This window comes from Sphingomonas sp. NPDC092440, assembly GCF_044754985.1.
GTDB lineage: Bacteria > Pseudomonadota > Alphaproteobacteria > Sphingomonadales > Sphingomonadaceae > Sphingomonas.
The window spans coordinates 112861-170531 of record NZ_JBIVQA010000006.1; the positions used below are offsets into that span (position 1 = coordinate 112861).

A 57671-nucleotide genomic window follows, 5' to 3' on the forward strand; every position below is an offset into this window, starting at 1 on the left:
CCGAGCCCGGATAGCTGTCGACCGGGATGGACTGCTTGCTGGCGGTGACGACGATTTCCGGCGACCAGTCGGGCAGGGCCGGCGGAGCGGGCGGCGGCTGGCGCCTCCGGGCCTGCTTCGCCGGCGGGCGTTTCCGCACGATGCGAACGGTATTGCGGTCGTAGAAGATCGCTTCCGCGCCGGTCCCCCGCAGGGCGCGGTCGAGCGCGGCGCGCAGGGGAAAATTGCCCCTGACGCCGGGGGAGCGTCTGGCGGCAAGGTCCGGGTCGGTCACCGCGATGGTGGCGCCGCCCTGCTCGCCCAGGGCAGCCGCGACCGCACCCAGACGGCCGGGCGGAACGTCGAACCGCTGCGCATGCGCGATGTCGACACCGAAAAAGGAAGCCGCGGCGAGTGCCGCCCTGCTAGCGTTCCGCACCGGCAGCGGTCATGGTCCAGCCTCCGGTGTTCGGTGCGAACGTCACGTCCAGGGCCGGAGTCAGGCGCTTGAGCTCGTCGGGGCCGGTACCGCGCAGGGCGATCGCGCCGGAAAACGGGCGGTCCGCGATATCGGGAGCGGCGACGATGCGCATGCCGAGCGCCCTGCCGAGATCCGCCGCCACTTGCGACAAGGGCTCTCCGGAATAGACGAGCCGCCCCGTCCGCCAGCCCCCGACCGAACCGATCGCGGCACGAGACACCCGGGGCGCCCCGGCCGAAGACGGATCGAACACCGCCTGCCCGGCATCCAGGGAGATCTTCCGTCCCCCGGTCTCGTAGAGGACCTTGCCCTCGGCGACCGCCACGCGAACCGCCGCCGCGTCACGCACCACGTTGAACACGGTGCCGACATCCACGACCTTGCGGCCGGCGACCTCGAGCGTGAACGGCCTGGCGCCGTCATGCTGGACCTGGAACAGCGCCTCTCCGGCTTCCAGCGATGCGAAGCGCGGATCCTTGCGGTCGAAGCGCATGCGCGTCGCGCCATTCAGGGTGACCTGCGTGCCCGCTTCCAGGCTGATCGTCCGGCGCTGCCCGGGATCGGTCGTCACTTCGTACCGGCTGCTGGCGCCCGGCGGCAGCAAGACCAGCGCGGCGACAGCCGCCGCGACCGCCGCGCCGCCGCCAAGCCCCCACCAGCGCCAGCCCGGCCGCTGTCGCCGGAGCTCGGCATCAGCGTCCACATCGGCATCGGCATCGGCATCGGCATCCACATCGTTCGCCGCTTCCCGGAAGGTCACCCCCGGCAATAGCGGCTCCAGCGCGAGATCGGCCTGCTCGATCTCATCGTAGAGTGCCGCGTGGATCGGGTCCTCGGCCAGCCACTCGGCGAATCCCTCCCATGCCGCATCGTCGCCATGGCGCAGGCGGATGTGCCATTCGATCGCGCGGGCGCGCACGCTGTCCTGTGCCTCAGATGTCATGACGACCTCTCTCGATCCTGAGATGCCGCGAACCGCCGCCATCCCCATCAAGCCGAAACTTCGCGGCGGCAATGGCCTCATAGGCGCGCGCGAGATGCTTTTCGACCGCGCTGACGCTGATGCCGAGATCCGCGGCGATCTGGCGCTGGGGTTCGCCTTCGATCCGGAAGCGCCGGAAGATGGTGCGGGTCCGCTCCGGCAGCCCGTCGAGCACGCGCTGCAGGAGCGCGAGCTGCTCACGGGCGATCAGATGCGCCTCGACCGAAGGCCGCTCGTCAATCTCCCGCTCCTCCCCGCTATGCGCATCGACCCAATCCTCCTCGCGCCGCACGCGCCGTCCCACGGTGCGGCGCCATCCGAGGAAATGGTTGTTCGTCATGCGATAGAGATAGGCGCGCGGCTCGGCGACCGGGCCGATCCTCTCCTCCAGCAGCTTGAGATGAACTTCCTGGAGAATGTCCTCGGCCTCGTCCGCGGTCGCGCCGCGCAGCGAGAGATAGCGCGACAATGCGGAGCGGCTCTCGGTGAAGGTCCGCACCAGACCGCCACCGGCGAGACTCTGCCCATCGCGCTCATCCTCCGACATGCCGCGGTACTAGCCTTGGAGCCGGCCACTAACAATCCGGTGCCGAGAGCGTAACGAACGGCCCGGATCCCGGCGCGCGGTGGTGCCGATTTTTTTGATGAGGGTGGCCGAAGGCGCCGGTGTCTCAGGCAGGAAAGGAGACAGACGGTGCGCAACGAAACGCTGACGAGCCTGGAAATCACGGTGCTCGCGCTCGCCTGCCGCGATCCACTGTCGAGCATTTTGCCGAGGAAACGGTTTGCGCTCTATCCGCTCGGTCCCCGTCCCCATTCGCCCCTGGCGAACCCGCGCCTGGAGGCGCTTCGCCGCTTCGTGATCCTGTATCGCCTTCACGGCCGGGAGCTGCCGGCGGCCGAACGCGCGCGCATCCGGGCCGCCGGCTATGATCCGCGCCAGATCGCCGCGATCGAGAAGTTCCTTGCGCCGGCGGGCTTCCCGCAAGGCAGCGGCTGTCACCTCCCCGCGCACACCGCCCGAGGCTGGCGCACGATCTTCACTGGCTGGCAACGGCCTCGATGCCGGCGCGCGCCTCATCCCATCCCCAACCGCTCCCGCGAACCCCGCGGAGCCATTTTTGTGAGAATATCCGTGAACGGTCCAATCAGCACGCCCTTCTGCCTCGCGATCGCCACCGCGCTTCTGACGCTCTCGAGCGTCCCGTCGGCGGCACAATCCCAGAACCAGGTCCAGCCGCAGCAACAGCGCAATGGCGACCATGTCGTGATCGGCGTCGGCGCGGGCTATGGTCCGGCCTATCCGGGCGCCGAGGATTATCGCGTCATGCCCCTTCCCGTGATCGACATTGCATGGGGACCCTTCTTCGCCAATCTGCGCAACGGCATCGGCATCAACGCCGTCGACACGGATCACGTCACGATCGGCGCGAGCGTGGCCATGATGCCCGGCTACCGCAGCAAGGACGCGCCCCGGGGAATTGGCGAGCTCTCCTTCGGTGCCGGCGCGCGCGGCTTCATGAGCCTCAAGGCCGCCGGCTTCGTCGCGACGATCGGAGCAACCAAGGGCTTCGCCGGGGGCACCAAGGGCCTCATCGCGGATGCCAGCCTCTCCCGGCCGGTCTTCGTGTCGTCCCGCTTCATGCTCGTTCCCACCGTCGCGGCAAGCTGGGCCGATGGGAAGCACAACGACCGGTTCTTCGGGGTGAATGCTGCGCAGTCCCGCGCTTCGGGCCTGCGGCAATATCGCCCGGGGAGCGGCTTCAGCGACGCTTCGGCCATGCTGACCGCCCAATATCGCCTGACCGACCGCATCAGCCTCGCCGCCACCGGCGGCGTCACCACGCTGCTCGGAAGAGTGAAGGACAGCCCGATCGTCGCCCACAAGACTCAGCCGCTCGGCTTCGTGTCCGTCTCCTATCGCCTCGGCCAGTGAGAAGAAGCATCGATCGTAGTTTCCGAACCGGAAAGGGGTAGGCATGGGTTGCCTTCGGCATAATCGAGATCGGCCCGCGAATAGCTTCCGGGCCCGCCATAGACCGGCGGGCCGCCATTCTTCCAGTTCTTCGTCTCGCTGTAATAGAGCAGGCTCCCGCTCGCGCTCCCCGCCTGCCCGGCCCAGCCGATCGCCGGGCCCGGTGCCCCCGTACCCGTCGCGCTGTAATAGTTCACCGTATGGCTCTGCAGCCAGTCCCCGCCCTGCCGCGTCGACCCCTTCTCCGCCAGCACCAGCCCCCGCGCGTCATAGACGATGTCGTAACGGCTGTGCACCGCCATCCCCCAGCCGTCATATTCCACATGGCTGGTGACCCGGCCCAGCAGGTCATAGTCCGTCCGCGCCCGCGTCGTCCCGCCGATCACCACCGTCACCAGCTGGCCCGCCGCGTCATAGGAATAGACTTCCTGCGCCCCCGCGCCCGTCTGCGCGCGCACCCGCGCGCCCGTCGCGTCATAGCCCAGGTCCGTGCCCGCATCCCCGCGCACGATCACCCCGGAACCCGGCGCACCGACCAGTATCCCCCTGGTCGTCACCAGCCGGCTCATGCTGTCATAGCGATACCACCAGCCCTGGCGCGTCGCCGTCCCGGACAGGCTGCCATCCGCCTGCACCGGCAGATAGTCCGTCACGATCGACCGGACATTCCCCGCCGCGTCATAGCTCCAGCGCTTGTCCACCGCGTCCACACCCGACGACAGCGTGTCGCGATAGCGCGTGATCCGGCCCGCCGCGTCATACTCCGCGCTCCCGTCCTGCAACGTCTGCGCCTGGACCGTATCGCGTTGCCCGACCACCTAGGCCGCTATTCACACGCAGGAATAGATCCAACCAGAAATGAGGATCAAGCGCACGCTTGCCGTTGGCACCCCGAAGGTAGACTTCATTCTGGACCGTCGCACCCGGATACTTTGCCCCAAGCTCGGCCCGAACCAAAGTTTCACGGCTCGCTCCCGCGAGCTGATTGGCCCTGACACCCGCAAGTGGTGCACTCTCTGCGGCAGCAAATCTCGCTAAGCTGGCTTAAGTCGTTCGTCAGCTTCGAGCTTTTCGATGAGCTCGTTCCACTCAGGGAAGGGTTCCGAGTTGTTCTGCTTCCAGTCCGAGAACGCCTTTTTGGTAGCTGCAGTGAAGCGCTCAAGATTCGCACCATCAAGAGTGGCAAGGCTGATGAACGGCATATATTCAACGTCCATGGATTCGTAGACGGGCGGGATCAAATCAGGGTCGCTGATTTTGAGCACGTTTCGCGTCAGCTCGGCCACTAGATCAAACCCGCGCGAGCTAAAGGCGACACCCGCATTATTACCAATAATTACTGATCCAGCCATCTTATCACCTGAATATTATGACGCGAGATTGGTTAGCCGCAGATTGTCGACCGACAATATCCATGAGAACCTTTTTATTCTGAGGCGTAAGAAAACGGGAATCAATCGGCACAATATCAGCTTTGCCCAAATGCAAACCAAGCTGATCCGAAAACCGGTCGGCATTCTTCGCAAAGAATCGATTAATTCCGGCGGCCTCCTTGACTGTTCCAGGCGTTAGCAAAAAGTCCACACTCTTGCCAGCCTGAGGGCCGCTCACAAACTTAAAGTCGGCTCCGCTCGCTCCTGCCAGCCTTTCAAGCCTGCCGCCCAAGACTTGCTGGAGTTCGACGGCTGCCGAGGCTTCTCCAGGCCTCAGCTTTCCGATGGCCGGGTCGAGAACGTTCAGCCTGCTAAACTCATCGAGTTCCACAAAGCCACGTGGCGATACGATGCGTGGTCCCATCGTCTCTGCAGCGACGGAAGCAACTCCACCGCTTTGCTGTACCCGGTGGTTCTGCACCATTGCCGTGATGGAGGTGTCGCTCAGGCCAGCTTTAGCGCCATTGCTGATGATGCGCAGCTCATCCGGGTCGGTCGAAGAGTAACCGGACCCCGTGACATTTCCATCGCTGTATTTGCGGACGATATTCTGCGTCCATGGCAGCCTTTCGAGTCCCAGTGCCTGCGCCACGGTGGCGGGTTCACGGATCGTCACCACGCCGTTGGCCCATTCCGCTTCGCCGACCTTTCTGCGGGGGGCATCCGCCTGCGCATCCCGCATGATATTGAAATTGGGCCCATCATCGCTCTGACGCTCGAAGCTTACGTCCGAGAAATCCCCAAACCGATAGCTGATCTTGCGGCCCGACGGCGGTATGAACAGGACCGAATTGATGATGATAGGGGGAAGAATCACGGCTGCTTCCAACGCGGAGATCAGAAATTCTCCGACCCCGGCGGCGACCCCCGCCAGCCTTGATGCCATAGCGGGACTGAGCGGGGGCGCCGGCTCGGCTGGCGGCGCCGGCGGAACCAGGCTCAACCTCGGCTTCACGCTGGGAGCAGGTTCCGCAGGCGCGGCCTGTGGCGCATTCTGCGCCTGACCGGCATAGCCCAACGTGAACTGGTCAGCAAAATTCGACCCTGCCAATCGCAGCTTGCCCCCGCGAAGAGTCCAGCCGCCGGAACCGCCACTGTCCACCGCACCCCTCGCGGCTTCTGCTGCTTCGGCCACGAGTGCACGTTCCCCCGGAGACATCCGGCTTGCGGCTCCCGCCACCGTCTCCCCAACGGTCTGCCCGATGATATCGGGCAGTGCCGCCAGGATATTGTCACCGAAGTCGGTGCCGCCGAGCAGGCTGCGTGTCGCCGCATTGGCCAGGCCGCCCACGGTGTTGCCGACCAGCCGGCCCTCAAAGCCGCCCAGCCCGATCGCGCCCGAGGCCCCCGACCCCAGCCCCGCCGCCGCCACGCCGGCAAAGTCGAACTTGTCCTGCAGCCGCGTCGCAACGCCGATCCCCTGGCTGACCACGCTCCCCAGCGCCCCGCGCACCACATCGCCCAGGAACGCGCTGCCGGCGATCCTCTCGAAGCTGCCCGCCAGCCCGCCGCTCACTCCCGCGCTGATCCCCGCCAGCGCCACGCCCTTCCAGCTGATCCCGTCCTGGAGGCGGGCCGCCACGCCGAACGCCTGGCTCGCCACGCTCCCCGCCACGCCCGCCGCCACGCTGCCCGCGATCGCAGCCGTGCTGGTCAGCCCGATCGAGGTCGTGCCGGCCAGCACCGCACCGCCCACCCCCACCGTGCTCCCCACACCCAATCCCGCGAACAGCTTCGCGAACGGCACCCGGGTGAGCATCGTCACCGCCACCGCGATCGCCACCATGACGATCGCCCCCAGCGTCCCGCATCGGTTGCCCCTTTGCGGCGGGTTCGGCGTGTTCGGAGAGGTGTTGCCGATCGCCTCGGCCGGGTCATAGGGCCTGAAGGTCGTCGCGTCGTGGCGGCTGCCCACCACTCCGCCGGGCACCGTCAGCGCCGTGCCCCCGCCCAGCGCTCCGCCCGCCGACAGGCCCGGATTGGCCTCCGCCAGCTTGTACCACAGATTGGCATCGCCCCACAGCTGCGCCGCGATCGACTGCAGCGTCTCCCCCGCGCTCGCCACATAGCTCGACGCCCCGCCCGCCTCGCCGCCGTTCAGCGCCGTGAAGTTCGCGTCGAAATCCGCGAACACCGTGCCGCTCCCCGCACCGCCCCGGAACGCACCCCCGCCCGGCGCCGCCGTCCGCGCGTCGATCGCCCCGGCATAGTCCAGGTTCGACGTCCCGTCGTTGCTCACCAACCCCATCTGCCGCCCGCCGAACCGGTAGGTCCGCGTCAGCGGCTCCGCCGTCGACAGATTCCCGTCCGACTCCGCCCGGTAGAGCAGCTGGCCCTGCAGGTCGCTCCGATAGCTGATCGTCCGCGGCCGCGATCCGCCCTCGATCCGGACCTGGCGCAGCCCTCCGTCCCGGTCATAGCCATAGCTCGAGCTGCTCGTCCCGTCGCGGTTGACCAACTGCACCTGCGCCTGCACCGCGCCGTCGCGCCAGGCATAGCTCTGGCTCGTATAGCTGTCGGCATAATCGAGATCGGCCCGCGAATAGCTTCCGGGCCCGCCATAGACCGGCGGGCCGCCATTCTTCCAGTTCTTCGTCTCGCTGTAATAGAGCAGGCTCCCGCTCGCGCTCCCCGCCTGCCCGGCCCAGCCGATCGCCGGGCCCGGTGCCCCCGTACCCGTCGCGCTGTAATAGTTCACCGTATGGCTCTGCAGCCAGTCCCCGCCCTGCCGCGTCGACCCCTTCTCCGCCAGCACCAGCCCCCGCGCGTCATAGACGATGTCGTAACGGCTGTGCACCGCCATCCCCCAGCCGTCATATTCCACATGGCTGGTGACCCGGCCCAGCAGGTCATAGTCCGTCCGCGCCCGCGTCGTCCCGCCGATCACCACCGTCACCAGCTGGCCCGCCGCGTCATAGGAATAGACTTCCTGCGCCCCCGCGCCCGTCTGCGCGCGCACCCGCGCGCCCGTCGCGTCATAGCCCAGGTCCGTGCCCGCATCCCCGCGCACGATCACCCCGGAACCCGGCGCACCGACCAGTATCCCCCTGGTCGTCACCAGCCGGCTCATGCTGTCATAGCGATACCACCAGCCCTGGCGCGTCGCCGTCCCGGACAGGCTGCCATCCGCCTGCACCGGCAGATAGTCCGTCACGATCGACCGGACATTCCCCGCCGCGTCATAGCTCCAGCGCTTGTCCACCGCGTCCACACCCGACGACAGCGTGTCGCGATAGCGCGTGATCCGGCCCGCCGCGTCATACTCCGCGCTCCCGTCCTGCAACGTCTGCGCCTGGACCGTGTAGCTCGGCGGGACCCACTCCCAATCGTCCTGCCCCTCTCCCTCCGATACGGTCAATACCGGACCGCGCCCCGGCACCGGATAATAGCCGCCTGCCCGATACTCCCCGGTTTCGCGCACCAGCGTCTCGCGCGTCAGCTGGCCCAGCGCGTCATAGTCATAGCTCGCGACCTTGCGATCCCAGTTGCTGTCGGCGGCGGGCACGTCCCCCGAGACGACCTGACGGATCTGTCCGGTGTTGTAATAGCTATAGGCCAGATTGCGCACGGCGAGCCCGGAAAGCGTGCTCGTCTCCCCGACGATGCGGCCGACGCGATCATAGCGATAGGCATAGGCCTGGCCGCCCTTGTCGGTGCGGCTGGCGACCCGGCCGAAAATGTCCACATATTGGATCGCGGCATGGATGCCGTCACTGGACGACGCCCGATCCGCATCGGTGCTCGTCGTCTGGATCCAGCCGCCAGGCGCCTCCATCCCCCAGGCCGCGATGCCCGCATCCCAGGCATAGCTGGTCGTCGTCGCATCGCCGCCGAACGCGACTTGCAGCGTCACGCGGCCCAGCGCATCATATTCGGTGCGCTCGCGCCCCGCATAGCCGACGACATTGTTCCAATGGCCGATGCGCTGGCCCAGCACGTCATAGGCATAGGACTGGACCAGCGCACCCGCCGCCGTCGCCGGCCGGGTCGCCTGGGTGAGCCGGCCGAGCTGGTCATAGACCATCGCCGTGTAGCGGCCGAGCTCATCCCACGCCCCGATGCGATCGCCGAACACGTCATAGCTGCTGGAGGCCGCCTCGCCGTCCGCATGCCATTCGCGCACCACCAGCGCCGCAGCGTCGCCATAGCCGGTGCCCGCCAGCAGCTGGCGCGTCGTCTTCACCCCCGAGCCCGTCCACACGCTGTTCGCGTCCTGCGTGCCGATCAGGCGGCCCGAAATGTCGTAGAAGAAATTCTCGGTCGGGCGGATGCTCGAGACCACGTCGTTCTCGGCGGTGGCGGAAACCATGGGCCGCCGGATCTGGAGGACCCGGCCCATAGTGTTGTAGCCATAGTCGGTGCGCCGGCCATGGGCGTCGTCCTCCCAGGCCAGCTCGCCGAACGCGGTATAGCCGCGCGCCGTCGCGATGTTCTGCGCCGCGCCGCCCACCGCCGTGCGGCGCAGCATCTGCACCGTCTCCACCGCCTGGCCGCGCCCGTCGAAGCGCGTCGCCGTCGCCGTCACCGTTCCGCCGGCGATCCGGCCGATCGCCTCCGCCTGGGACATTCCCGACAGATCGGTATTGCCGTCGCTCTCGATCGTCAGCGTCTGCCGGCCGGCCGCGTCATAGGCATGGATGCGCCACACCCCGTCGCCCGCGTTCGAGCGGATCAGGCGGCCGCCATTGTCGTAGACGAACTGCTCCTGCCAGCCGCCATTGGTGCCCCGCGCAGTGACCTCGCCAAAGGCGTTGTACGCGCTCTGGGTCCAGCTGACTTCGTTCCAGGCCCCGCCCGAGATCGCGTTGACCGCGCGGCGGACGAGATTGCCCGCCAGGTCATATTGATAGGAGATTCCCTCCACCACCATCGTCCCGGCGGCGTCCCCGAGGGCGCGGTTGTAATATTCGCCGATCTTGCGGCCCGCCACGTCATAGACATAGCTGCGGGTCTGGCCGAGCGCGTCGGTCACACCGACGAGCCGGCCGGCCCCGTCATAGCGGTTGCTGGTGATCCGATCGCTGCCGGCGACCTGGTCGTCGCCCTGCCGCGTCATCACCAGCTGGCCGAGCCGGTCGTAGGAATAGCGCAGCGTCGGCGTGACGCCGCCAAAGGCCGACCGCGCCTCGCGCACCAGCCGGCCGGCATCGTCATAGGTGTAGGTAGTCCGGTCGCCCGTCGCCTCGGTCTTGGTCAGTACCTGGCCCAGCAGGTTGTAGGTGTAGCGGATCAGCGAAGTACCGCTCGCACCCAGGAGCTGGCCGTTCGCCAGGTTCAGCCCCCAGGCCTCGACGTTCAAGCGCCGCTCCTCGGTTCGCCGGCCCATCCTGTCATAGGCGAACTCGGTGACCCGGTCGTCGCCCCCGGGCATCGGCTCGGCATAGCCGCCGCTCGTGGCGCCGACGGGCGGGCTGGTGAACCGACGCTCGCTCAGGACATTGCCTTCCGCGTCGAGCGTCCAGCGCGTCAGATAGCCTTGCTGATCGACCTGCGCGATCTTGCGGCCGGCGTCGTCATAATAGGAATAGAGGCTCTTGCCGGTGCCGTCCGTGGTGCGGACCAGATCGCCGACGACATTATATTCGTAGGCCGTCTCCAGCGTGGCGCGAGGCACATGGACATAGGCGCTGCCGTTCCAATGGCCGACGCTCTGTTCGGCGACCCGGGTCCAGACCAGGCGATCCAGCGCATCATATCCGTAGCGCGTCTCGCGAAAGCTGCCGTCGGCCGGCGCCGGCGGCGTGCCGCCCGCCGTACCAGGCAAGGCGATCGGCGTCGCATGGATGCGGCGCGCTACGAGATTGCCGCCGGCGTCATACTCGAAGGTCGACAGCACGCCCTGCGGGTTGCCGGCGCTGCCCGTCTGCACCACCGTGGCGATCTTGCGGTCCAGATCGTCATAATAGGTGAGCGTGCGCGCGCCGGCCGCATCGATCGTCTCGATCAGATTGCCGCGCGTGTCGTAGCGATAATATTCGGTCGGCGTGGCCAGCGTCTGCGACAGCCCCACCGCCACCGCCGCGCCCCATTTCGAGGTCAGCCGGTCCGCCTTGTCATAGGCGAACCAGGTGTCGCGTCGCTCGGCCAGGTCGTACGCCTCGATCCGGTGGACGAGATTCCCGCGCGCGTCATATTCGTAGCGGTTGCGCGAGAAACCGGCGGTGACGACATTGCCGCTCCCATCCAGGATCGCCTGGACCCTCTCCTCCGCCAGCAGCCCGCGGCGATCATAGGAATATTCGGTGACGCCGCCGAGCTTGTTCCGGAACCGGGTCCGGTTGCCGAACGCGTCATAGCCGCTGGTCTCGACGCCGCCCTCGGCATCGGTGCTCGTCACCAGCCGGCCGAGCTTGTCATAGCCGAAGCGCGTCACCGCGCCGCCGCGCGTCACCGACGCCACTTCGCCGAACACCGTGTAGCTCGTCGATGTCGTGTACCCCAGCGCATCGATCACCGAGGTCACCCGGCCCGCCTGATCGTACTGGCTGTAGGTGCTGAAGCCGCGCGCGTTGATCGTCCGCGTCACTTCGCCGAACGCATTGTGCTCGAACACCGTCGGCGAGCCATAGGCGTTCGTCTGGCGGATCACGCGCCCGGCGCGGTCATATGCGAACGACGTGGTCCCGGCGTTCGATCCGGTCGTCTCCACCAGATCGCCCAGCCCGTTGTAGCGATAGGTGGTGATCGCCTGCTCGGCCGTGCCGAATGCCGCATATTCCACGGCCTTCCGGCCGGCGGTGTCGTAGAGATAATAGGTCCGGCTATCGTCCTGGCCGCCTTCCGAGGCGATGTCCCAGGCCAGCAGGCCGTTGGCATGGTAGTAATAGCGCCGCGACTGCCCAGCCTGGTTGATGGTGCGCGTGACCCGGCCCGCGGCGTCATAATAGGTGCTGGTGCCGGCCCAGCTCCCGCCGGCCACATTGTCGACCGCCGCGATCGTCCAGCTATCATTGGCCGAGACCGCGACGTCCCAGCGGCGCGTCGCGGAAACCCGTCCCGCAGCGTCATAATCGGTGCGGGTCACATAGCCTTCGGCATCGATGACGAAGCGCAGTTCGCCACGATCATTGTGATAGTAGCGCGTGACGCGGTCGCTCGACGTGGCGTAATGGGCAGCCCAATCATCCCACTCGGCCTTGCTGTACAGCGTCGTGGTGGGGTTGGCCGTCGCATATTCGATCCTGCGGACGAGCCGGCCCATATTGTCGTAGACATGGCCGACGACCGCGCCGGTTGCGCCGATCGTATAGGCGAGCCGGCCCGCATAGTCGTAGATGGCGCTGGTCGCCCGGTTCGCCGGATCGCCGGCCAGCGCGGCGACGGCGTTCTTCACCGACGCATGGGTATAGCGCGACAGCGCGGGCAGCGTGCCGGCATATTCGATCGTCTGGCGCACCGGCCCGAACGCGCTCCACGGCCAGCCCTGGAATACATAGACATATCCGGTAACGTGGTTCAGCGCATCGATGGAGAAGCGCAACAGGCCCTGCTGGTCGTAGACATGCCGCACAGAACGATCGCTCGCGCTCGTGCCGGCGCTGTCGCTCAGCGCCTGGAGCGAACCGCTCGCCCGCTGGGCGACGGCGGTCGCGTTGGCATAGGCGATCTCCTGCACTTTCTGCCCGGCGCCGTCATAGATCGTGCGCGTGAGATAGCCTTCGCCGTCGAGCGCGCCGATCGTCCGCCCCGCCCTGTCGTAGAAAAGGCGCGCGATGCTGTCCGCGGGATGGGCATCGGGCCGCGAGGCGCTCGGTCCATTCGCCTTGAACGCCTCGATCTGCCCCGCGCTCAGCTTGTTGATATGGCCGATGGTCTTCACCAGCCGGCCCGAGCCGTCATATTCATATGCGGTGACCGAGCCATCGCCCGCGATCGCCGCGATCAGCCGTCCTTCCCGGTCATGGACCGACCAGGTCCACAGATCGTCCGGATGGGCGGGCGGCCGGATCGCCGCGAGTGCCAGGCTGTTGTCGGGATCGTCGAGCGCCGCGAGCGTACCGCTACCGCTGACGGCGCCGGCATAGTGCACCGTCCCGACCAGCCGGCCGTTGCCGTCGTACCGATATTCGGTGACGCTGCCATTGCCGTCGATATCGGCCACCTTCCGGCCGAGCCCGTCATAGAGATAATGGACTTTCCGGCCGGTCGCATCGGTCGTCGTCCGCAGCCGGCCGTTCCTGTCATATGCGTATCGCGCGATGCCGCTCTCCACGAACGCACCGCTTTCGGTGAAGCTGACCAGGGCGCCGGTCTTGTCATAGGTCGAGGTCTGGACGAAGCCATTGGCCAGGGTGACGATGGTCTGGGTCGCCGCATCGTTGAAGACGAAGCTGGTCGTGCCCTCATTGACGTCGGTCTTCGCGGTCAGGCGGCCCAGCCCGTCATAGACATAGGTCTCCCGGTTCCGTCCCGCGACGAACGAGGACAGCAGCCGCCCGGCAAGGTCATAGCTGTAATATTCCTGGGTGAGGCCATCCGCTTCATGGGGCGAGCCCGGGGCATAGGCGCCGCCGTAGCGCAGCTTCTGCGTGAGGTTTCCGCGCACGTCATAGCGCAATTCCGTGATCATGATCTCGGTGGGTTCGACGGTGCCGGTCCACGCGACCATCTGCGCCTCGCTCGGGGCGCTGGCCGTTCCCAACCCGGACAGGTCGAACTTGCCGCGATATTGCTGGGTCAGCCGAAGCAGGCCATCCGCGCCATAGTCATATTCGGTGACACCGCCCTCGGCATCGATCGTGAAGCGCAGCCGGTTGGCGCCGTCATGGACGTGACGGATGGTGTGCGCGGCGGCGGCGCCGTCCTTGTCCGAGCCGATGCGCGTCTCGGTCAACAGCTGGTTCGCCGCATCATAGGTGCGGGTGACGACATTCCCGAGCCGATCGGTCGTGGTCAGCAGGTTGCCATTGGCGTCATAGGTATAGGCCGTCGCCTGCCCCATGGAATCGGTGACGCCGGTCAGGTCGCCATTGGCGTTGTAGCCGAACTGCACCGTCCTGGCCTGGTCGGTGCCATAGCCGCTGGTGATCCCCGTCAACTGGTTGGCGCGCTGGGCCGCGATTCCCGGAGTCAGCGTGACCGCGCCGATGAGGAGCGAGCGCCCCGCCCGCATGCCGAGCGGGCGATCGACATAGATGTCGATGCCGCCGGTTTCGGCCCGGTCATAGCTCCGGGTGATCTCGATGCGGGTCGGGGCGGTCGTGGACAGGCCGGTTATGTTGAAGAGGCCGCCCGCCTCCCGCGACAGGGTGCCCGGCCCCGAGACGATGCGTGCCAGGGCCCAGCCATTGTCGCCCCAGCCGGAAATCGTGCCGTAGAGCCCGATCGATGCCGCCGTGCCGTCCCCCGAGCCCTGCAGCGTGACCGCATAGGTAAGGGTGTCGCCGGGCGCGGCGGTGAGCGCCCATTTGATCGCGGCCCAGCCCGCGCCCGTGACCTCGAACCTGGTCGCCGCCGCGCCATCGATCGTGGCGGGCGCGGTCGCCAGATTGCTCCTGGGCCAGGTCGCGATGTCCGGGACCAGATTCCCCGGCGCATAATCGAGCCGGGTCGCCTGGCCGGCGGGATCGGTGACGATGGCATATCCCACGCCATAGGCGATGCCGGTGGTGCGGGTAGCGCCCGACGCGACCGTCTGGGCCAGGCTGGTGACGCGGTCGACCGCATCATAGCCGATGTCGAGGATCGAGCCGTCGCTCTGCTCGATCCGCGACACCAGGGTCGTCGCGCCGACATAGCCGTACCAGGTCGAATAGGAACTGCCGCCCGGGCTCAGCGCCACCGTAACCCGCGAGAGCCGGCCATGGCCGTCATAGGCATAGACCGTCGAGGCGCCGTCGCCCGAGATCACTTCGCTGATATGGTCGCCGCTCCACACATAGGTGAGCGTCTCGCCGTTCGCGGTGGTGAGCGTGGTCAGCTTGTCGCCGGTATAGCCATAGGTCAGCGCATTGCCGCTCGTGTCGCTCAGCGACGCGATGCGCCAATGGCCGGCAAAGGCGGAATAGGTCTCGGTGACGCGGCTGTCGCCATCGGTCCAGGTCCAGCTCGAGCCATCGTAGCGCAGCCGGTCGAAGCTCCCCGCCCCGTCAGTCGTGACATAGCTCGTGCCGTCCCAGCCATAGCTGATCTCGCTGCCGTCCGCCGAGCGCCGCTTCACCGTGCTGCCCCAGCTGTTCGCCGCCCCCGTCAGGCCGAAGACGCGCCGGTCCGTGCTCTGCAGCCAGTTGTCGCCATTGTCGTCGCTGTGGTTGCCCAGGCTGTTATAGGTGCGACCGACACCCGCATCCGGGCCGCGACCGACCAGGAACTCGTCCTGGCGGCTGATCAGCAGATTGCCGTTGGCCGCGTTGAGGAAAACCTGCTCGCCGCCGCGCCCCAAGCCGGCCGAGCCCAGCAGGCCCGACGATCCCAGGACGCTTCCCGAACCGCGCTCGAACCCCGTTCCAGCGCCGGTGAAGATCGCGACCATCATTCCCCCCATACTCAAACACGGGCGGCACAAGCGCCGTCCCGAAATGACCTGTCGGCGGAATTCGGCGATAGTTTAGGCCCGGGAGGAGATTTTCGCCGCGCCCCGGCAGGTTTTCCGGCGATCACGATCCGGGCCGCGGAACCATCGCCCGGTCGGATCGATTGCCGCACCATGAAGACATCGCGGTTCCGCCAGCTTTCGCGCCCCGCTCCGGAGCCGGCCGGATGAAGCGCCTGGTCGCTTTCGACCTCGACGGCACGCTCGCCGAGAGCAAGCAGGCGCTCACGCGCGAGATGGCCGAGATGCTGGCACGGCTGCTCGCGGTGGCCGACGCCGCCGTGATCTCGGGCGGCGACTGGCCGCAGTTCCGGCAGCAGGTGGCGGAGCAGTTGCGCGCCGGCACGCGGCGGGAGGGCCTTTGGCTGATGCCGACGACCGGCACCAAGCTCTATCGCTATGCCGGCGAATGGCGCGAGATCTATGCCGAGCGCTTCGGCGACGCCGAACGCGCGGCAATCCGCGCCGCGTTCGACCGGGCGCTGGCCAGGGTCGCCCTTCCCGCGGAGAGGATCTGGGGCGAGCGGATCGAGGATCGCGGCAGCCAGTTCACCTTTTCCGGGCTCGGCCAGCAGGCACCGCTGGCGGCCAAGACGGCATGGGATCCCGACCGGCGCAAGCGCGCCGCCCTGCAGGCCGAGCTGCAGCACCTGCTGCCCGATCTGTCGATCCGGCTCGGCGGCACGACCTCCATCGACGTGACGCGCCGCGGCATCGACAAGGCGCATGGCCTGGAAAGGCTCGCCAAGGAGAGCGGCATCCCCATCGCCGACATGCTGTTCGTCGGCGATGCCCTGTATCCCGGCGGCAATGACGAGCCCGCGCGCCGGACGGGCGTCGACGCCGTCCAGGTCCGCGACCCCGCCGAGACCTGCACCGTCATCGCCACCGTCATCGCCTGCCTGCACGCGCGCGTGGTTCCACCCGCCGGTGCCACGCGCCACCCGGCGGGCGGAACTGGCGGCCCCGCGGGAATTTGAACCAAAGCCGTTGAATTCAAAGCTATTTGCTTTGGTCTCCCGGCGTGCGGAATTATGGTTAACGAATCCGTGCCAACGCATCGATTCGGCACGGCAATCGGAAAATCCGGGGGGATTTCGTGGAAGCCGATCGCGCGCTCAACTTGCTCGACGACATGTTGTGGAACTGCCTGATCGTCGCGGGGCCGGTATTGCTCGCCACGCTCGTCGTCGGCGTGCTGGTCAGCATATTGCAGGTCGCGACGCAGATGCAGGAAATGACGCTGAGCTATGTGCCCAAGCTGCTGGTGGCGGCGATGCTGCTCATCCTGCTCGGCCCCTGGATGATCGCGCGCATCACCGATTTCGCGCGCGGCCTGTACCTGGTGATCCCCACCCTCGCGAGCTGATCATGGGTGACCTGACCGATCAGGCGGTGGCGGTGCTGCTGCTTAGCCTGCGCATCGCGCCGACGCTGGGCTTCGCCCAGCCCTTCACGCTGCTGCGCATTCCGGCGATGGTGCGGCTGATCCTGGCGATCGCGCTTTCCGCCTGGCTCGTCTCCGGCAATCCGGACGCGACCTGGCGTGCGCCCTTCTGGGACGCCGGCCTGCCCGTGGTCGTGCTGGGCGAGCTATTCCTTGGCATAGCGCTCGCGCTCGCGCTCCAGCTCGCCTTCGCGGCCCTGCTCACCGCGGGGCGCGCGATCGATATCCAGGCGGGGTTCGGCCTGGCCGTGCTGGTCGATCCCACCACGCGCGCGCAGATGCCGCTGGTGGGCACGTTCTTCGCCTATGCCGGTGCCGCGATCTTCTTCGCGATCGGCGCACCCGAGGACCTGCTCGCGATCTGGTCGGCCTCGGTCGAGAAAGTGCCGCTCGGCGCCGCGAGCCTGGGCGGCGATCCGGCGCCGCTGATCGAATATATGGGCACGGTGTTCCTGATGGCGATCGGGCTGGCGGGGATCGTGCTGCTGGTGCTGTTCCTGCTCGACCTGATCGTCGCCTTCCTGTCGCGCACCCTGCCGCAGATGAACGTGCTGCTCCTGGGATTCCAGGTGAAGGCGCTCGCCACCATCGCGGCGCTGCCGCTTGCGCTGTCCTTCTCGGGCGCGCTCTTCGCCCGGCTGATGCGGACCGCGCTCGAAACCATGCCGCGGCTGATCTGACATGGCCGAGCAGGAACAGAATCGCAGCGAAGCGCCGACCCCCTTCAAGCTGAAGAAGGCGCGCGAGAAGGGCATGGTCGCGCGCAGCGCCGAACTGGGCTTTCTGGGCGGCCTGATCGCGCTGGCGGGCTTCGGCGCGGTGGCCGGGCCGGCGATGGTCGGCGAGATCGCCGAGCTGATGCGCAAGGCCTTTTCCGCCGGCATCGACCGGGCGGGCGATCCCGAACAGGCCCAGGCGATGATCGGCACCATCGCCTGGGCGGCGATCCAGCCGCTCGCGCTGCTCGGCGGCACGATCATGGCGGTGGTGATCTTCCTCGAGATCCTCCAGCTGCGCGGGCTGATCTTCACCACCCAGCCGCTCAAGCCGGACTTCAATCGGCTCAATCCGGCCACCGGCCTCAAGCGGCTCTTCTCGATGCGGATGCTGAAGGAGACGCTGAAGACGGTGCTCAAGTCCGCGGTCTATGCGATCGCCGCCTGGTTCGTCGTCAAGGACGCGATCGCCCGCTTCGCGATCGCCGCGAGCGACGGCGAGCGGCTGGCCGAGGCGCTTGCCGGCGCGGGGCTGCGGCTGGTCTTCGTGTTCATCGCGATCGCGATCGGCTTCGTGATCCTCGACCAGGTGCTGGTCCGCGGCGAGTTCCTCAAGCAGATGCGCATGAGCCGCCGCGAAGTGACGCGCGAGGCCAAGGATCGCGAGGGCGATCCGCGCATCAAGCAGAAGCGCAAGCAGCTCCATGCCGAGTTCGCCAAGCAGAGCGAAGGCATGGGGGCGTTGCCGGGGTCGGACCTGGTAGTGGTCAATCCCGAGCATTTCGCCGTGGCGCTGCGCTACGATGCCGGGCGGATGATCGCGCCCGAGGTCTCGGCCAAGGGCCGCAACCGCTTCGCGCTGGCGATCAAGGACGAGGCATTCCGCCTGGGCATCCCCATCGTCGAACGGCCGCCGCTGGCGCGCGCGCTCTTCCGCGCCTGCCAGGCGGGCGGCGCGATCCCCCCTTCCACCTATGAGGCCGTGGCCGAGCTCTACATCGCGCTCCGCCGCACCTCGCACGCTCCGGAAACCGCATGATGTTCGACAAGCTGTTCCGCAACCAGAAGGACCTGGCGCTCGTCGGGGCCACGATCGCCATCCTCGTGATCCTGTTCGTGCCGATCCCGCCGGCCGTTCTCGACCTGGCGATCATCCTCAATTTCGGCCTGGGCCTGTCGATCATGCTGCTGACCTTCTATGTCGGCAAGCCGGTGGAATTCTCCACCTTCCCCTCGCTGCTGCTCGTCGCGACGCTCTACCGCCTGTCGCTCAACGTCGCCGCGACCCGCCTCATCCTGACGGGCGGCAGCGCCGGCGACGTGATCGGATCGATCGGCGCATTCGCAGTGCAGGGCAATTTCGTGATCGGCCTGGTCGTGTTCGCGATCCTGGTGGTCGTCCAATATGTCGTGGTCACCAGCGGCGCCCAGCGCGTCTCCGAAGTCGCCGCGCGCTTCACGCTGGATTCGATGCCCGGCCAGCAGATGAGCATCGATGCCGATCTCAACATGGGCCTGATCGACCAGAAGGAAGCGGTGCGCCGGCGCGAGGAACTGGAGAAGGAAGCGAGCTTCTACGGCGCGATGGACGGCGCCTCGAAGTTCGTGAAGGGCGATGCGATCGCCGGCATCATCATCCTGCTGATCAACATCATCGCCGGCTGGGTCGTCGGCGTCAGCCAGATGGGCATGGAATGGCCCGAGGCGCTGCAGCATTTCACGCTGCTGACCATCGGCGACGGCATCGCCACCCAGCTGCCCGCGCTGATCATCTCGATCGCCACCGGCATCATCGTCACTCGCTCCGCGGCGGACCGGCAGCTCTCCACCGAAGTCTTCCGCCAGCTCGCGTCCGAACCGCGCATCCCGCTGATCGTCGCGGCGGTGCTGCTCGCGCTGATGCTGATGCCGGGCATGCCCAAATGGCCGATCCTGCTGATCGGCGCGGCCGCCGGGCTCGCCTGGTGGCGCCTGCGCCGCCGCGCCGCCGCGCAGGACAGCGTGGGCGACGACGCCGCCAGCGAGACGATGGCCTCGGGCACGGCGCCGGTGCCTGCGGTCGAGATCCGCTTCGGCGCCGAGCTTGGCCAGGCCTGGGAAAAGGAAGGCGCCATCATCCTCGAGCGGCTGGCCGGTCTGCGGCGCGCGCAGGAGCAGGAGCTCGGCATCGGCTTTCCGGCGGTCAAGCTCGTCGACGGCCAGGGGCTGGGCAGCTTCGAATATGAGGTGCGGCTGTTCGGCTCCCGCTACGGCGCGGCCGAAGTCCGCCCCGAGCGCGTGCTGGCAATCGCCAACCAGGGCGCCAAGGCCAGGCTGGCCGGCGAGGAAACGGTGGACCCGGCCTTCGGCATGCCCGCCTTCTGGATCGCCGAGGGCGAGGGCCAGGCCGCGCGCGAAGCGGGCTATACGATCATCGATCCGATCACGCTGATGGTCACGCATTTCGGCGAGATCGTGCGCGGCGAGACCTCGACCCTGCTCACCCGCGCCACCGTCGCCGGGCTGCTGAACGAGGTGCGCGAGCGCCAGCCCGGACTGGTCGAGGACCTGATCCCCAACACGCTGACGCTTTCCGACGTGCAGCGCGTGCTGCAGAACCTGCTCGGCGAAGGCGTGTCGATCGCCAATCTCGACCTGATCGTCGAGCATCTCGTCGACCTGGCCCGCATCCAGAAGGATCCGATCGAGCTGACCGAGCAGATCCGCCAGCGGATGAGCTATGCCATCTGCCACCAGCTGCGCGGCAGCCATGGCGATCTCGCGGTGCTCAGCCTCGATCCGCGGGTGGAGAACCAGATCGTCGCCAGCATCGGCGCCAATGCGGGCCATAGCTCGCTGGCGGTCGAGCCGCGCCTGGCCGAGCAGATCATCCGCCGCCTCGCGCCGATGAGCGAGGAGATGTTCCGCCAGGGCCGCGCCCCGGTGCTGCTGTGCGGCGGCGAGATCCGTCGCCACCTGAAGAACCTTACCCGCCGCAGCATCCCCAAGCTCTCGATCCTGTCGGTGAGCGAAATCCCGATGCGCGTGAACCTGAAGTCGTTCGACGTGGTCCGGCTGGAAGGGTGAGCCGGGGCGACCCGCCGTCCCCGCCTGCGCGGGGATGCCGGGTGTGCCGATCATGTCCTGGCCCTAACGCGCGCCCAGCTTGGCCAGCGAATGGGCCAGCGTCTTGCCATCGGCGCCGATCGGCGTGTGGAGCGCAGTCTCGAAGATCGTGGCGGCGCGCGCGCTATTCCCCTCGCCCGCCGCGATCAGCATCGACGCGAGCGCCGCCGCGAAGCTCTCCCGGTCCAGCCGCAGCGCGATCGCGGTGCGCCGGCGCGCCTCCTCGACATGGCCGTCGAGCAGCTCGACCACCGCGATCGAGCCCTGCGCCTCGCCGAAATTGTCGTCGAGCGCCAGCGCCTTCTCGAAGCGCGCACGGCCGGCGGCGCGATCGCCGGCCAGGACATGCGCCCAGCCCGCCGCGATCCACGAGCCGAGATGCGTGCCGAACATCTCGGCGCCCTTGTCGAGGTCGCGCGCCGCCTCCGCCTGGTCGCCGCCCAGCATGCGCGTGAGCCCCAGCCCGATCCAGGCCCGGGGGGCGCCGGGCGCGCGGGCGAGCGCCGCCTCGAACAGCTCCGCCGCGGCCGTGGGATCGTCCTCGCTGAGCGCCAGCGTGCCGAGCGTGGTGAGGGCATCGGGATGATCGCCCGCCATCCGCGCCGTGCGCGCCGCGAGATCGGTGTCCTCGATATCGATCGCGAGCGTCGAGACGATGGCGTTGAGCCCGCGATGCTCGGGATGGAGCGAGATCAGCGTGCGGGCGCGCTCCCCGGCAAGATCGAACTGGCCGAGCTGGTGCAGCAGCTGCACTTCGAGCTGCGCAGCCTGGGGCAACGCAGCGCTGGTGGCCGTGTCGAGCACTGCCAGCGCCTCGTCGAAACGCTTGGCCATGGCGAGCGACCAGGCAAGGTTGAAGCGCACCGGCGGCGCGTCTGCGCCCCCGGCAAGCAGGGCCGCATAAAGGTCGGCGGCACGCGTCCAGTCCAGCCGGCGCATCGCCACGAGCCCGGCCAGATGCTGGGCCTGGGGCGTCAGCGGCCGCAACCGGGCGTGGCGATCGAGCAGTTCCTCGGCGGCATCGAAATGCGCTTCGGCAAAGGCCGCTTCCGCGGCATCGGCGATCAGCGCGACATTGTCCGGGTCCTCGGCCAGCAATGCCGCGAGGCGATCGTGGCGGCTCTGTGCGGCGGCGGTCTGGTTCATGCTCGAGATTCCCTCAACTGGGCCAGGGCCCGGTCCATCAATTGGCGCCCTTCGGGCGTCTCGCCGATCATCCGGCTGACCTGATCGACGATCGCGATCAGCGCCGGATCGTTCCCCACCGCTTCGCCGAATTGCTCGGCAAGCAGCCCCCGAACCATCGCCCGGCGCAGTTCCTCCTCATCCAGCGTGTCGAGCGCCGCCAGCGCGCGGACCCGGTCGAGCGGGCGCGCGGACGCCGCCTCGGCACGGGAGGTCCGGCCCTGCCGCGCCGTGCCGCGGTTGCGGCTGGTCCGTTGCAGCTGCTCGTGCAGGAGCAGCAGCACCTGATCGACATTGCCGATGCGAGTCATGTCGCGCGCGCGTTCAGTGCGAGGTTCCCCGCCCGATCTGGTCGAGCAGGAACGACGTGGCCGAAGCCTCCGCATCGGCGGGCGCGGCCGGTGCCCCGTCACCGGCCAGGCGGCTGCATTCGTCGATGATCAGGCGCATGTCGCGGTTCAGCGGCGGATTCTCCTCGTTCACCGCGATCCCTTCGGTCAGCTCGCGGATCGCCTCGCCGAAATGATCCTGGATCAGGTGCCGCAGCCCCCGGACGAAATGCGCGAGATAATGATCGGACGCCAGCGTATCGAGCGGCTCCCAGGTGGCGAGCGCACGCGCCGCCTCGCCCGAGGTCAGCTCGAAGAAGCCGAGCTGGAAGCGCGCCAGGGCAAAGTCCGGCGCCAGGGCGACGGCGCGGCTCAGCGCCGCGTGCGCCTCGATCGGCCGGCCCGATCCGGCGAGCATCGAGCCGCGCAGGAAGTGGAGCCGGGCATCGTCGGGATAGGCTTCGATCAGCCGCTCGGCGAGACCGAGCTCGTCCGGCGTGCCCGCATGCATCGCGGCGAGCAGCTGCGCCATCTCCTCGTCACTGCAAAGCGTCATGTCCGTCTCCATCAACGATATCCTATCCGTGTCCGCAGCTTCGCCAGTGCATGGGCGTGGAGCTGCGAGACGCGCCCCTTCGACAGCTCGAGCAACTGCGCGATCTGCGAGAAGCTTACGCCGTTCTCATAGTGCTGGCGAATGATCGCTGCCTCGCGCTCGGGCAAGCGATCGATCTCGCGGTCGAGCTGGGCGTTGAGCTGGCGCCATGCCAGGCTCTCATAGGCATTGGGGCGCCGGTCGATACCGTCCTCGGGCTCCACCAGGCCGGTTCCCTCCAGCATCAGGCCGATCGCGAGCCCGGCGGCGAGATCGGCGAGCGCGTCGAGCGGATCGGCCGGGCCGGCTTCCGCCGCGATCGAGCGGAGTCGCTCCGTCTCGATCCGGCGGCGATAGCTATATTGTGCGTCGCTCTCGTTCATCCGGGCCGCGCCATCCGCGATGCTGCCGATGATCCGGCGCCGCGCGAAGGCCCCGAAGGGAATGCCGCGCAACGGATCGTACCGGTCGATCGCGACCAGCAGCCCCTCATAGGCGAACTGCTCCATGTCGTTCAGCTCGACGCCATTGCGCGGCCGCGCGCGCAATTGGCGCCGGGCAATGGCGCGCGCCAGCGAGCGATACTGCGTGAATATCTGCTCGCGACACCTGAACTCGCGCTCGAAGCGGAATCGCCGCCACAGCGACGCTTCCACCCGCGGGGGCACCAGCAACAGGCCGAGCCCCGAGGAAGTGCCGCGGCGGCGCTGCTTCATCTGAAGCTTCCCAGCACGCCCTGCAGGATCAGCCCCCAGCCGTCGATCAGGACGAACATGAGGATCTTGATCGGCAGCGAGATCGTCGATGGCGGGACCATCATCATGCCGAGCGCGAGCAGGATCGAGGCGACGACAAGGTCGATCAGCAGGAACGGCAGCAGGATGACGAAGCCGATGGTGAAGGAGACGCGCAATTCATTGAGAATGAAGGCCGGCGTCAGCTTGAGCAGGTCCACCTGCTCGGGCCGGTCGGGCACGGGCGCCTTGGCGATCGCATAGATCGCCTCGATGTCGCCGTCGCGGGTCTGGGCGAGCATGAAGGTGCGCAGCGGCCCGCTGCCTTTCTCGATCGCCTGCTCGACGGAGACGCTGCCGGCCATCAGCGGCTTCAGCGCCTGGCTGTTCACAGCGGTCAATGTCGGCCCCATGGTGAACGCGGTCAGGAACAGCGCGAGGCTGATCAGCACCGGGTTGGGCGGCGTCTCGGGCATGCCGAAAGCGTGGCGGACCATTGCCAGCACCACGACGATGCGCACGAAGCTGGTCATGCTGATGAAGATCGCCGGGGCGACGGCCAGCAGCGTGAGCAGCAGCATGGTGCGCACCAGATCGGTGCTCATGCCCGGGCCATTGGCGGCGAAGGCAGCGGCGGGGGTAAGCAGCGCGGCGGCCAGCAGGCACGCCCGGGCGGCGCGGACAAGGCGCATCAGCCGGTCTCCCCCTCCGCGCCTGCCGGCTCCACCGAAGCGGAGGCTGGCGCCGAAACCGCGCATTCGCTCTCGCGCAGCAGGAGCTGTTGCTGCTGCGCGCACAGGACGAGATATTCGCGGCCGTCGCAGCGCAACAGGCAGACATCGGCATATTGGCTGACGCGGCGCGTTTCGAGCACCTCCACTCGCCGCTGTGCCGGCAGCGCCGCGACCAGCCCGCGCAAGCGCGGGAGCGGGAGGGCGATCCGCCCACCGCCACGCTTGAGCGCCAGGGCAGCCAGTGCCGCGAGCATCAGGCAGAGGAGCAGCGCCATCACGATCCGGGTGAGCGAAAGATTCAGGCTCCCGCCGCCGCCCAGCCGCCCCGGCTGCGCAAGGGCGGCGGGGGCATGAACGAGAAGCACCGCCAGGCCTGCCCATGCCGCGGTCAATCGGGCCATTGCGCGATCTCGGTGAGGCGCACGCCGAACTTCTCGCCCACCGCGACCAGTTCTCCCCGCGCCACCGCGACGCCGTTGAGGCGCAGCTCGACTGGCGTGTTGAGCTGCGCGTCGAGCGTCACCACCGCGCCGGCGGCGAGACCGGTCAGCTCGGCCACGGTCATCGGGGCGCCCCCCAGAAACGCCTCGAGCTGGACGCCGACATTCTCGATCAGCTTGCTGCTGACGCGTGCGGGCGCCGGCCGCTCGGGCCGGGCTGTGGCGGGCTGGGTCTCGGCGGACAGGATGTCACTCGGTTCGGTCACGGGATCACTCATCGGGTTGGAGCTTCTACGATCTCGAGCGCGGGGCCGCGCTCGCCTTCGACCACCGCGCAGCGACCGCGTGCCAGCGGCACGCCGTCCACCGCGAGCGGCAGAATGTCGTCGGTCGCGCAGTCGAGCACGAGCACATCGCCGCAGCCGAGCCCGGCAAGCTCGGCGACGGTGATGCGGCTGCGGCCGAGCAGCGCGGAAAGCGACACAGGGATATCGGCCAGCGCCGCCCTGCCGGAACCGAGGGACGCGCCGACCGCCGGTTCGGGCAGCGCCTCGCGGACGAAGCGGGCGAAAATGAGTGCCGACAGCTCGATCTGGAGCGTCAGCCCGCGCGTGGCGGTGACGATCTCGAGCCGGTGCACCGGCCCCTCGCCGCGCCCGGCTTCCGACTGATGCCAGACCGGCCGGTCCAGCGCGAAGCACTGGACAAGGCGGGACTTGAGACCGTCAAGGCATTCCTTGCCCAATGCCTCGAGCAGCGCCTGATCATGCGCATTGCGCTGGCCCGCTGCGGCCGGAACGCCAAGGACCATCGCGCCCAGCGCCATCGCTCCCGCCGGCGGCAGGCCGATCGCCAGGCCTTCTTCGCAGCTGTGCCACACCGCCTTGCGCAACTCGGCGCGCGGTGCCGCGATGCGCGCGAGCGCCCCGGCGACGCGCATCGGCTCGCCCGCGAACCATTCACCCGACCAGCTCTCGATCATGTCGGCGAGCGCACGCTGGGCCGCGGGCGGCGCCGCCGCACCGTCGGGCAGCCAGAGTCGACAGGGAAGCGTCATCCCTGCCCCCGGATGCCGAAGAGCTGCTGGATCATGTCGTTCGAGACGCTGACGATCTGCGACGAGGCCTGGAAGCCGCGCTGGATCAGGATCAGGTCGCCGAACTGCTTGGACAGATCGACATTCGATGCCTCGAGCTGCTTGGCCTTGACCAGGCCCACCCTGGGATCCTCGCTCGCGAGATAGATGCGCTCGCCGCTGCCGTTATAGGTGAACAGCCCGCCATCCTTCTCGAGCAGCGACTGGGTGTCGCGGAAGTCCGCGAGCGCGACCGCGCCGAGATCGAGCTTCTGCTCGTTCGAATAGGCGAGCTCGAGATGGCCGGTGGCATTGACCGTCACGGTGGTGAGCGCGCCCACGCCGTGCCCATCGATCGAGGAAGCGCGCAGGTTGGAAACGTCGCCCGAGGAATAGGACTGCACCGCCGAGAAATCCAAGGTCACTTTGAAGTTGTTGGTGGTATCCTCGACCTCGATCTTGGCGGTGCTGGGATCGACGACGCTGCCGATGAACTTCAGGTTCTTGGTCGCGACACTGCCCTTCTCGTCACTGATCTTGACGGTCCATTCGCCGGCGACCGTGCCCTTCTCGAACTTCGCGCTCCATTTGTGCGAGCCGCCCTTGGCGTCGTAGACGACCATGTCGTTGATCGTGACCGCGTTGACGGCGGTGTTCGACAGATTGTCCGTGAAGGTGATCGTGGTGCTGCCGAGCGGCGCGCTGGTGCGCTTCTGGTCGATCGAAAGGCTCACCGGCCGGCCGGAGGAGTCGAGCGTCGCCAGCCGGTAGCTGGTGCCCGAAAGGACGATGAACCCCTTGTTGTCCACTTCGAAGCTGCCGGTGCGCGCATAGAGCATCTTGTCGCCGTCCATCAGGACGAGGAAGCCGCCGCCATCGATCGCCAGGTCCAGATCGCGACCGGTCTGCCGCAACTGGCCGGCGCTCAGATCGAGCCGGCTCTGGCCGATGCCCACGCCGTTGCCGCCGCCATTGCTGTCGGTGTCGTGCGAGAGCCCGCCCTGGCTGCCGCTGCCATAATAGTTCTGGAACGTCACCGTCGAGCCCCGGAAGCCCGAGGTGTTGAGGTTGGTCACGTTGTTGCTGACCTGCTCCAGCCCGCGGGAATAGGCGTTGAGACCACTGAGGCCGATATAGATGGCACCGAACATGGCTTAATTCCCCTTCCTGACTTGCGAGATGCTGGCGATCGCGAGGTTGCTGATCGTGCGATTGTCCGCCGTCTTGATCGTGATCCGCGGCGTGCCGTTGTCGAAGGCCACCGCGGTCACCGTACCCGTCAGCGTGGTCGCGCCCGCCGGCACGTCGACCATGGTGCCGAGAAGGCTGGTCGCCTGGCTGGTCGCCTGGGCCGAGACCAGCAGCTCGAGCCGGTCGTTCATCGTCTGGCTCTGCTGGATCTGCGAGAATTGCGCGAGCTGTGAGACGAACTCGAAATTGTCCATCGGCTTCAGCGGATCCTGATAGGTCAGCTGGGTCAGGATGATCTTGAGCAGCGCATCAAAGCCGAGGCCGAAGGCATCGGTCGCCGCACTGGCGGTGCTGGCATTCTGCTGGGTGCCGTTGGCGGCACTCACCGGCGCGGTCTGCGCGATCATCGTTCACTCTCCCGTAGCGGCATGGCGTTGATCTGGATGCGGGCGGCGGAAAGACCGTGGCGGCCGAGCAGCGCCGCGATCTCGTCGCGCAACCGATGGCGTTCCGCCTCGTCCAGCCCTTCGACGCGCGCGGCAATCTGAAGCCCGCTCTCGAGTTCGCGCAGCGCCACGTGCAGCGCCGAACGGGCGGCGGAGGGCGTGCGATGGGCGCGGCGCTGCGCCGAGGCGACCGGATCGGCGGCGTCATAATCCTCGAGCGCCGGCGGCTGCGCGGGCGCGGCGCTCCCCATCGGCGCGGCCGGGACGACCGCCGGGACGGCCCCGGCGGCACGCATCGCCGGCCGAGGCGCCGCGCCCGGCCGCGCCGCCGCGCCGGATTCCTGGCGCCCCCCCGATACGATTTCCCGACCCAGGCCCGCGGCCAAATCCCCCGGGGCGGCGCCTGGAACCGGCGCGCGCATCGCATCCTCTTGCCCAAGTGCCACCGCCTGGCCCGGAGTCTCGCCCGCATGGCCGAAGAAGCCGTTCTGATTGAACATCCGCGCGCGCGGGGCGAGCGCCTGCTGCGCCGGCCCGGCGCCCGCAGCATCGGGAGCGAGCAGCGAAGCCTCCGGCGCCGCCAGGGAAGGCATTTCGCCAGGCGCCGCCGCCCCGCCAGCCAGCGCGCCACCGGCGCCGAGCAACTGCGCGAACAGGTCGCTCGGCGCCTGTCCGTGCTGCTGATCGGCGGAATCGCCCCGCCCCTCGGGCGGCATGGGGCCGGTATGCGGGAGAGGTCCAATCATGCTCGCCTCCAGTTCGAAGCCATGCGATCCGCCAGCACGTCGAGCGCGCGTTCGTCACGATCGCGCCGCCGCGCCCGGCGGCTGGTGTCGAGCGCCCGGTCCGCAAGCCGGCAATGCGCATCGCCATCGTGCCAGGTCCGCTCCGCGAGCGCGCACGCCTCGGCCATCTGCGCGCGATGCGCCTGCGCGGCCGCGCTCGCCTGGCCCTGCTCGACAAGCTCGGCGGCAAGCGCATGGGCGAAATCCGGCGCGAAGTCCGCGCTGCCCAGATGCGCGTCCCAGGCAAGCGCGGCCATTGCCGTGCGCTCGTCCGCCCGCCGCGACGCGTCCGCGGCCTCTTCCTCGCGCACCTGCGCCGCGGCCAGCTCCTGATGCGCCGCCATGCGCTGCGCGACACGAAGCGCGGCGATGTCGGCAAGCGCGCGATGGGCCCGGCGGTCATGCATGGCCGCTGCTCCCGATCGCCATGCCCAGGCCGGCGAGCGTGTCGGCGAACGCCGAATTCTCGCCCTGCCCCTGGCGCAGGAACGCCATCAGCTTCGCCCGCATCGCGATCGCCTGATCGATCTCGGCATTGGCGCCGCCCTTGTAGACGCCGCTCTCGATCATCACGCGCGCCTCGTCATAGACGCCGAGCTGGGTGACGGCGGTGCGCGCCGCCGCGGCGTGCTGGCGCTCCATCAGCCGCGCGGCCTGGCGGCTGATGCTGCGCGACACATCGATCGCCGGAAAATGCCCGCGCTCCGCGAGCGTGCGCGACAGCACGACATGGCCATCGAGCAGCGACTTCATCACTTCGACGATCGGGTCGTCGACATCGTCGGTCTCGCTCAGCACGGTCATCACCGCAGTGATCGCGCCGCGTCCAGTGGCGCCGCAGCGCTCGACCAGCCGCGGCAGGGCCGCGAAGACATTCGGCGTATAGGCGCGCACCGTCGGCGGCTCGCCGGCGGCCAGCCCGATCTCGCGCAGCGCCATGGCAAGGCGCGTGACCGAATCCACCACCAGCAGCACATGCTCGCCGCGATCGCGCCAATGCTCGGCCAGGCACAGCGCGACATTGGCGGCCCGGGCGCGCAGTGCCGCGGTCTCGTCGGACGTCGCGGCGACCAGGGTGAAGCGCGCCGCATCGGCACGCGCGGAGAGCGTGCGCCAGATCGCCTCGACTTCGCGCCCGCGCTCGCCGACCAGGCACAGCACCACGCGGTCGCATTCGATCTGCCCCGCGAGCTGCTCGAGCAGGCTGGTCTTGCCCACGCCCGCGGCCGCGAAGATGCCGACGCGCTGCCCTTCGCCCAGCGTCAGCAGCCCGTCGATCGCGCGCAGCCCGGTCTTCACCATGCGTCGCGGTGCCGCGCGCTCGAGCGGGCGCGGCACCGATCCGGCCAGCGCCGTCCGGCCCGCGACGGCGATTTCCCCCCGGCCGTCGAACGGCCGCCCGAACCCATCGATCGCCCGCCCGGCGAACCCGTCTCCCACCGCCGCCGAGCCACCGCCGGGCAGCGCCGTCACCCGCGCGCCCGGGCGCACCCGGCGATTCTGCTCGAGCGGCACCAGGATCAGCCCGGCTTCGTCCACTGCGGCGACTTCGACGCGCACGACGCCCCCCTCTCCGGCAACGTCGCAAAGGTCGCCCACGGTGCAGGCCGGACCGGTCGCCTCGAAATGGCCATGCGCGACCTTGCGCACGAAGCCGACCGGGCGGACCAGCTCCAGATCGCGCAGCCGCTGCAGGAAGGGATGGGCGGTCATCCGGCCATCTCGGCGAGCAAGGCCGACAGCGCCTGCCACTGCGTGTCCATGTCGAGATCGATCTGGCCCAGCCGGCATTCGATCCGGCTGGCGCCGGCACGCAGCGCGCGGTCGATCTCGACGCGCACCCCTTCCGCGCCGAGCCCATCCGCGAGCGCGGCGAGCGCGTCAGCGTCCGGAAAATCCTCTGGGCTCAAATGGATAGCAATCACGCTCGAGCGACGCAGGGCAGCGAGCTGACGCGCGATCATCGCCTCGACCAGGCCGGACCGGTCCTCGCCATCGGCGAACATCCTGGCAAGCGCGGCACGGGCGAGTTCCGGGGCGAGCCGATCGAGCGCCCCCAGCCGCTCGCCCAGGTCGGCGCGGGCGCGCTCCAGCCCCTGGCGAAGCGCGGCGATCCCATCGGCCTCGCGCCGCTCGGCCTGCGCCAGCCCCTCCTGCCGGCCCTCCTCGCGCGCCACCGCCACCGCGCGCTTCGCCGCCGCCTCGTCCTCGGCGCGCTGGCGCTGGAGCCGCTCCAGCTCGGCAATCAGCCGGGCCTGCTCGATGTCGCGCGGATCCGGCACCGGCATCTCACGCGCTTCGGCGGGCGGACGCACGCCGCCGACGAAGCTGCGCACCGCGACCCCGGCATCGGACTTGATGAGCATGGTCACGGCAGCTTGCCGCGCGGGCGGAGCAGGCCGCCCATCGCCTGGGCAAGCGACGCGCCGCGGCCCGGCTCGGGGCGCGCCGCCCCCTTGCCCGCCGGCATCAGGAACGCATCGAGGGCGCGCCGGCCCGCCACGGTCAGCCCCGTATCGCGCGCCTCGAGCCGTGCGGCGATATCGGCCGAATAGGGAGAAGCCGGTTCCACCGGGCCGCTCGCCAGGGCAGCGAGCCGGGCGCGGACGCGGCGGCGCTCCTCGGCGCCCAGCCTTGCGAGCACGGCCCTGCGATCGGCGGCGGGCATCTCGCGCAATGCGTCGATCAGAATGTCGAGCCGGGCCTCAGGCAGCAGCATCGCCGGCCTCCTCCGTCATGTTGAGCTGGCGGCGGAGCCGCTGCGCAAAGGCCTCCTGCTCCTCGCCGCTCATCCGGCTGCCCGAAGTGCGGAAACGCCAGGCCAGCATCGCCGCGATCGCCACGCCGGCAACCAGCCAGAGCCACACCGGCGGCCAGGCGAAGCCGAAGCCCTGGGCCGGCAGCGGCGCGGCGGCAGGCGCGCTTGCCGCCACATGGCTGGGCTGCGCGATCGGCGGGGAGGACTGCGACCGGTCGATCGGCCCAGTCTCGAACGACAGGCTGTCGCCGGCCTGGTCGTCGAGCCCCGTCGCCTGGACGATGGCATTGCGCGCGACCTGCTGGTCCTCGGGGTTGATCGGAGCTTCGCTGATGAACAGGATGCGCATGCGGAAGTTGCGCGCCGATCCCTCGCCCGAAGGCGTCCAGCCGGCGGCGGGCGCCGTCGCCGGATCGGAACCGGCCGGGCCGTTCGGCAGCAGCAGGAGGCGCAGGGCAAAGCGCACGCCCGGCATCTGCCGTTCCACCGCGCCGCGCGCCCGGGCACGATAGTAATTCTCGACCGCGCCGCGCTCCTCGATATCGGCGGGGCGCTCGAGGCCGGCACCGCCCTCGATCGCCGGCGCGGGGCTGATCACATGGCCGGCGGCGTCGAGCACCACCACCTTGCTCTCGGGCAGATCGGGGACCGCCGCGGCAACCAGCTGCTGGATGCCGGAGACGCGCGCCGGGTCGGCCGTCTGGCCCGGCTTCATCGTCACCGTCACCGCTGCCTTGGGGTCGACCCGGTCGCCGCGGAAGAGCGCCTTTTCGGGCAGCGCGAGATGGACACGCGCGGTCTCCACGCCGTCCATCGCCGTGATGGTGCGGACCAGCTCGCCCTGGAGCGCGCGCTGATAGTTGATCTTCTGCGCGAAGTTGGTGAGCCCCATGTCGGACTTGTTGAACAGCTCGAAGCCGATCTGGCCCCGCGCCGCCGCGTCCGACCCGGCGATCGCGACGCGGGTGGCATCAGCCTGCCCCTCCGGCACCAGGATCGTCGCGCCGCCGTCGCGCAGGCGATAGGCCACGCCGCGCTTGTCGAGCTCAGCGACGATCGCGGAGGCATCGGTCGGCCGCAGCCCCTGGGCGAGCACGACATAATCGGTGCGCAGGAACAGGAAATAGCCGGTGGCAAGCAGCAGCAGGACGAGCCCGAGGACGCCGCCCAACAGGTACAGCTGGCCACGGGGAGCGGCGGGAGCGGGAACGGGGTTTTCCATCGGAGATCAGCCGGTCAGAGAGGCATGTTCATGATTTCGCGATAGCCCTCGACGATCCGCGAGCGGACCTGCATCGCGAGCTCCACCGAAAGCCGGGCCTGCTCCAGCGCCATGGTGACCTGGTGCACCGGCACCGAATCGTCGACCGTGAACTGCTGGACGAGCTTGTCCGCCGTGGCGATCTTCTGGTCGACACCGCGCAGACCGCTCATCAGCACCTCGCCGAAGCCGGCGCCCCCGGCGGACTGGGCGACCGTCCCGCTCGCCTCGCCCAGGCGCAGCGCGAGCGGCGCCGCATCGACGCTGCCGATCGCCGCGATCCCCTCGACCCCGGTCACGACTGCTTGCCCAGTTCGGCGGCGCGCGAATACATTTGCTGCGCGATGCTCATCGCCGTGAGATTGGCCTCATAGGCGCGCGAGGTCTTGATCAGCAGCGTCATCTCGGATGCGTGATCGACATCGGGATAGGTGACGAAGCCATCGGCATCGGCATGCGGATGGCCGGGTTCGTAGACCCGCCGCGTCCCCGCCGCCATCGGCTCGACGCCGAGCACCTCGACGCCGCCGGGCGTCTTGTCGTCCGCGCGCACGAGATGCGCGAAATCGACCTGCGGCCCCGACAACAGGCGCAGCGGGTGGAAAGGCTGGCCGGAGGCGGTGCGGCTCGTGTTGATGTTGGCGAGGTTCTGCGCGATCACCTGAAGGCGCTGCCACTCGACGTCCAGGCCGGTGCGGCTGATGGCGATGGCATCCATCTCAGCGGCCTCCCGAAACGATGGTGCGGGCAAGCTCCATCTGACGGCCGAGGATCGAGAGCAGCGCGCCATAGCGCATCGCCGTCTGCGAGGCGTTGGCGATCTCCAGGTCGAGCCGCATCTCGCTGGCGATCCGCGGCGCCGGCACCAGCTCCACCTTGGGCTCGACCCCCGCGATCGCCCCGCCGCCCTGCGTCGCCGCGCTGCGCAGGCTGTCCTCGAAGGTGACGCGGATCGGCCGATAGTTGGGCGAGTTCGCGTTGGCGATGTTCTGCGCGGTCGCCTGGTAGCGCGCGGTAAGTCCGTCGAGCGCCTTGGCGATCAACGCCGTCGAAATACTCTCCATGTCCCCACCCTTTTCACGCTACTGAACGATGATCTCCGCGTGCAGCGCGCCCGCGGTCTTGATTGCCTGGAGGATGCTGATCATGCGCCGCGTATCGACATGCGCGCGCGACAGCGCCTGGACGAGGTCCGCGACCGAAGTGTTGGGAAAGCGGAACGACTGGTCCCCCACCCCTTGCGCCACCTCGAGCTTGGTGTTGGTGACGATCAGGCTGCTGACGTCGCTGGCGAAGCCGCCATAGAAGCCGCCGGGCTGCGACGCGCTGCGCTCGCCGGTTACCGTCACCTTGATGTCGCCCTGCGCGATCGCGACGCTCGAGATCATCACGTCGCCGCCGGCCACCACCGTGCCGGTGCGCTCGTTGATCACGATGCGCGGCGCGACGTCGGGCTCGACCCGGACATTCTCGAGCTGCGCCACGAAGCCGGTTACCTCCGTCGGCGCGCCGGCGAAGCGGATGCGGACCTCGTCGGCATTCTTCGCAAGCGCGGTGCCATAGCCGAAGCGCGCGTTGATCTGCTCCGCGATGCGCTGCGAGGTCGAGAAGCTCGGGCTGGCGAGCAGGAACCCGATCTCGTTGCCGCCGCGCAGCACCGCGGACTCCACCGGCGCCTCGATGGTGCCGCCACCCTGGAGCACCGCGGTGGTCGGATAGTTGCGCTGCTGCTGGTTGAGATCGGCGTCGAACCGATAGCCCCCCACCAGCAGCGGCCCCTGCGCCAGCGCATAGGTGCGCTGGTCCGGCCCGAGCAGCGGCGTCATGATCAGCGTGCCCCCCGCCAGGCTGCGCGCATCGCCGATCGAGGATACGGTGACGTCGATCCGGTCGCCGACATTGGCCGAAGGCGGCAGCACCGCGGTGACCATCACCACCGCGACGTTGCGGCTGCTGAGCTGGTCCTCGGTCACGCTGGTGCCTAGGCGGCTCAGTACGTTGCGCAGCGCCTGGCGCGTCACGGCGCTGCGGCGCGTGTCGCCCGATCCCGCAAGGCCGGTGACCAAGCCATAGCCCACCAGCGCATTCTCGCGCCAGCCGTCGAACCTGCCCAGGCTCTTGAGCGGCACCGACTGGGCCATGGCGGGCGCGGCCGGCACCGCCAGGGCCAGTATCAGGGCCAGCACCAGGGCCGCCGCGCGGAGGGTTCCGACGCCGCGCATCAGCCCAGCCCCAGCAGCGAGAAGATGCGGTTGAGCAGCCCCGGCCTGGCGCTGCGCGAGACGAAGCCCTTGCCGTCATAGTTGATCTGGGCATCGGCGATCCGGCTCGACAGCACGCTGTTGTCGCTGCGGATGTCCTCGGGCCGGATGCGCCCGCGCACGGCGATCAGCGTCTTCTCGCCGTTCACATGGAGGCGCTGCTCGCCGACGATGCGATAGTCGCCATTGGGCAGCACCTGCTCGATCGTGACGCTCAGCTGCGCGACCAGCCGCTCGCTGCGCCGCACCTCGCCGCGCCCGGTATAGCCGCCGCCGAAGGAGAGCTGGCCGCTCTCGCTGATCGAGCCCGCATTGAGCCCGCCCGACACGTCGGTGCTCTTGCGCGTCGCATTCTGCGTGGTGTTCGAAGCCTCGGCCGCCTGCTGGACGACCACCGTGATCGCGTCGCCCACGCCGCTGGCGCGGCGGTCCGCGGCCATGGCGGACCAGTTCCCGCCCTTGAAGAGATCCTGCGCGGCCGCCGGTGCCGCGAGCAGCAGCGCCGTGGCGGCGGCGGCGGTTGCCAGCCTGGGGCTCATCGCCCGCCCTCCCCGCCGGCCAGCGCGAGCGGCGCGGCGAAGACCTTGCCCTGGGCATCGCGCACGAACAGGCGCCCGCCCGAACGGCCGGACTGCATCGTGGTCACCGCGCGCTCGACCGTCACCGGGCCGGCCGCCGAGCGCAGCGTGAGCGGGGTTCCCTTGCCGATCGCGTTCCGGGGAAGTGCCGCCAGCCGCCCGAGATAGGCGCCCGCCGGCAGCGCGGCACGCGCCACCGCCAGCCCGCCCCGCTCGTAGCGCAGCGCCGCCGGGGCCGCATCGCGGCATTCGGTCGCGATCACGTCTCCCGCCGTGACGGCGGCGCCCGCCGGAATCGCGGCGGCAGCGGCGAAGCAGCCGCCATGGCTGCGCGCCGGCGCGGCCGTGAGCGCGGCGCGGATCCGGACAGTCCCTTCCGCCGGTGCCGTCACGCGCAGCCCGGGCACCCGGCGGCGCACCAGCGCGGCGAGATCGCGCGCCGGCAGGGCGAGCGCCGACGCGCCGCGCGGCAGCCGGGCGACCACCAGATCGGCGATGCGCGCCGGCAGCACGCCCTCGCGCGCCGCGACCAGATCGCCGACGCGCAGCTGCGCCGAGCGCACCTCGACCACCGGCCTGAGCGCGACGTCCACGCCGCCGCCCCCGGCCGTGGCGGCGACGAGCGCCACCCCCATGACGATCCCCCCTGCCATGGTGCTAGCGCCGCAGGCCGTTCGCGATGCCCATGAGCTGATCGGCGGCCTGGACGATCTGGGCATTGGCGGCATAGGCGCGCTGGACGAGCATGAGCCGCACCATCTCATCGGTCAGCGCGACGTTCGACTGCTCGATCGAACCCTGGACAAGCATCCCCATGCCGTCTTCCCCGGGCACCGCTTCGCTGAGCGCGCCGGCGTCTTCGACCCGGTAGAGGCCGCCGTCGAGCCGCGAGACCGCCGACGGATCGTTGACGCGAACGAGCTGGATCTGCCCGAGCTCGACCGGATCGGCGCTGTCCGGCACGCGCACGCGCACCACGCCGTCCTTGCCGATCTCGATCGCGCTGGCGTCGCCCGGCACGGTGATCGCGGCGCGCAGCGCGATGCCATGGCTGGTCGCCAGCTGGCCGTCGTCATTCACCTTGAGCGCGCCGCCGCGCCACAACAGCGTCTGGCCGCCCGGCCCCATCAGCTCGATGAAGCCCTGGCCGTCGATCGCCACGTCGAGCTGCTGGCCGGTGCGCTCCAGCTGGCCCTGCTCGTTCAGCATGAACTGGGTATCGAGCATCACCCCCGCGACTTCCACGGGAAGCGGGCGCAGGTCGGGCGTCGCCACATCCTGCGGGCGGCTGGCGACCACGTCCGAGAAACGCAGCTGGGCGCGCTTGAACGCCGGCGTGTTCACATTGGCGATGTTGTTGGCGATGCCGTCCAGCGCGCGCTGCTGCGTCTGGAGGCCCACCGCCCCCACATAGAAGGCGTCGCTCATCGCGTCTGGCCCAGGCTGGAGATCGCGCGGCCGATCAGATCGTCATAGACCTGCACCAGGCGGGCGCCGCCTTCCGACTGACGCAGCGCGGTCATCATCGCGACCATCTCGTCGCCCATCTCGACATTCGAGCTTTCGACCATGCCCTGGCGGATCACCGGCCCGCCGACAATGTCCATCGCCCCCGCCCCGGCCGAGAAATAGGATTCGCCCACCGGCGTCAGCGCCTGCGGATCCTCGGCGGCGAACAGCTCGATCCGCGCGACCGGCCGGCCGGCCTCGATCACCGTGCCGTCCTGCTGGACAGTGGCGGCCTGGCCATCGAGCACCAGGTCCCCGCCGCCCTGCTGCTGCAGCACATAGCCCTGCGGCGAGACCAGCGTGCCGTCGGCGGCGAGCTTGAACTGGCCCTGGCGCGAATAGACCAGGCGATCGCCGGCGCGGAGCTGGAAGAACCCGTCGCCGCTGATCGCGAGATCGAATGGATTGCGGGTCTCGGTGAGCTTGCCCTGCGCGAAGTTGCGGCGGACCGCGACCTCGGGAAGCGGCCGAACGTCGTTCGGCGAAGCCTGGAGAAGCTGCGAGAACCCTATCTGCCGCTTGAAGCCCGGCGTCGAAACATTGGCGACATTGTGCGCCGCCACTTCAAGCTTTCTTTCAGACGCACTAAGAATAGCCGTCGCCGCATCGACGAGACCTGACATACCGCCCCCCGGTTACTGTCTCGATATGAGACAGATCCGGCCTTTCTCCGTCAAGTGGCGGCATGAAAGAAATATTTCAGTATGTTGCACCCACGATACAACCACGGAAATAGCACGATTCGCACCAAATGGATGGCAATGTCGCCATTCTTCTTTGCCAATCTACAATAGACCGAATCGACTTACATCCATTCCGGTCTATTTTCTTTGGAACCAGCGCCAGGCACCTGCTCCAAACCGTGTCGCCAACCTCGCGCGCGCCGTCGCGCCCGGCATCGGTCCGGACGGCGCCCCCGTCGCGCGGGCCACGCATCGGTCATGCCGCTGGCGGCGGGGCCGGGCCCCGCCCGCGCCAAGGGTCAGTCGGGGATTCGCACGCCCGAGATGCGCGCGCCGGCCGGCAGGCCCCGCGCCTGGCGAATGAGATCCACGCTCACCGACCAATAGACTTCCATGTCGATCAGCTCGAGATTGGCGGTCGTATCCTGTCCGCCGAGGAACAGCGGCCGGATATAGCCGACGCACTGGTTCGCCCGCGGTGCCGGCTTGCCGCTCCCGCGCCAATTCTCGAAGAACTCATCGGCCAGCGCGGCATCCGGCGCATCGACAAGTTCCTCATCGTGGAAGGTGAGGATGTTGCACGGAATCTCGAGCGCCGAAGCCGTGCCCGGCTCGAACATCATCACGCCGTCGCGGCCCTGGATGCTCGACTTGCTGGTGGTCGCGAAGATCCGCCCCAGCCAGTCGCTTCCGAACACCGTCAGGGTGCCCGCGAAATCGGGAAAGCCTTCCTCGACCATCGCATTGTAGTTGGGCAGTTGGATGGGATCGAACACCCGGTAGATGCCGCCGTTGAACGAGACGCCGCCGAACCGCTCGAACAATTCGGCAAGCGCATCGTCGCTCGGGCGGACCGGCAACGGAACCGGAGGCCGATCGAAATCCGGAGAGAATGTTTCGGTGAAATCCTCGAACACCTGCTACCTCACAATCCTAATGCACGATCCTGATTCCGGAAACCTTCGTACCGGATGGAACTCCGCGCAATTGCCGGCCGATCTGCGCCCCGAGGCTCCTGTTCACGCTCAGGTCCAGCGGTCGCATGTTCGATATAATATCGGCGCCTCCCAGCTGTAAATCGATGATATGGTCCACATCCGCGCCAGCGGGGATGGCATTGCCGGCCTGGCGATAGCGCGACGCCGCCGAAGTGCCGCTGCGGACCGAAGGCGTCACCCGCAGTTCCGCTCCGTTGAGGGCGTTCACCTTTTCGAGCGCGGCGGCGCGCTGCTCGGCATTCCATCCCTTCTTCATCTTGACGGTCAGCTCGATGGCCTCCTCGGCCTTGGCCACTGCGCGCGCGGCCTCGGCACCGCGCACGCCCATCGCAGCCGCCCGGGTGCCGCGGATCGCGGTGGTCACCAGGTTCGAGCTGCCGAGCGTCGCGACGGTCAGGCCGACCTCGCCCACGGCGAGCAGGCCCCAGCCCGCGGCGGCCCAGTAATTGCCCGACTGATAGGCCTCCCAGGCGGACTTGCCGCTGCCATAGCCGGGAACGATGACCTGCGCGGCGACGTCCGCCACCTGGCCGACGGTGATCCCGTCACCATTGCCGGCCTGCCCGCCCTGGCCGGCGGGCGTGGTGAGCGGCGAGATCTGCGGCACGATGTCGGCACCGACGCTGAGCTTGATGCCCAGCCCCGGGATCTCGACCGTGCCGCCGGTGTAGACATAGGTGTCCCCGCCGTTCGACATGAAGCGGGTCGCGCCGCCGCTATGCTCGAACGCCGCCCAGAAGCTGGTGACACCAGCCGCGTTTCCGGTGAAGTCGATGTTGATGCCGGGCGTGTTGGCGACCGCGACGCCGTCCTTCGCCAGCCAGGCCGGCAGGCTCGTCTTGATATACTGGTGATGATCGTCGTCATTGACGATCGGCACGTCCGGACCGGCGCGCAGCTTCGGCTTGCCGTCGTCGGGAACCGCCTCGCCCCGCCGCGCTGCTTCGCCCCGCTCGCGCATGGCCGCCAGGTCGCCGCGGACCACCAGGCCATTGTCGGTCAGATCGAAGGTGATGCCATATTGCTTATAGGCCTCAAGGTCCTGCGGCGTTCGGTTGGCGAGCCATTCCGCCCCCGCGGTGCGGACCGCGTTGACGGGCTTGGGCTGCTCGGGCGCCTTCATCGTGGCGCCGCGCAGCATCAGGTCGCTGAGCGCCTGGCCGATGACATCGGGTATCCCGGCAACGAGATTGTCGCCGAAGCTCGTGCCCTCGATCGCGCTGCGGGTCGCCGCGCTCGCCACCATGCCGGCGGCGCTCTGGCCAAGATGGGCGAAATGATTGCCGATGCTGGTGTCGCCGATGGTCGTCACCGCGCCACCGGCATTCTTGATGTCGGTGAACGACTTGGCGCCGAACAGCTTGCCGGCTTCGAAGCTGGCCATCGCGCCGACCCCGGCCGCGGCCACCCCGGCCCAGCTGAACTTGTCCTGCAGCCCGGTGACGACGCCGATGCCCTGGCTGACAAGGCTGCTCGCCGCCGAAGTGACGCCGGCGCGGATCACACCGCTCTTGATGCCGTCGAAGATCCCGCTGCCGCCGATCCCGGCGCTGACGCCGCCGCCGATCGCTGCGAGGCCCACGGCCTTCCAGCTGAACTTCTCCTGGATGCCGGTGGCGACGCCAATGCCCTGACTGACGATCGAGCCGACCGCCGCCGCGCCGGCGCCGATCGCGATGGCGCCGCCCAGGCCGATGCCCGCCGTGGTGGCCAGCGTCCCGCCGAGCACCGCGGAGATGCCGGCGCCGATCGACGAGATCGAGGGAGCCAGCGCGGCCGCCGCGGCGCCGGCCGTCACCACGGTGACTGCGATCGCGACCACCGCGAGCAGCACCATGCCGATCACGCCGCACTTGTTCTTCTTGCCGCCCGCCTGGGGCTGCGGCGTCGACGGCGTGACGTCGCCGATCGCCTCGCCCGGATTGTACGGCTTGAAGCCGGTCGCGTTATAGCTGCTCTTGATGACCCCGCTCGGCAGGGTCAGCGTGCGGCCCTCGGCCAGCGCGGTCGCGCCGCTGATGCCATTGGCGTCGGCGATGCGATACCACAGGCTGGAATCGCCCCACATCGCCAGCGCGATGCCCTGCAGCGTGTCGCCGGCCCGGACAGTATAGCTGCCGCCCGCCGATCCCTGGCTGTAGCTGTTGATCGGATCGTAGCTGTTGGCGAAATCGGCGTAGGAGGTGCCGTAGCTCGAACCGTTGCGGAAGGCCCCCGGCGTGGTGGGCGAGACGGTCTGCCGCTCGCCGATCGACTGCACGGTCGATACGTCGCTGGTGCCGTTGTTGCCGACATAGCCGAGCTGGCGGCCGTTGAAGCGATACCAGATCTCGTGCGGGTCGCCGTTCGACCAGTTATAGTCCTGCTCGTCGCGGCGGATGATCTGCCCGTCGCCATTGAGCTTGAAGCTGACGTTGCGGGCCCGCGCGTCGCCGACATAGAGCGAAGTCAGCTGCCCCAGGCCGTTATAGTAGAAGGTCGTGTAATAGGTGGTCGACTGGCCGGTATTGGGCTTGTGCGCGATCTGCGACTGCACCGCCCCGTCCCACCAGGCAAAGCTGTTGGTGGTCAGCGTGTCGGGCGCGTTGGCATTGTTGTTGTCGCGATAGTTGATCGTCGAGACGCTGATCGCCGCGCCCAGCGCATAGTTCGTGCCATAGCCATAGTCGTAATAGGTGTACGACTGATAGGTATGGCCGTCATACTTCTTGGTCGAGCTGTTCTCGTAGGTGATCTGGCCCTTGTTGTTGTAGCTCGCATAGCGGCTATAGGCGATGGTCGAGCCGTTCGCCTCATAGTCGGTCTGCGAGGTCTGGTGCCCCATCAGGTCATAGTAGAAGCGTGAGCGCAGCGTGCCGGTCGAAGGTGCCGCGGGGATGGTGCCCGGCGGCGTCGCGACACCGGTGTTATAGTCGTAATCCTCGGTGACATAGCCGCCCATCGAGGTCTGGATCTCGAACACGCGGCCGGCGCTGTCGTAGATGTAGTTCTCGCGGCTCTCGTAATAGCTGCCGGGGTAATAATAGCCCCACTCGTAATCATAATAGCCCGGCGAATATTCGGTGCGCATCACGGCGATGCGCTGACCGGCGAGATCGTACAATATGTCCTGCCCGCCACCGGTGCCGTACACTGCCTCGCCGCGGACGATCTGCCCGCCGCGCAACGTGCCCTTGTCGGTGACGACGCGGTTCATGCTGTCGAAGCGGAACCAATAGTCGTTCGTCGTGGTGTAGGACGAGACATTGCCCTGGTAATCGAGCGTCCGATAGGTCGCGGTGGTGCGGCGGACATTGCCGTTCGCGTCATATTCATAGGCGAGGTTCGCCGCGGGCAGCGTCGCCGTGCCCGCCTCGACAAAGGTCTTCAGGCGGCCGAGCGCGTCATAGGTCGCGGTGGAGTTCTGGAGCGTCGCCGAAGTGGTGTAATAGCTCTCGTCGACCCAATAGCTGTTGGTGACGTACCCGTAATAGGGGTCGTATTCCTCGTACCAATAGCCCGGCTGGTAATAGCCCGCTTCCTCGATGGTCTGCTCGGTGAGGCGCTGGCCGAGCTTGTCGTAGCTGTAGGTCGAGACAGTGCGCGCCCAGGTGGAGTTCGCCACCGGATAGGGCGTGCCGAGGATCGTCGAGCCGAGCTGGCCGGTGTTGAGATAGGTATAGGTCGTGTACACGCCGCCCGTGCCCGACTGGTAGAGCCGGCCGGCGACGTCGTAGCTGTAGGACCAGACATGGCCGCCGAGATCGGTCTTGGCGGTGGTCCGGCTGAAGATGTCCTTGCTCTCGACGAGCGTCCTGCCGTTGGCATGGGTGGTGACCTGGGTCCAGCCGCCGAAGGTGCCGAGCCCGCTGGTCGAGATGCCGCCGTTCCAGGCATAGGAGAAGCTGGTCAGGTCGCCGCCGAACGCGAGCTGGCTGGTGACCCGGCCGAGCGAGTCATATTCGGTCAGCGCCTTTTCGGGCGTGTAGCCGATGATCGGCGTGTAATATTCCCAATGGCCCCCGCCGCCATAATAGCCGCCATAGGGATCATAGGGATCCTCGACCCAATAGGCTTCCTCGGGGCCGTAGACCGGGTTCTGATACAGGTTGTTCCAGGCCTGGATGCGCTGGCCCAGCCCGTCATAGGCGAAATTCTCGACCAGGCCGCCATAATGCGCGACGGTCGTGACGCGGCCCATCGCGTCATAGTCCTGGGTCGTCACCCGGCCGATCTGATCGGTGACGCGGCGGACATCGCCATGGATGTCATAGGCATTGGCGATCTTGCCGCCGTCTGCCGCGAAGCTGGTCGCGATCAGCGCCGCGCCCGTGCCATAGCCGGTGCCAGCCAGGAAGGTTCGCGTCGAGAGATTGCTGTTCGCGTCGCGGCTGCCGATCAGGCGGCCGCTCAGGTCGTAATAATAATATTCGGTCGGGCGGACATATTGCTGGCCGCCATTCTCCAGCGTGATCCAGACGGCCGGGCTCTCGCTTTTGATCAGCTTGCCCATGGCATTGTAGCTATAGTCGAGCGTGGCGCCGAGCGCGTTGGTCTCGCTCACCACCTCGAGGAAGGCGTTGTAGGTCCGGCTGGTGACGAACTGGTCGCTCGCCGACGCGCTGAGCTGCCGCCCCTCCTCGACCACCTGCACCGCCAGGTTGCGCTTGTCGTAGCTGGTATAGGTGGCATTGACCGTCGCCAGGCCGACCAGCGACAGCGCTCCGGCGAAGGACTGGCCGGCCAGGCTGGTGCCCGCCGAGGTGATGACGACGGTCTGGTTGCCGTTGCGGTCGTAGCCGAAGAACTTCCACACGCCGTCGCCGGCATTGGTGGCGGTCAGCCGCCCGCCATTGTCATACTGGTTCTCGGTCTGCCACAGGCCGTTGACGCCGTTCTTCCAGACCTCGCCATAGCCGGTATATTGAGTCTGGCTGTAATCCAGCATCGCATAGCTGCTGCCGTTCCAGGTCGCGACGCCCTGGAAGACCTTGCGCCCGGCCAGGTCGTAGCGGGTGGCGATCGCATCGGTCACGGTGCCGCCGGCCGCGGTCGTCCGGCTGTAGCTCTCGCGCTTCACCCGGCCGGCCGCGTCATAGGCATAATAGCGCGTGAAGCCCGATGCGTCGGTCATGCTGCCCAGGCGGCCGCCCGCGCCATAGCTGTAGGTCGTGACCCGGGTCGGCGCGTTGGTCGCCCCGGACTGGATCGAGCGCGAGAGATTGCCGAGCCCGTCATAGAGATACTGGGTGGTCGGCGAGACCCACTGGCCGTTGAAGTCGACAAAGCCCGCGCGGGTCTCCACCGTCAGGCGACCGGCCCCGTCATAGCTGTAGTTGGTCTGGTCCCCGGTCGCCTCGATCTTGCGGACCACCTGGCCCAGGCCGTTGTAGAGATACTGGATCGTCGCGGTGCCGGTGACCGAGGTCAGCGCGCCGTTGCTCGCGTTGATCGCATAGGCCTCGACCGAGAGCCGCGATTCCGAGGTGCGGTTGCCGTTGCGGTCATAGCCATATTGCGTGACCCGGTCGGTGCCCGCCGTCGCCACCGCCGGTGCTCCGGCGACCGACGCGGTCCCCGTGAAGCGCGTCGCATAACGGCGCTCGCTGGTAACGTTGCTGTCCGGATCATAGGCCCAGCTGGTGAGATAGCCCTGGGCATCCATCTGGCCGGTCTTGCGGCCGAGCAGGTCGTACCAGCTGAAGGTCTCGCCGCCATTGGGATCGGTGACCTTCTGGAGGTTGCCGTTCGCGTCATAGGCATAATAGGTGACGAGATCGACGGCGGCATAGCCGCTCGCATAATTGCCCGATACCACCCCGGCGACCTTGCTCCAGGTCAGGCGATCCAGCGCATCATAGTTGAAGAAGGTCTCGCGATAGCCGCCCGCGGGCGGCGACGGCGGCGCGGTGCCGACGCTGCCCGGCAGCGCGATCGAGCCCGCATAGGCGCGGCTGCTCTTGAGGTTGCCGTTGGCGTCGTAGCTGTAGCTCGAATAGCTGTTCTCGCTCGCCGAGGTCTGGCGGATCTCGACCTTCTTGCGGTTGAGCGCGTCGTAATAGAGCAGGGTCCGCGCGCCCGAGGCGTCGATCCTCTCCTTGACGTTGCCGCGCGCATCGTAGCGGATCGTCTCCACCGGCGCGACCGTCGTCACCGTCACCAGATCGTCGGCGATCACGCCCACGGCATCGCCGCGGGTCTCGATCAGCCGGTCGTTCTTGTCATAGCTGTAGGTGGTGGTGCGGCGATAGGCGAGATTGTCCGCCTCCACCTTCTTGGTGCGATTGCCGCGCGCGTCATATTCGAAGCGGTTGACGACCACCGAGCCGGTGAGGTTGCCGGCGGCGTCATAAGTCGCCATCGGCAGCGTCTCGGTGAGCAGCTGCCCGAGCTTGTCATAGCTATAGGTGGTCGCGGCGCCCGCGACGGCGCTGTCGGTGGCCGACTTGGCCGTCACCGACAGGCGGTTGCCGAAGGCGTCGTAGCTATAGGTCTCGAAGAAGCCCATCGCGTCGGTGGCGCGCGTCGTCCGCCCGAGCTTGTCGTAGAGGAACGACGTGACCGAATCCTCGCCGGCGTTCGCCGCCACCGACGGCGGCGTCGCCATCACCGCGCCGCCGCTCACCTGGTTGAAGCGGCGCGTGAGCGTCGCGATCTCGCCGAACACGGTGAACTGGGTTTCGGTCAGGTAATCGCCGGCGTCGCGCACATGCGTCACCCGGCCGAGCTTGTCATACCAGCGATAGGTGACGCCATTGCCCGGATTGGTGACCTTCCAGGCCTCGCCGAACGCGTTATATTCGTAGCTGGTCGTGCCGCCGAGCGCGTTGGTCTCCACCTTCAGCTGGCCGAGCTTGTCGTAGCTGTAGCTGGTCAGGTTCCCGTTCGGGTCCCACATCTGGACGCGGTTGCCGAGCCCGTCATAGGCATAAGTGGTGGTCGACGCTTCCGCCGTGTTCCAGCCGCGCATCTCGGTGACGACGCGGCCGGCGGCGTCATAGCCATAGACCGTGACCGCCTGATCGCTGGTGCCATAGGCGTCGTAGCGCGCGTTGAGCCTGCCCGTCGCGGTATAGTCGTACAGCGTGATGACGCCGAGCGGATCGGTCTCGGTGTAGAGCTTGCCGTCCGGATGATAGGCGAAGCTGCGCGCGGCATAGTCGCCGGCACCCGCCGTCGCCGCATCGACCTGGCCGATCGTCGTCGCGTTCGAGACGCCGATCTTGTTGTTCCAGACGACGCTGCCGGTGACCTTGCCCGAGGCGCTATAGTCGGTGCGCGAGACATAACCCTCGGCATCGACGACGTAGCGCGCCTCGCCGCGCGCGGTGTACCAGGTGCGGGTGATCCGGTCGGCCGCGCCGCCGGCATTGTTGCCCGACCAGCCGTCCATCGTGGCGACGGCGGGCAATGACCCGCTGACATATTTCGCGCCATATTCGACCGAGCGGATCACCTGCCCGCTGCTGTCGTAGCTCAGCCCGGTGACGCCGCCATCGGCATCGATCGAATAGGCCAGCCGCCCGGCCGCATCATAGACCGACCAGCTCGTGCGGTTGCCGGCATTGCCGGCCATCGCGGCGGTCAGCGCCTTGACATTGTCATAGGTATAGTCGCCCGTCGCCGCCATGGCGGCGGCAAAGCGGACCACGCTCGTCCGCAGCCCCGCCGCGTCATAGTCATAGGCGACGACCTGGTTGAGCCCATCGACCGCGTAGCGCAGCAGCCCCTGGCCGTCATAGACGTAGCGCGTCACTCGGTCGCCGGCCGAAGTGCCGACGCTGGCAACCAGGTCGTTGAAGCTGCCCGCCGCGCGCAGCCCGGCGGCCGCGGCATTGTACGACGCGATCTCGGCAACCTTGATGCCCGCCTTGTCATAGACGTTGCGGACCAGGAACCCCTCGCCGTCGAGCGTGCCGAGCATGCGGCCGTCGCGATCGTAGAAGGCGCGAGTCACCGCCGCAGTCGCGGTCGGCGCGGGAATGTCGGTGAGCAGCGGCGGCGTGGTCTTGAAGCCGGCGATCTGCCCCGCCGTCAGCTTGACCGCATAGGCAGTGGTGGCGACCAGATGGCCGGCCTTGTCATAGGCCATGGTCGCGACGCTGCCGTCGCCCGCGATCGAGGCCACGACCTGGCCGAGCTTGTCATAGACCGACCAGCTCCACAGGTCCGCGCCACTCGCGGCAGGACGGATCGCGCCCGGCTCGAACACGCTGTCCGGATTCTGGAGGATGGCGAGCTGGCCGGCGGTCAGCCGGGTCGCATAGCGAGTGGTCGCCACGATCTTGTTGTTCGCGTCATAGCGATACTCGGTCATGTCGCCATAATGGTTGACTTCGGCGATCAGGCGGCCGCTCTTGTCATAGGCGTAGTAGCGATTGAGACCGACCGGATCGGTCGCGATGCGCAGCCGCCCGAGCTTGTCATATTGATTTGCCGCGGTACCGCCCGCGACATAGCTGCCGCTATCGGCCTGGCTGATCAGGTCGCCAGCCTTGTTGTAGGTGGTGACCGTCACATAGCCCGAGGCGAGCGTGACCGTGGTGGTGGTCGCCGTGTCGTTGAAGACGAAGCTGGTGGTGCCGCCATTGACGTCGGTCGACGCGGTCAGGCGCCCCATCCCGTCATAGACGAAGGCCTCGGAGACCTGCCCCTCCAGGTTGCGCGAGAGCAGGCGGCCGGACTGGTCATAGGTGTAGTAAGTGCGGCTCGCGCCCTCCGCAGTGGATTCCGCGCCCGCCGCGCTCGCGATCCCGAAGCTGCGGGTCGAGGTCATGTTCCCGCGCGCGTCATAGGTGTTGAGCGTGATCTTGGCCGAAGACCGGTCCGCCAGGCCGTTGCGCCACGCATCCATCGTCGCTTCGCTGAGCGCGCCGGAACCGATCGTATAGCCGTGCTCCGGATATTCGACGGTATACTGGACCTCGCCCGCCGCCGTGTACCGATATTCGGTAACATAGCCTTCGCCGCTGACGACGTAGCGCAGATGGTTCTCGGCGTCATAGGCGTAGCGCGTGGTGACGCTCACTGCCCCGCCGCTGGCATCGGAGGTGGTATGCGTCTCCGTCAGCAGCTCGTTCCGGCTGCCATAGGTGCGCGTGACGACATTGCCGGCACGGTCCGTCGCCGTGAGGAGGTTGCCGTTGCCGTCATAGGCGTAGCTCGCCGCATTGCCGGATGCGTCGGTGGTGCTGATGAGGTCGCCATTGGCGTTGTAGCCGAACTGCACGACCTGCTGCGCGGCCCCGCTCGAGGCGGGCGGCGCGGTGATCTTGGTGAGGTTGCCGGCCGCGTCATAATCGAGCCGGGTCACTTGCCCGGTGGCGTCGGTTATCGTGGTATAGCCGGCATAATAAGCGAGCGTCGTCACCCGGTTGACGCCCGAGCTGGCGAGCTGGGTCAGCGTGGCGACGCGGCCCGATCCGTCATAGGTGACGGCCAGGCTCGATCCGTCCTTCTGGGTGATGCTGTTGACCCGGCCGGCGCCGTCATAGCCATAGCTCGTCCAGTAGGAATCGGCATCGCCGGGCAGGGCGTTGTCGGCCGGGGTGAGATCGGTGCGGACCTTGGTCAGCTGCGAGCCGCTATATTCGTACCAGACGCGCGACAGCGTCTTGGAGAGGCCCGTCGCGAGATCGGTATAGCCGGTGGTGACCTTGGTGATGTTGTAGCCGGACCAGCTATATTGCACCCAGGCGCCGTCCGCCGTGGTCGCCTTGTCGAGCTTGTCGCCGACATAGGTATAGGTGATCGCGTTGAGATCGGTATCGCCTTCCCAGACGATGCGGCCGCCGTTCAGCTCGTCATATTTCTCGACGCGCTGGGTGGCGCCATCGGTCCAGATCCACTGGCTGCCCGACTTGACGATCTGGTCATAGGCGCCCGCGCCCTCCTTGGAGACATAGGCCGAGCGCGCGGCATCCCAGGTGTAGATCGTCTCGCTGCCATCGGCCGAGACGCGGCGCACGGTCGCCCCCGAGACCGCCGTCACGCGCCGGTCGGTGCTCTGGCGCCATTTGTCGTTATTGTCGTCGTCGGCGGTCGCCTGGCTGTTGAAGGCCCGGCCGATCGCGACATCGGGGCCGCGGCCGACAAGATATTCGTCCTGTCGCGAGATCAGCAGGTTGCCGTTCGCGGCGTTGACCAGGACGTTGTCGCCCCCGCGCCCCTGCGATGCGGTGCCGAGCAGGCCCGAACCTCCCAGAACCGAGCCCGATCCACGCTCGAAGCCCGTGCCGGCACCCGTGAAGATCGCAACCATCCGCCCCTCCAAATCGCCGCGGCGGCAGTCCCTTGCTGCCGCCCGTGATTGGTAGTCGGAGGATTTTCGCTGCCGTTTAGGGGACTTGCCCCGTTTTGGCTTCATCTCTTCGCGGCGCGGAGCCGCGCGAGGCCACCGCGTTCAGGAGTTGGTGACCGCGCTCTCCTGCCCCGGCTCGTCGATCTCGATCTCGCCCAGCCAGTCGCACAGGCACATCGAGCCGGTGCACAGGGCCGGCATCCCTTCGAGCAACACCTCCGGCGCGCCGGGAAACCAGGGCGAGGTCGTCACCGGGATGCACGGCATCGGCGTCAGCACGCCTTCCGCCAGCGCCGTCGCCGTCGCCACCTCGGGATTGGCCAGGCTCGAGCACAGGCCGAAGCTGGGGATATTCTCCAGCGGCACGAAATCGAAGATTGTCGCCAGGGGCAGCATGTCGGCGAACACAGGCACCTCGGGCGGCACGATCATCGGCATCGGCGCGCTGCCGAAGCTACAGGAAAGCACCGCACCCAGACTGACCAGCTGCGGCACCTAGTCGGCGACGATGCCGCTGAGCGTCAGCGGATTGCCCGGCGTGAGGATCTGCGTCTCCGTCCCGCCCGCCACCGGCCAGGTGACCGTCGCGGGCGCGCCATGCGGCGCCTGGACGAGATTGTCGAGCGTCAGCGTCGGATCCTCCCCGCTCCAGGACAGGGTGAGCGCCAGCGTCCCGTCGAACGCGCCGCCGTTCGGCGTGGCGAAGACGATCTGCGCGGGATAGACCGTCATGTTGGTGAAGCCCACGATATTGGCCAGGGCACCCCGCACGCTTTGCAGCGCGAGAACCGCCTGACCCAGCACGACCTGGACCAGATTGGTCGAGGCGATGCCCCCGGCGAAGTTGATAGTCACCTGCGCGTCCACCGGGGGCCTCCCTTGTTCGAGTAGCTTCGCGGCTCAGCTCGCGAAGTTGTTCAGCGTGATCGGATCGCCCGACATCACGGTCTGGGTCTGCAGGCCGTTCGGGGTCGGCCAGGTCACCGTCACGGTGCCCGCGAAGTTGGTGACCTCGAGCGTCGGCGCGTTGCTGCCCGTCTGATGGACCGGCGTCACCACGGCGGCGGTGAACGAGGTGCCCGACTCGACGTTGAAGTTGATCGCGCCCGCCGTGATGTAGAGCGAGGTGAAGCTGATCGTCCCCGCCATGGACAGCGAGCTCGTGGTGTCGAGCGCGAAGGTGCCGTTGGTGATCAGGATCTGCGACGTCGTCGTCGTCAGCGTGGCGTTCTGGAAGTTGATCGTGATCGTGCTCATGGCCATGACGCGTTTCCTTTCTCAGATTCACAAGTGGCGATGGTTTCGAGACTGATTCCGCGGATCGCCCCCACGCGGAGTCTATGGGAAAGTCGCAGGCATCTCCGCGCTCAGCTCGCCGGGGTGGGCGTGGCGGCCGGAGACCGCGGCTCGGGTGCCGGCGTGGGTGCCGGCTTCGGCGCGGGGCTCGGGCTCGGCTTGCTCGCCGACGGCGCGGGCGCCGGGCTCGGCTTGCTCACGGACGGCGCCGGCGTCGATGCCGGAGCCGGAGCCGGAGCTGGAGCCGGGGCAGGCGCCGGCCGCGCCGCCGGCTTGCCCTCGGCCTCGACCTGAGTCAGCGGCACTGCCCAATAGCCCGCCCCGACGAAGCGGATGCGCTGCACCGATGTGGCGATCGACACCTGCACATCGCCCGGCACCTGCACCCAGCCATGGATGAACCGGCCGCCGCACAGGATGTGGACGAGCAGCGGCAAGGTGGCGGGCGCGTTCTCGACGTCGAACTCGATCCGCCGCGGCTGGATCGAAAGCCCGCGGATCGCCATCTCGCCCCCGCCATAGCTCGCGCCAAGCCGCACCGACGGCGTGGCACGCAGCATCGGAATGGCTGCGCCCGTCTCGATGGGGAAATCGAGCCGGATCGAAGCGGACGAGGGCAGATCGTAAAAGGTGATGTCGAGTGCGTGCTGCAACAACGCAGAATTCTCGGCCGCCATGCGCAACGCCCTCCCACCGTAAAGAAAATGGTTAGCCGAACGTAATCCCCGTTTCCATTAAGAAACGAGATCAAACAGATGGAGTCGATATGAAATTATGCTATTGACGCACCCGCATATCGTCAAGCACAACGTTGGCAGTACGTAAGACCTGAATTTTGACATGGGGAATCCCCGCCGAGTCGACTCCGGGGATGGAGAGTCAAATGGCACTTCAGCTGACATATCCTGGCGTATATGTCCAAGAACTACCGAGCGGAACGCACACCATTTCTGGTGTTGCCACGTCCGTAACAGCATTCGTTGGCTATTTGACTCGCGGACCCATGAACACGCCGGTACAATGCCTGAATTTCGGGGATTTCCAGCGCGTATTCGGCGGACTTGACCCCACGAGCACAACGAGTTTTCAGGTATCGCAGTTTTTTCTAAACGGCGGAACCGAAGCCTGGATCAGCCGAGTCTGTGCGAGTTCCAATCCACCGGTACAGCCGAAGACCGAGCTTACCGGCGCGTTACCGCCCACCAGTTCTAGCGGAGGCGGTGGAAGCGGCAAAGGTCTGACGCCGACAACTGGCACCAATCTGGTAGAAATAGACTCGCAGAATCCCGGCACCTGGGGCGAGAACGTGTTCGTGACGGTCGATTACATGACCAACAAGCCGAACACCTTCAACATGGCGGCGACGCTCTACTCGATCACCAGCAACAGCAATTCGTCGAGCAGCAGCTACAGCATCGTCCAGACGCAGAGCGTGCCGGCGGTGACGCTCGACATCAGCCAGACCAACTCGATCGTCGAGGTCATGCAGTCGGGCAACCAGAACAGCGCGCTGCTGGCGGTGCCCAACCTTGCCACCACGCCTTCGGTGCTGGTGCCTTTCGCCAGCGGCACGATCCTGAACTTCACCGCGCCCAAGAACCCCGTGACCGTCACCGGCATTACCGTGACGGTGCAGCCGCCCGGGCCGGACCCGACCAAGCCGCCCCCCTCGGTAAGCGCGACGGTCGCCATGACCAGTTCGGTCTCGACGGTCGGAGACATGATCGCGGCGATCCAGGGTGCGCTGTCGAGCGCCGCCGGCACGCTCGGCTATCCGAGCCTGGCGAGCACGCAGGTGCGCAGCTGCCTTTCGCCCTTCCTCTCGTCGAGCGGCACCCAGGCCCAGCTCATCCAGGTCTGGGTGCCCGATCCGGGCTTTGCCGGCTATCTGGTGAGCGTGGTGGCGAACCCCACTTCGCTGTTCACGACCCAGTCGCTCAACTATCAGGCACAGCAGCTGCAGCCGCCCACGACGACGCCGGCGCCCAAATATCCCGACGGGCTGCCGCCCACCGGATTCGACATCGCCGGCAACTCGACCAATCGCTCGGGCATCTATTCGCTCGACGCGATGCAGATCGTGAACCTGATCCTGGTTCCCGACATGGCGTCGATGAACACGTCGAACTATCTCACTTCGGCGACCGCGACGCTCAACTATGCGATCCAGCGCAAGGCCTTCGCGATCCTCGACATGCCGCTGACGGTGACGAGCACGACGAGCGCGGTCGCCTGGGCGACGAGCACGCCGGGCACCTTCGGCACCGGCATCATCAGCGCGGCCACCTATTGGCCGCAGATCCAGATCCCCACGCCCTTCTCCACCCAGCTGCTCACGCTGGGCGGCAGCGGCACGCTGGCGGGCGTCTATGCGCTCACCGACGTCAATCGCGGCGTTTGGAAGGCGCCGGCGGGGATCACCGCGCCGCTGGCCGGAGTGCAGCAGCTCTCCTATGTGATGAACGACCAGGAGAACGGGCAGCTCAACCCGCTCGGCATCAACGCGCTGCGCACCTTCCCCACCTATGACAATATCTCCTGGGGCGCGCGCACGCTCGCTTCGGCGAACGTCGCCGATGACGACTGGAAGTACATCTCGGTCCGCCGGCTGACGCTCTATCTCGAGCAGAGCCTGATCCAGGGGCTGCAATGGGTGGTGTTCGAGCCCAATGACGCGGCGCTCTGGGCGCAGATCCGGCTGAGCGTGAACGCCTTCCTGCACCCGCTCTACCTGCAGGGCGCGTTCGTCGGCGCCACGCCGTCACAGGCCTATCAGGTGGTCTGCGACGAATCGACCACCACTCCGGAGGACATGGACAACGGCATCGTCAACATCCTGATCCTGTTCGCCCCGGTCAAACCCGCGGAATTCGTCGTCATCAGCTTGCAGCAGATGGCCGGACAGTCTTCGAGCTAGGATAGCGACCCATGCCCAGCGTCTCGTCGACCAGCCAGTCTCCCGACCCGTATCTCAACTTCAAGTTCCGCATCAAATGGCAGGGCAAGTATGTCGCCGGCCTGAGCAAGTGCAGCGCGCTGAAGCGCAGCACCGAGGCGACGCCCTTCCGCGAAGGCGGCGATCCGAGCACCAACCGCATCCTGCCGGGCCAGACCAAGTTCGAGCCGATCACGCTCGAGCGCGGGATGACGCAGGACCTCGAGTTCGAAACCTGGGTCAGCCAGGTGTGGAACTATCGCGCCGGCCAGGGGATGGAGAGCTCGCTCGCCAATTTCCGCCGCAACATCACGCTCGAATTCTACAACGCCGCGGGGCAATTGGTGTACGCGTACAACATCTACAATTGCTGGCCCTCCGAATACACCGCGATGCCGGAGCTCGATTCGAGCTCGAACGCCGTGGCGATCCAGACGCTCGTGCTGCAGAACGAGGGCTGGGAGCGTGACGCCAGCGTCAAGGTTCCGCCGCCGCCCAGCTACTGACGGCCATGGCGCCGCGTCCGCTGAGCGCCGCCGAGTTGCTGGATGCCGCATCGGCATGCCGCGGTCGCTCGGCAGCCGAGAAAGGCATCTATCTCGCCGCGCTCGGCATGCCCGACCAGAGTTTCGGCGCTTGCGCGGCCCTGCCGATCGGCGCACGCGACGCCGCGATCGTGGCGCTGCGCCAGGCGATGTTCGGCGATCGGATCGAGCTCTCGGCGAAATGCCCGAATTGCGAGGCGCGGCTCGACGTGGCGATGGCGTCGGCGGCACTGCTCGCGATCGCGGGTCCGGCGGCGGAGGCAGCGGCCGAGGTCGTGATCGACGGCGACCGCTTCGCGGTGCGCCCGGCCGACAGCGCCGACCTTGCCGCCATCGGCTGGATCCCGGACATCGACGAGGCACGCGCCGAACTCGCCCGGCGATGCCTGGTGCCGGCGGAAGGGGCCGAGGTGCCGCCCTGGCTCGAGGAGGCCGAAGTCGACGCGATCGGCGCGGCGATGGCCGAGATCGATCCGGCCGGCGACCCGTTCGTCGCGCTCCATTGCCCCGAATGCGATCGCGAATGGGACGCACCGGTCGACATCGCCGGAGTGCTGGCGGGCGAGATCGAGGGCGCGGCCGATGCGCTGCTCGACGAGATCCACCTGCTCGCCCAGGCCTATCATTGGAGCGAGGCGGCAATCCTTGCGCTCGGCCCGGAACGGCGGCGCGCCTATCTTGCGCGGTTGCAGCAATGAGCGACATGCTCGCCCGGCTGGCGGCACGCGCCCAGGAAAGCCCGGTCGTGCTCGGCCGCCGCATCGGCTATCGCTTCGCCCCGGCGGCGGACCATCAGGAAGCCTGGCCGGGGGAAGAGGCCTGGCTGGGCGAGCAGCGGATCACCCGGCCGAGCGCGCCGGTATCGCTGCCCCATGCCAGCGCCGGCGACATGGCGGGCGAGCCGCATCCAGGGCCGGCGACTCCCCCTGCCGAGGCTGGCCCTGCCGAGGCTGGCCCCGTCGCGGCTGGCCCTGCCGAGGCCGGCGACATGCCTGCGGAACGGCCCGCCGGCCGCTCGGCACGGACATCGCGGACAGGCGCGGGCGATACCGCCGGCGCGATGCTTCCGGTCGCGTCCCAGGCATCGGCCCGGCGCTTCGGCACGAGCGCCGCCGGGCTCGACACCGCGCCAGGCGAAAGCGCGCCGATCCTGCAGGCGATGGCGCCGGAGGCTCCGGCGATGACGGTGGCGCCCATCCTGCCAGCGCGAACGCCCCCCAGTAGCGAACCCTCCGCCCGCGTGCCCGCACCGTCGGCACGGGGGGCAGCGCCGGCCGCCCCGGCGGATGCGGTGCCGCCGGCTGCCGCGCAAACGACCCCGGGTACCGAGCCATCCGCGAATGCCCCCGCCACCAATGCCATCGCGCGCGCCACAGCGGCGGTTTCCACACCAACGGCGGGAGTCCGGGCCGATGCGCCCAGCCTGCCCGCCCCCGCGCCGGTAGCCGTTCCCTCCGCCGTGCCTGCGCCCACGCCGGTCGCGCAGCGCAAGGCCGACGCTTCCGCGCGGCCTATGGCGGAACCGGCGCAGCCGGCGTCGCCCATGCGCGCGGCTATGATTACGAAGGGAGGCAGCCTGCCTATGGGCGGCGCGGCCGAGACCAGCCTTGCCGCCCCGGCCCGCGCGCTTCGCGATATGCCCGAGACGCCTGGCGCGGCCGAGGCATCCCCTTCGCCAGCGGGAGAAGCCCGCGCTCCCCTGCCTCCGGCCAAGGCGCCGGTCTCACCGGCACCCTCCGGATCACGCCGTGCCGCGGCGGTTCAGCCAGGCAAACCCTCGATCGTCGGGCCCGAGGCGGAAGCGGGAACGCCGATCGCTTCGGCCCGCCGGCCGGCGGCCACCGATCCTGCTCCGTTCGAAGCCATGGCGCGGACGGTGTCCGGCCCCATCGCACCGACCGCCGCGAGCGATCCGATGGCGCCGCCGCGCGATGCACACGCTGCGATCGCGACGCCTGCCACCAAAGCCGCATCGCGGCCCGGAGCAGCGCCCCCGTCGATGCCCGCAGCGGCTCCGGCCTCGCCTGCCGCTCCGGCCAGGGAGCGGCGCACCGCCCCGTCGCAGCGCACGGCCTCGGGCGCTGCGTCACTGCCTCCGGCACGCTCCCGCGAAACCGGGGAACCGGCCGAGCCGCACGGCACCGCAACGCCTGCCCCCCGCATGCCGGCGCGTGTGCCGACCGCTGCTCCGCCTGCGATCGCGGGACGGACGGCGCCCCCCGGACCCTCCGGTGAACCGCGAGCACTTCCCGGCGCGCTCCCGGCAACGGCAATGGCCGCACTGACGGCTCCGCCATCGGCCCCGGCGCGCCCGGCCCGAGACGGGCAGGCGCAGGATCGCGGCACCCGGCGCGAGGGACGATCCGCGCCCGAACGACGTGAAGCGGAGACGGCGCTTCCCACCACCGAAACGCGCCACGTGCTCGCGCCCGCGCGCGTGCACGATGGTCCGGCGGTGCCGCCGCGCGCAGCGACGACGCGATCGGTGGCGGCGGAAGTCGTGCCGTCGCCCCGGCCCGAACGCCGGCCCCCGCCTCCCGCGCAAGCTTCGGGCGATATCCGCATCGATATCGGCCGCATCACGATCGACCTGCCGCGCCCGCGCACGCCGCCCGCGCGCCCGCAACCACCGCCGCTCAAGGCCAAGCCGCGCGGAGGGCCAGACGCATGAATTCCAGCTTCTCGATCGCCGCCTGCACCGTGGCGATCGCCGACCGGCTGCACATGTTCATCGGCGACGCGGTGCCGGGCGCGCGCGTGACCACGCTCAATCCGGGCTCCGAGGCGCTGCGCACCGGCGATCCGTTCGTGAACCTCTATCTGTTCCGCACCACCCGCAACGGGTTCGTCTCGAACAACGACCTGCCGACGCGCGGGCCGCTCGGCGGGGCGAAGAACTCGCCGGTGCTCAAGCTCGACCTCGACTATATGATCACCTTTTTCGGCGACGACGCGCGGCTCGATCCGCAGCGGCTGCTCGGGCTGGTCGCGGGCGGGCTCAATGCCGAGCCCTATATCCCGCGCGACATGCTGCGCGCGGCGGTGGCGAGCACGCCCTGGCTCAGCGGCGGCGGCGACGGCAGCCAGGAGCTGCCGCGCGACGAGATCGTGGTCACGCCGCTCAACATGGCGCCGGATGCGATGGCGCGGCTGTGGTCCGAGTTCGTCAACGTCCCCTATCAGCTCACGCAGCTCTACACGGCGATGCCGATCGCGATCGAATACCGGCTGCCGGTCCAGCCCGTGCTGCCCGTGCGCCGCATCGGCCTGCGCGCGCTGCCGTCGCGCTCGATCGTGATCATCGACCTTGTCGACGCCGCCAATCCGGACCTGCCGATCTCGGGCGGCTGCACGCTGGCGATCCGCACGCCCAATCCCGCTCAGCCCGGTCTCTCGGTGCTGCTGAACGGTATCGCGGCAAAGGATGTGACCAGCGGCTTCGACGCACAGGGCCATGCCGCGCTGCTCGTTCCGTTGACCGGCGCGCAGCCCGCGCCGCTCGCCTTCGGGAACCTCATCGTCAAGCTGGTGAAGCATGGCCCGGACGGCAAGGGCATAGAAGCGGAATCCCCCGCTTTCGCGGCGAGCATCGTGCCAGGCTTCACCGGCGCGCCCTCCATCGGCGCGGACGGCAGGCAACTGGACTTCGCGATGGCGCTGGCCGTGCCCGCCCAGGCGAGCGCGACGGCGCTCCTCTTCGCGCGCGGCGCGAAATCGACCTCGTACAAGATCCCCTGCCTCCCCCGCGCCGATGCGGCGACCGCGCTGGCCGCGCCGCTCATGGGCGTTGCTCCCGGGGAATATCTGGTCAGCATCGAGATCGACGGCGTCGCCAGCCTGCTCGACTGGGAGGACGGCGCCTATACGGGCCCGCGCGTCACGGTGCCGGGGAGCTGATGATGGCGGAGATCCCTCATGTCGCCCGCCTGCAGGACGCGGTCACCGCCGTCGAGCGCATGCTCGAGGATTATGCGCGCACCCGCTCGCGCCCCGGCCTGCGCCACGAGCCGTCGCAACCGCAGGAGGCCGGGCTCGGCGAACCGGTCCCCGGTTCGGCGTTCGACGCGCTGGCAAGCTGGTTCTCGCTCACCGCCTTCGAGCAGGGCGTGGTCGCGCTGGCCGCCGGCTTCGAGATCTCGCCCGACATCGCCAATCTGTGCGCGCTCGCCCAGGGCGATCCCGCGACCCCCTATCCGACGACGCTCCTCGCGCTCGCCATATTCGCCGATCTCGAGGGCGCGTCCCAGGCCGCGTTCGCGCCTTCGGCCCCGCTTCGATACTGGCAGCTGATCAAGGTGGAAGGCACCCAGCCGGGAAGCCGCCTCCAGCAACGCTTCGTCATGCCGGACGCAGTGCTGTCGTTCCTCGTCGGCCAGCCCGTGCTCGACGACGCCCTTGCCGACAT

49 protein-coding genes (2 of these 49 only partly in view) are annotated in these 57671 nt (G+C 68.3%); 12 read left to right on the forward strand and 37 right to left on the reverse strand.

Annotated features, from left to right (window positions below; translation table 11 throughout):
- The 4 genes in view from ACIQCS_RS11845 to ACIQCS_RS11860 are tightly spaced (at most 9 nt apart) and all read right to left on the reverse strand, a layout consistent with a single transcriptional unit that may run on beyond the window.
- Window positions 1-418, reverse strand: partial view of a TonB-dependent receptor gene (locus ACIQCS_RS11845; protein ID WP_345847552.1) — the beginning only. It extends 1934 nt beyond the left edge of the window; the window shows 418 of its 2352 coding nt (coding positions 1-418); its start codon is at window positions 416-418; its stop codon lies beyond the left edge, outside the window.
- A complete protein-coding gene (locus tag ACIQCS_RS11850; protein ID WP_345847554.1) occupies window positions 405-1403 on the reverse strand; it encodes a FecR domain-containing protein in 999 nt (332 codons plus the stop codon). The genes ACIQCS_RS11845 and ACIQCS_RS11850 overlap by 14 nt, the downstream gene beginning before the upstream one ends.
- On the reverse strand, window positions 1393-1989 hold the full coding sequence (locus tag ACIQCS_RS11855; protein ID WP_345847555.1) for a sigma-70 family RNA polymerase sigma factor: 597 nt from the start codon (window positions 1987-1989) through the stop codon (window positions 1393-1395). The genes ACIQCS_RS11850 and ACIQCS_RS11855 overlap by 11 nt, the downstream gene beginning before the upstream one ends.
- A gap of 9 nt (window positions 1990-1998) precedes the next feature.
- The gene (locus tag ACIQCS_RS11860; RefSeq protein ID WP_401530921.1) at window positions 1999-2430 is read right to left on the reverse strand and encodes a hypothetical protein; all 432 of its coding nucleotides are present in this window, start codon (window positions 2428-2430) and stop codon (window positions 1999-2001) included.
- Between the two features lie 147 nt (window positions 2431-2577).
- Here ACIQCS_RS11860 and ACIQCS_RS11865 point away from each other — a divergent pair, with 147 nt between their 5' ends.
- The gene (locus ACIQCS_RS11865) at window positions 2578-3378 is read left to right on the forward strand and encodes a MipA/OmpV family protein (protein ID WP_345847557.1); all 801 of its coding nucleotides are present in this window, start codon (window positions 2578-2580) and stop codon (window positions 3376-3378) included.
- Here ACIQCS_RS11865 and ACIQCS_RS11870 read toward each other — a convergent pair.
- The 3 genes from ACIQCS_RS11870 to ACIQCS_RS11880 all read right to left on the reverse strand — a co-directional run bounded on the left by ACIQCS_RS11870 (window position 3360) and on the right by ACIQCS_RS11880 (window position 15321).
- Window positions 3360-4235 (reverse strand): hypothetical protein, encoded by an 876-nt coding sequence (locus ACIQCS_RS11870; protein WP_345847558.1) that lies wholly within the window; start codon window positions 4233-4235, stop codon window positions 3360-3362. The two genes, ACIQCS_RS11865 and ACIQCS_RS11870, sit on opposite strands and share 19 nt — an antisense overlap.
- Before the next feature lie 216 nt (window positions 4236-4451).
- Complete coding sequence (locus ACIQCS_RS11875) at window positions 4452-4769, reverse strand: hypothetical protein (protein WP_345847560.1); 318 nt, start codon at window positions 4767-4769, stop codon at window positions 4452-4454.
- A gap of 4 nt (window positions 4770-4773) precedes the next feature.
- Window positions 4774-15321: a hypothetical protein gene (locus ACIQCS_RS11880; protein WP_345847562.1), complete on the reverse strand. Its 10548-nt coding sequence runs from the start codon at window positions 15319-15321 to the stop codon at window positions 4774-4776.
- A gap of 227 nt (window positions 15322-15548) precedes the next feature.
- Between ACIQCS_RS11880 and ACIQCS_RS11885 the strand changes: the two genes are divergently transcribed.
- From ACIQCS_RS11885 to ACIQCS_RS11905, 5 genes are all read left to right on the forward strand, one after another.
- Entirely contained in the window at window positions 15549-16361 is an 813-nt protein-coding gene (locus ACIQCS_RS11885) for an HAD-IIB family hydrolase (RefSeq protein ID WP_345847564.1), read from the forward strand.
- 119 nt (window positions 16362-16480) lie between these two features.
- The gene (fliQ, locus tag ACIQCS_RS11890; RefSeq protein ID WP_345847565.1) at window positions 16481-16750 is read left to right on the forward strand and encodes a flagellar biosynthesis protein FliQ; all 270 of its coding nucleotides are present in this window, start codon (window positions 16481-16483) and stop codon (window positions 16748-16750) included.
- A 2-nt stretch (window positions 16751-16752) separates the two neighbouring features.
- Window positions 16753-17508, forward strand: a complete 756-nt coding sequence (locus ACIQCS_RS11895) for a flagellar biosynthetic protein FliR (RefSeq protein WP_345847566.1) — start codon at window positions 16753-16755, stop codon at window positions 17506-17508.
- A 1-nt stretch (window position 17509) separates the two neighbouring features.
- Window positions 17510-18583: an EscU/YscU/HrcU family type III secretion system export apparatus switch protein gene (locus tag ACIQCS_RS11900; RefSeq protein WP_345847567.1), complete on the forward strand. Its 1074-nt coding sequence runs from the start codon at window positions 17510-17512 to the stop codon at window positions 18581-18583.
- The gene (locus tag ACIQCS_RS11905; protein ID WP_345847568.1) at window positions 18583-20610 is read left to right on the forward strand and encodes a flagellar biosynthesis protein FlhA; all 2028 of its coding nucleotides are present in this window, start codon (window positions 18583-18585) and stop codon (window positions 20608-20610) included. The genes ACIQCS_RS11900 and ACIQCS_RS11905 overlap by 1 nt, the downstream gene beginning before the upstream one ends.
- Window positions 20611-20673: 63 nt before the next feature.
- On the opposite strand, the gene ACIQCS_RS11910 is transcribed toward ACIQCS_RS11905, so the two are convergent.
- From ACIQCS_RS11910 to ACIQCS_RS12055, 30 genes are all read right to left on the reverse strand, one after another.
- Window positions 20674-21795 carry a tetratricopeptide repeat protein gene (locus ACIQCS_RS11910; protein ID WP_345847569.1) on the reverse strand — a complete coding sequence of 374 codons (1122 nt, stop codon included), beginning with the start codon at window positions 21793-21795 and terminating at the stop codon, window positions 20674-20676.
- Entirely contained in the window at window positions 21792-22145 is a 354-nt protein-coding gene (locus ACIQCS_RS11915) for a hypothetical protein (RefSeq protein WP_280279747.1), read from the reverse strand. The genes ACIQCS_RS11910 and ACIQCS_RS11915 overlap by 4 nt, the downstream gene beginning before the upstream one ends.
- Window positions 22146-22158: 13 nt before the next feature.
- Window positions 22159-22719 (reverse strand): hypothetical protein, encoded by a 561-nt coding sequence (locus ACIQCS_RS11920; RefSeq protein WP_345847571.1) that lies wholly within the window; start codon window positions 22717-22719, stop codon window positions 22159-22161.
- An 11-nt stretch (window positions 22720-22730) separates the two neighbouring features.
- Window positions 22731-23474, reverse strand: coding sequence for a sigma-70 family RNA polymerase sigma factor (locus ACIQCS_RS11925; protein WP_345847572.1), 744 nt, complete (start codon window positions 23472-23474; stop codon window positions 22731-22733).
- On the reverse strand, window positions 23471-24184 hold the full coding sequence (gene fliP / locus ACIQCS_RS11930; protein ID WP_345847574.1) for a flagellar type III secretion system pore protein FliP: 714 nt from the start codon (window positions 24182-24184) through the stop codon (window positions 23471-23473). Before fliP ends, ACIQCS_RS11925 begins: the two co-directional genes overlap by 4 nt.
- Window positions 24184-24627, reverse strand: coding sequence for a hypothetical protein (locus tag ACIQCS_RS11935; RefSeq protein WP_345847575.1), 444 nt, complete (start codon window positions 24625-24627; stop codon window positions 24184-24186). The genes fliP and ACIQCS_RS11935 overlap by 1 nt, the downstream gene beginning before the upstream one ends.
- Window positions 24615-24932 carry a FliM/FliN family flagellar motor switch protein gene (locus ACIQCS_RS11940; RefSeq protein WP_345847577.1) on the reverse strand — a complete coding sequence of 106 codons (318 nt, stop codon included), beginning with the start codon at window positions 24930-24932 and terminating at the stop codon, window positions 24615-24617. The genes ACIQCS_RS11935 and ACIQCS_RS11940 overlap by 13 nt, the downstream gene beginning before the upstream one ends.
- Before the next feature lie 8 nt (window positions 24933-24940).
- Window positions 24941-25723 carry a FliM/FliN family flagellar motor C-terminal domain-containing protein gene (locus tag ACIQCS_RS11945; protein ID WP_345847578.1) on the reverse strand — a complete coding sequence of 261 codons (783 nt, stop codon included), beginning with the start codon at window positions 25721-25723 and terminating at the stop codon, window positions 24941-24943.
- On the reverse strand, window positions 25720-26892 hold the full coding sequence (locus ACIQCS_RS11950; RefSeq protein WP_345847579.1) for a flagellar hook-basal body complex protein: 1173 nt from the start codon (window positions 26890-26892) through the stop codon (window positions 25720-25722). Before ACIQCS_RS11950 ends, ACIQCS_RS11945 begins: the two co-directional genes overlap by 4 nt.
- Before the next feature lie 3 nt (window positions 26893-26895).
- Entirely contained in the window at window positions 26896-27339 is a 444-nt protein-coding gene (locus ACIQCS_RS11955; RefSeq protein WP_345847580.1) for a flagellar hook capping FlgD N-terminal domain-containing protein, read from the reverse strand.
- Window positions 27336-28124, reverse strand: a complete 789-nt coding sequence (locus tag ACIQCS_RS11960) for a hypothetical protein (RefSeq protein WP_345847581.1) — start codon at window positions 28122-28124, stop codon at window positions 27336-27338. Before ACIQCS_RS11960 ends, ACIQCS_RS11955 begins: the two co-directional genes overlap by 4 nt.
- Window positions 28121-28570 carry a hypothetical protein gene (locus ACIQCS_RS11965; protein WP_345847583.1) on the reverse strand — a complete coding sequence of 150 codons (450 nt, stop codon included), beginning with the start codon at window positions 28568-28570 and terminating at the stop codon, window positions 28121-28123. Before ACIQCS_RS11965 ends, ACIQCS_RS11960 begins: the two co-directional genes overlap by 4 nt.
- Window positions 28563-29876 carry a FliI/YscN family ATPase gene (locus ACIQCS_RS11970; RefSeq protein WP_345847585.1) on the reverse strand — a complete coding sequence of 438 codons (1314 nt, stop codon included), beginning with the start codon at window positions 29874-29876 and terminating at the stop codon, window positions 28563-28565. The genes ACIQCS_RS11965 and ACIQCS_RS11970 overlap by 8 nt, the downstream gene beginning before the upstream one ends.
- Window positions 29873-30535: a FliH/SctL family protein gene (locus ACIQCS_RS11975; protein WP_345847587.1), complete on the reverse strand. Its 663-nt coding sequence runs from the start codon at window positions 30533-30535 to the stop codon at window positions 29873-29875. The genes ACIQCS_RS11970 and ACIQCS_RS11975 overlap by 4 nt, the downstream gene beginning before the upstream one ends.
- Window positions 30532-30882 (reverse strand): hypothetical protein, encoded by a 351-nt coding sequence (locus ACIQCS_RS11980; protein WP_345847589.1) that lies wholly within the window; start codon window positions 30880-30882, stop codon window positions 30532-30534. The genes ACIQCS_RS11975 and ACIQCS_RS11980 overlap by 4 nt, the downstream gene beginning before the upstream one ends.
- On the reverse strand, window positions 30869-32143 hold the full coding sequence (gene fliF / locus ACIQCS_RS11985; protein WP_345847591.1) for a flagellar basal-body MS-ring/collar protein FliF: 1275 nt from the start codon (window positions 32141-32143) through the stop codon (window positions 30869-30871). Before fliF ends, ACIQCS_RS11980 begins: the two co-directional genes overlap by 14 nt.
- Window positions 32144-32157: 14 nt before the next feature.
- On the reverse strand, window positions 32158-32481 hold the full coding sequence (locus ACIQCS_RS11990) for a flagellar hook-basal body complex protein FliE (protein ID WP_345847593.1): 324 nt from the start codon (window positions 32479-32481) through the stop codon (window positions 32158-32160).
- Window positions 32478-32900, reverse strand: coding sequence for a flagellar basal body rod protein FlgC (flgC, locus tag ACIQCS_RS11995; protein ID WP_280279762.1), 423 nt, complete (start codon window positions 32898-32900; stop codon window positions 32478-32480). The genes ACIQCS_RS11990 and flgC overlap by 4 nt, the downstream gene beginning before the upstream one ends.
- 1 nt (window position 32901) lies before the next feature.
- Window positions 32902-33246: a hypothetical protein gene (locus ACIQCS_RS12000; protein WP_345847595.1), complete on the reverse strand. Its 345-nt coding sequence runs from the start codon at window positions 33244-33246 to the stop codon at window positions 32902-32904.
- Between the two features lie 18 nt (window positions 33247-33264).
- Window positions 33265-34404 carry a flagellar basal body P-ring protein FlgI gene (flgI, locus tag ACIQCS_RS12005; RefSeq protein WP_345847597.1) on the reverse strand — a complete coding sequence of 380 codons (1140 nt, stop codon included), beginning with the start codon at window positions 34402-34404 and terminating at the stop codon, window positions 33265-33267.
- A complete protein-coding gene (locus ACIQCS_RS12010) occupies window positions 34404-34982 on the reverse strand; it encodes a flagellar basal body L-ring protein FlgH (RefSeq protein ID WP_345847599.1) in 579 nt (192 codons plus the stop codon). The genes flgI and ACIQCS_RS12010 overlap by 1 nt, the downstream gene beginning before the upstream one ends.
- Window positions 34979-35656 carry a hypothetical protein gene (locus ACIQCS_RS12015; protein ID WP_401530934.1) on the reverse strand — a complete coding sequence of 226 codons (678 nt, stop codon included), beginning with the start codon at window positions 35654-35656 and terminating at the stop codon, window positions 34979-34981. The genes ACIQCS_RS12010 and ACIQCS_RS12015 overlap by 4 nt, the downstream gene beginning before the upstream one ends.
- A 22-nt stretch (window positions 35657-35678) precedes the next feature.
- Entirely contained in the window at window positions 35679-36449 is a 771-nt protein-coding gene (locus tag ACIQCS_RS12020) for a flagellar hook-basal body protein (protein WP_345847601.1), read from the reverse strand.
- Complete coding sequence (locus ACIQCS_RS12025) at window positions 36446-37153, reverse strand: flagellar hook-basal body protein (RefSeq protein WP_345847602.1); 708 nt, start codon at window positions 37151-37153, stop codon at window positions 36446-36448. The genes ACIQCS_RS12020 and ACIQCS_RS12025 overlap by 4 nt, the downstream gene beginning before the upstream one ends.
- 359 nt (window positions 37154-37512) lie before the next feature.
- Window positions 37513-38130, reverse strand: coding sequence for a hypothetical protein (locus ACIQCS_RS12030; RefSeq protein ID WP_401530938.1), 618 nt, complete (start codon window positions 38128-38130; stop codon window positions 37513-37515).
- Window positions 38131-38146: 16 nt separating this feature from the next.
- Window positions 38147-48451 carry a LysM peptidoglycan-binding domain-containing protein gene (locus ACIQCS_RS12035; protein ID WP_345847604.1) on the reverse strand — a complete coding sequence of 3435 codons (10305 nt, stop codon included), beginning with the start codon at window positions 48449-48451 and terminating at the stop codon, window positions 38147-38149.
- Between the two features lie 141 nt (window positions 48452-48592).
- Window positions 48593-48985 (reverse strand): DUF4280 domain-containing protein, encoded by a 393-nt coding sequence (locus tag ACIQCS_RS12040; protein WP_280279771.1) that lies wholly within the window; start codon window positions 48983-48985, stop codon window positions 48593-48595.
- On the reverse strand, window positions 48986-49345 hold the full coding sequence (locus tag ACIQCS_RS12045) for a hypothetical protein (RefSeq protein ID WP_401530942.1): 360 nt from the start codon (window positions 49343-49345) through the stop codon (window positions 48986-48988).
- 45 nt (window positions 49346-49390) lie between these two features.
- Complete coding sequence (locus tag ACIQCS_RS12050; RefSeq protein WP_280279773.1) at window positions 49391-49753, reverse strand: hypothetical protein; 363 nt, start codon at window positions 49751-49753, stop codon at window positions 49391-49393.
- Between the two features lie 104 nt (window positions 49754-49857).
- Window positions 49858-50442: a hypothetical protein gene (locus ACIQCS_RS12055; protein ID WP_401530945.1), complete on the reverse strand. Its 585-nt coding sequence runs from the start codon at window positions 50440-50442 to the stop codon at window positions 49858-49860.
- 650 nt (window positions 50443-51092) lie between these two features.
- Between ACIQCS_RS12055 and ACIQCS_RS12060 the strand changes: the two genes are divergently transcribed.
- The 6 genes in view from ACIQCS_RS12060 to ACIQCS_RS12085 are tightly spaced (at most 11 nt apart) and all read left to right on the forward strand, a layout consistent with a single transcriptional unit that may run on beyond the window.
- Window positions 51093-52703, forward strand: a complete 1611-nt coding sequence (locus ACIQCS_RS12060) for a phage tail sheath C-terminal domain-containing protein (RefSeq protein ID WP_345847610.1) — start codon at window positions 51093-51095, stop codon at window positions 52701-52703.
- Between the two features lie 11 nt (window positions 52704-52714).
- On the forward strand, window positions 52715-53227 hold the full coding sequence (locus ACIQCS_RS12065) for a phage tail protein (protein WP_086130278.1): 513 nt from the start codon (window positions 52715-52717) through the stop codon (window positions 53225-53227).
- 5 nt (window positions 53228-53232) lie between these two features.
- Window positions 53233-53964 carry a hypothetical protein gene (locus tag ACIQCS_RS12070; RefSeq protein ID WP_345847613.1) on the forward strand — a complete coding sequence of 244 codons (732 nt, stop codon included), beginning with the start codon at window positions 53233-53235 and terminating at the stop codon, window positions 53962-53964.
- Window positions 53961-55937: a hypothetical protein gene (locus tag ACIQCS_RS12075; protein ID WP_401530949.1), complete on the forward strand. Its 1977-nt coding sequence runs from the start codon at window positions 53961-53963 to the stop codon at window positions 55935-55937. The genes ACIQCS_RS12070 and ACIQCS_RS12075 overlap by 4 nt, the downstream gene beginning before the upstream one ends.
- On the forward strand, window positions 55934-57163 hold the full coding sequence (locus ACIQCS_RS12080; protein ID WP_345847619.1) for a Pvc16 family protein: 1230 nt from the start codon (window positions 55934-55936) through the stop codon (window positions 57161-57163). Before ACIQCS_RS12075 ends, ACIQCS_RS12080 begins: the two co-directional genes overlap by 4 nt.
- 2 nt (window positions 57164-57165) lie before the next feature.
- Window positions 57166-57671 carry the 5' end (the start) of an ATP-binding protein gene (locus tag ACIQCS_RS12085; protein ID WP_345847621.1) on the forward strand. The gene runs 1462 nt beyond the window's last position, so 506 of the gene's 1968 nt are visible here — the first part of the coding sequence; the start codon lies at window positions 57166-57168; the stop codon falls past the right edge of the window.

Excerpts from the sequence above, each read along its gene's own strand:
- ACIQCS_RS11875 (WP_345847560.1), bottom strand. The coding sequence starts at position 4,769 with ATGGCTGGATCAGTAATTATTGGTAATAATGCGGGTGTCGCCTTTAGC.
- ACIQCS_RS11965 (WP_345847583.1), bottom strand. The coding sequence starts at position 28,570 with ATGCATGACCGCCGGGCCCATCGCGCGCTTGCCGACATCGCCGCGCTT.
- ACIQCS_RS11950 (WP_345847579.1), bottom strand. The coding sequence starts at position 26,892 with ATGTTCGGTGCCATCTATATCGGCCTCAGTGGTCTCAACGCCTATTCC.
- ACIQCS_RS11900 (WP_345847567.1), top strand. The coding sequence starts at position 17,510 with ATGGCCGAGCAGGAACAGAATCGCAGCGAAGCGCCGACCCCCTTCAAG.
- flgI (WP_345847597.1), bottom strand. The coding sequence starts at position 34,404 with ATGCGCGGCGTCGGAACCCTCCGCGCGGCGGCCCTGGTGCTGGCCCTG.
- ACIQCS_RS12070 (WP_345847613.1), top strand. The coding sequence starts at position 53,233 with ATGGCGCCGCGTCCGCTGAGCGCCGCCGAGTTGCTGGATGCCGCATCG.
- ACIQCS_RS11850 (WP_345847554.1), bottom strand. The coding sequence starts at position 1,403 with ATGACATCTGAGGCACAGGACAGCGTGCGCGCCCGCGCGATCGAATGG.
- ACIQCS_RS11945 (WP_345847578.1), bottom strand. The coding sequence starts at position 25,723 with ATGACGCTTCCCTGTCGACTCTGGCTGCCCGACGGTGCGGCGGCGCCG.
- ACIQCS_RS12050 (WP_280279773.1), bottom strand. The coding sequence starts at position 49,753 with ATGGCCATGAGCACGATCACGATCAACTTCCAGAACGCCACGCTGACG.
- ACIQCS_RS11925 (WP_345847572.1), bottom strand. The coding sequence starts at position 23,474 with ATGAAGCAGCGCCGCCGCGGCACTTCCTCGGGGCTCGGCCTGTTGCTG.
- ACIQCS_RS11855 (WP_345847555.1), bottom strand. The coding sequence starts at position 1,989 with ATGTCGGAGGATGAGCGCGATGGGCAGAGTCTCGCCGGTGGCGGTCTG.
- ACIQCS_RS11895 (WP_345847566.1), top strand. The coding sequence starts at position 16,753 with ATGGGTGACCTGACCGATCAGGCGGTGGCGGTGCTGCTGCTTAGCCTG.
- ACIQCS_RS12075 (WP_401530949.1), top strand. The coding sequence starts at position 53,961 with ATGAGCGACATGCTCGCCCGGCTGGCGGCACGCGCCCAGGAAAGCCCG.
- ACIQCS_RS11955 (WP_345847580.1), bottom strand. The coding sequence starts at position 27,339 with ATGATCGCGCAGACCGCGCCGGTGAGTGCCGCCAACGGCACCCAGCAG.
- ACIQCS_RS12015 (WP_401530934.1), bottom strand. The coding sequence starts at position 35,656 with ATGGGGGTGGCGCTCGTCGCCGCCACGGCCGGGGGCGGCGGCGTGGAC.
- ACIQCS_RS11970 (WP_345847585.1), bottom strand. The coding sequence starts at position 29,876 with ATGACCGCCCATCCCTTCCTGCAGCGGCTGCGCGATCTGGAGCTGGTC.
- fliF (WP_345847591.1), bottom strand. The coding sequence starts at position 32,143 with ATGGAAAACCCCGTTCCCGCTCCCGCCGCTCCCCGTGGCCAGCTGTAC.
- ACIQCS_RS11915 (WP_280279747.1), bottom strand. The coding sequence starts at position 22,145 with ATGACTCGCATCGGCAATGTCGATCAGGTGCTGCTGCTCCTGCACGAG.
- fliP (WP_345847574.1), bottom strand. The coding sequence starts at position 24,184 with ATGCGCCTTGTCCGCGCCGCCCGGGCGTGCCTGCTGGCCGCCGCGCTG.
- ACIQCS_RS12010 (WP_345847599.1), bottom strand. The coding sequence starts at position 34,982 with ATGAGCCCCAGGCTGGCAACCGCCGCCGCCGCCACGGCGCTGCTGCTC.
- ACIQCS_RS11960 (WP_345847581.1), bottom strand. The coding sequence starts at position 28,124 with ATGATTGGACCTCTCCCGCATACCGGCCCCATGCCGCCCGAGGGGCGG.
- ACIQCS_RS11905 (WP_345847568.1), top strand. The coding sequence starts at position 18,583 with ATGTTCGACAAGCTGTTCCGCAACCAGAAGGACCTGGCGCTCGTCGGG.
- ACIQCS_RS11910 (WP_345847569.1), bottom strand. The coding sequence starts at position 21,795 with ATGAACCAGACCGCCGCCGCACAGAGCCGCCACGATCGCCTCGCGGCA.
- ACIQCS_RS12035 (WP_345847604.1), bottom strand. The coding sequence starts at position 48,451 with ATGGTTGCGATCTTCACGGGTGCCGGCACGGGCTTCGAGCGTGGATCG.
- ACIQCS_RS11980 (WP_345847589.1), bottom strand. The coding sequence starts at position 30,882 with ATGCTGCTGCCTGAGGCCCGGCTCGACATTCTGATCGACGCATTGCGC.
- flgC (WP_280279762.1), bottom strand. The coding sequence starts at position 32,900 with ATGGATGCCATCGCCATCAGCCGCACCGGCCTGGACGTCGAGTGGCAG.
- ACIQCS_RS11880 (WP_345847562.1), bottom strand. The coding sequence starts at position 15,321 with ATGGTCGCGATCTTCACCGGCGCTGGAACGGGGTTCGAGCGCGGTTCG.
- ACIQCS_RS11885 (WP_345847564.1), top strand. The coding sequence starts at position 15,549 with ATGAAGCGCCTGGTCGCTTTCGACCTCGACGGCACGCTCGCCGAGAGC.
- ACIQCS_RS11935 (WP_345847575.1), bottom strand. The coding sequence starts at position 24,627 with ATGGCCCGATTGACCGCGGCATGGGCAGGCCTGGCGGTGCTTCTCGTT.
- ACIQCS_RS12000 (WP_345847595.1), bottom strand. The coding sequence starts at position 33,246 with ATGGAGAGTATTTCGACGGCGTTGATCGCCAAGGCGCTCGACGGACTT.
- ACIQCS_RS12020 (WP_345847601.1), bottom strand. The coding sequence starts at position 36,449 with ATGAGCGACGCCTTCTATGTGGGGGCGGTGGGCCTCCAGACGCAGCAG.
- ACIQCS_RS11920 (WP_345847571.1), bottom strand. The coding sequence starts at position 22,719 with ATGACGCTTTGCAGTGACGAGGAGATGGCGCAGCTGCTCGCCGCGATG.
- ACIQCS_RS12025 (WP_345847602.1), bottom strand. The coding sequence starts at position 37,153 with ATGTCAGGTCTCGTCGATGCGGCGACGGCTATTCTTAGTGCGTCTGAA.
- ACIQCS_RS12065 (WP_086130278.1), top strand. The coding sequence starts at position 52,715 with ATGCCCAGCGTCTCGTCGACCAGCCAGTCTCCCGACCCGTATCTCAAC.
- ACIQCS_RS12080 (WP_345847619.1), top strand. The coding sequence starts at position 55,934 with ATGAATTCCAGCTTCTCGATCGCCGCCTGCACCGTGGCGATCGCCGAC.